We start from the raw sequence: 56,452 nt of genomic DNA, 5'->3' as shown, positions 1-56,452 counted from the left end.
TCCTCGGCCGTGCCGTCCGGTCCCATGAACGCGTCCATGTCTATGCCCAGCGGCTCCAGCACCTCACGGCGCAGCACCGAGCGGTAGGACTCGGGGTGGTCGGCGGGCAGCCCCACGTACTCGTCGAGCTGGGCGATCCGCGCCCGCGAGACGTCGACGGCGCCGGAGCGCACCTTGGCGGCCAGTGCCTGGTAGACGGGCAGCGGGGTGGAGCCGGTGGCCACGCCGAGCAGGGCGCCGGGCTTGCGTCGCAGCAGCTGTGCCATGGCCTCGGCGATCAGCTCGCCGCCCGCCGCGGCGTCCGGAACGATGACAACTTCCACGCTGGGCCTGCCGTTCTGAAGAGGGCTCTGTGCGTCTCTATGTGGTTTAGACCAATCTAACAGTATCGGCGTCCGGGAGCGCGGAAAAGACGGGAGGGGCCAAGAGGCGCCCGGGGTGTCAGGTGAGGGAGCCTCCCGTCGCGTCCAGCCAGTGCCCGGTCACCCAGCGGCCGTCCTCCGAGACCAGGAAGGCGACCACGTCGGCGATGTCCGCCGGCGTGCCCACCCGGCCCAGTGCCGAGTACCCGGCCGCCCGCTGCCACGCCTCGTCGCTCGTGCGCAGCCACGGGGCGTTGACGTCGGTGTCCACGATGCCGGGCGCCACCGAGTTCACCGTGATCCCGCGGGGGCCGAGCACCTTGGACAGGTCCCGGGTGAAGACGTCCAGGGCCGCCTTCGTCATCGAGTACGCCATCAGGTCGGGCATCGCCGCGCTCCGGGAGAGACCGGACGATATGGCCACCACCCGCCCGCCGTCCCGCAGCCGCTCCGCCCCGAGCCGGGTGAGGAAGAACGGGGCCTTCACGTTCACCGCGAAGAGCCGGTCGTACTCCTCCTCGTCCGTCTCCGTGAACGGGCGGGCGGTGCCGATGCCCGCGTTGTGCACGAGGATGTCCAGTCCGTCCGCGTGCCGGTCGAACTCGGTCCACAGCCGCTCGGCGTCCCCGGACGCCCCCAGCTCCACCCCGAGCGGGAACGCCGACCCGCCGGCCGCCTCGATCGCCGCGACCGTCTCCTTCGCGGCGGTCTCGTCGCGCCCGAAGTGCACCGCCACTCGCGCCCCGTCGCGTCCCAGCCGTTCGGCGATCCCTCGCCCGATGCCCCGGCTCGCGCCCGTGACCAGTGCCGTCTTCCCCGTGAGCACGCCCATGTCCGCCCCTCTACATTTACCTAGCGGTCGCTACAGAAAAACCGTACACCGCCTCGCCGACAGTTTTCTAGGGGGCGCTATAAAATAGTCCCCATGACGACGGGTCAGGACACGCGGGCACAGGGCGGCACGGGCCGGACGCGGGGCCGGCCGCGCTCCTTCGACCGGGCCACCGCACTGGAGAAGGCACTGATGGCCTTCTGGGAGCGCGGGTACGAGGCCACCTCGGTCTCCGACCTCACCCGGCTCATGGGCATCGGCGCGCCCAGTCTGTACGCGGCCTTCGGCGACAAGCGCACCCTCTTCGACGAGGTCGTGCGGGTCTACGCCGGCTCGCACGGCGCCTTCACCGACCGCGCCCTCGTCGAGGAACCCACGGCCCGGGCAGGAGTCGCCCGCATGCTCCGCGAGGCCGCCGCCGAGTACACCGACCCCGCCCACCCGCACGGCTGCCTGATCGTCCACGCGGCCACCAACTGCACCAGCCCCGAGGTGGCGGCGCTGCTGCGGGACATGCGCAACGCCAACATCGCCGCGATCGAAGCGCGGATCCGGGCGGACATCGCGGCCGGGCTGCTGCCGGACGGCACCGACGCCGCCGCCCTCGCCCGGCACACCGGCGCGATGATCCAGGGCATGTCGCAGCAGGCCCGCGACGGCGCACGCCGGGAGGAACTGGAAGCACTCGCGGAAATTGCCATGACCATCTGGCCCCACGACTGACCCGGGCGGGCTAGGCTGCGTGGCATCGCGTGCCGGTGCCCCTCGCGGCGCGGACGCCTCCACACCATGGACACGCCCTCGTGGTCTAGTCCACAATCGAGAACAGCACGCTTCCGCCCTCCCCGCACAGGAAGGCGGATCGAGGAACCGGCGCTCTCTGCCCTGACTGCCCCGGCTCCTCGGCCTTCGGCCGACCGGGACCGCACACCCCACGGCCGATGATGCTCCGGGCTGCGGTGCCGGGAGGGTTGAGGGTCCCTTCCAGGCGCCGCGGCCCGCGGGTGTTTTTCGGCCACCCGCGAGGCCCCGGGTACGCTCGCAGACGTGCCCTCCATGAACGAACTCGTACGCCAGCACACCGCCCTCGACGACTCCGACCTCGAGTGGCTCCACCTGCTGGTCTCGGAGTGGCAGCTGCTCTCCGACCTCTCCTTCGCCGACCTGGTGCTGTGGGTCCCCACCCGGGACGGCACCCGGTACGTCTCGGTCGCCCAGATGCGCCCCAACACCGGCCCGACCTCCTACCAGGACGACATGGTCGGCCACCTGGTGCCGCGCGGCCGGCGGCCCATGCTGGACGCGGCCCTGGACGAGGGCCGGATCGTGCGCGAGGGCGACCCGGAGTGGCGCGAAGAGGTGCCCGTACGGGTCGAGTCCATCCCCGTACGGCGTGAGGGCCGCGTCCTCGGCGTGATCGCCCGGAACACCAACCTGCTCACCGTGCGCACCCCGAGCCGTCTGGAGCTGACCTATCTCCAGAGCGCCTCCGACCTCGCGCAGATGATCGCGGCCGGTGCCTTCCCGTTCCCGGACCAGCAGGTCGACATGGACGCCTCCCCGCGCGTCGGCGACGGCCTGATCCGGCTCGACGCGGACGGCATCGTCCAGTACGCCTCCCCGAACGCCCTGTCCGCCTACCACCGGCTCGGCCTCGCCGCCGACCTCGTCGGCCACCACCTCGGACAGACGACTGCCGAACTCGCCCCGACCCGGGGGCCGGTGGACGAGGCACTGGCCAAGGTGGCCAGCGGCTGGGCGCCGCGCGAGTTCGAGATCGAGGCCCACGACGGGGTCATCCAGTTCCGGGCCATCCCGCTCAAACCCAAGGGCACGCGCATCGGTTCGCTCGTGCTGCTCCGGGACGTCACCGAACTGCGGCGCCGCGAGCGTGAGTTGATCACCAAGGACGCCACCATCCGGGAGATCCACCACCGGGTGAAGAACAACCTCCAGACGGTCGCCGCCCTGCTCCGGCTCCAGGCCCGGCGCATCGAGTCCGAACGCGGCCGGGAGGCCCTGGAGGAGGCGGTCCGCCGGGTCGGTTCCATCGCGATCGTCCATGAGACGCTGTCTCAGAACCTGGACGAGCGCGTCGAGTTCGACGACATCGCCGACCGGGTGCTGGCGATGGTCGCCGAGATCTCGCCGGGCAAGGTGTCCGGCCGGCGCAGCGGACGGTTCGGCATACTCGACGCCGAGGTCGCCACCCCGCTGTCCATGGTCCTCACCGAGGTCCTGCAGAACGCCCTGGAGCACGGTTTCCGTGAGGGCGACACCGGCACGGTCGAGGTCTCCGCGGTGCGCGGCGGCACCACCAAGGAGGCCCGGCTGCTGGTCACCGTCCAGGACGACGGGGTCGGACTGCCCGAGGGCTTCGACCCGCACCGCTCGGGCAACCTCGGCCTGCAGATCGTACGGACGCTGGTGGAGGGCGAGTTGGGCGGCTCGTTCGACATGGTGCCGGCGCCGGAGCGCGGGACGCGGGTGATCCTCGACATCCCGGTCCGGGCCCAGAAGTGAACCGACGGACCGGGCGCAGCAAAAAGCCCCGGACCGGCGGTCCGAGGCTGATGCTCGTTGCTGCTCTGCTCATTGCTAAGCGCATCGGGGGAACTGCGCGCTGCGGCTCGGGGGCGGGAGATGCGTACGTGCTGTGCGCGCCGCCAAGCTCAGGCTGTCAGCAGGGGTGGGTATGTCAGGCGGAGGCCTGACGAGCCCGGTTGCGGGCGGCGCGGCGCTTCATGGCGCGGCGCTCGTCCTCGCTGAGACCACCCCAGACGCCGGAGTCCTGACCGGACTCGAGCGCCCACTGCAGACACTGCTCGATCACCGGGCAGCGACGGCAGACGGCCTTGGCTTCCTCGATCTGCAGCAGCGCAGGACCGGTGTTGCCGATGGGGAAGAAGAGCTCGGGGTCTTCCTCGCGGCAAACGGCGTTGTGACGCCAGTCCATGGCTGCTACCTCTCCTTGGTATTACGTGCAGGTTGCTTGTGAATGTGAACGCTTTCACGAATCCCTCAACAAGTGAAGGGCCGACCGCCGAGTCTTCACCCGGCGTGGTCCTGTGTTTGAAGAGGGGTTCTGGTGATCAGTGGAGGCCGGTGTTGCGGGCCGTCCCGATCGCCACGTAGAGACTCGCAAACCTCGGCGGCGGATACAACCCCTTCCGGAAGATTTTTTTTGATTCCTCGGTGTCGACTAGGTCACAGCCGTACTTCCATGGGGTGGACCCTGGCCTAAACGTTCGAGTGAAAGGACTTTCGCCCGTTCCGCTCACACAATCACACGCAGTGCACGGCGTACGCCTGTGAACGTCACGCTCGTACGCAGCCCGAGATGGTCACCGTCCATCTGAAGGGGCAGGGGCACCTTCGAATGCAAGGTGAACCGGTCCAGGTCGTGCAGGGATACGGCGTGCTTCCCCTGTGGTCCCCGCTCGGGGGACGAAGTGAGCAACTGGGTGCCATACCGGGCAACCGCGGCTGTCGACAGCCGGCTGAGACCGAGCACGTCGATGCCCGTATCGAACGAGGCCTTAGGTGACGTGTACATCGGGCGATTGCCGAGATACGTCCACGGGGACGTGTTCGAGACTATGGCGACGACCAGATCCTCGATCGGGTCCGCGCCGGGCTGTTCCAGCGTGATCGTGCCGTGCCGGCGGTTCGGCTCGCCGAGGAACTGCCGGACCACCTGGCGGACGTACAGCGCATGCGTCGACTTCTTCCCGCGCTCGCGCTGCTGCTCGACCCGGCCCACCACCCCCGCGTCGAAGCCGAGACCGGCGTTGAAGGTGAACCAGCGGGCCGGCACCGCCTCGTCCTCGGTGCCCGGCGTACCCGAGGTCAGGCCGAGGCCGACGACCCGCTCGGTGCCGTCGCGCAGCGCGTCCAGCAGCGCCCCCGTGGCCTCGACGGGATCGTTGGGCAGGCCGAGCGCGCGGGCGAAGACGTTGGTGGAGCCTCCCGGGACCACGGCGAGACCGGGGAGGCGGTCCGGGGCGGGACCTGCGTGCAGGAGGCCGTTGACCACCTCGTTGACCGTGCCGTCGCCGCCGAGCGCCACCACCAGGTCGATGTCGTCGCTCTCCGCCGCCTGCCGCCCGAGGTCGCGAGCGTGGCCGCGGTACTCGGTGGTGACCGCCTCCAGCTTCATCTCGCTCGCCAGCGCGTGGATCAGTACGTCACGTCTGCGTGCGCTTGTGGTGGTTGCCGCCGGATTGACCACGAGAAGTGCACGCATGGATGGCAGCGTACCTACTGGGGGGTACTCGGCCCAGACCGAGTTAGGGATCCGGTAAGAGACCGGGGCGTGAGCCTGGACACTCGGGGGCGCGAGGCGCGGGGCGCGGGGCGCAGGGCGCGGGGCGCGGCGGCGCGCCGGAGGGGGAGGGCTACCCTGCTGGGGTGAGCAGTCAGCAGAACCCCGCCCCGCACACCGCCGACGCCGCCACGGCCGACCCGGCCGCCGGGCCGCGCCCGCGCCGGCTGACGTACGCGGCGGTGCTGGCCGCGCTGGAGGGCACGGCGCTGGTGGCCGGCGGCCTGTGGGTGCTGGTGCTCGGGCTCACCGGTGACCCGGACGACCGGCAGCAGGCCGTGACCCTGGGGATCACCCTCGTCGTCCTCGCGCTGCTGCCGCTGCTCGCCGCGCGCGGTCTGCTGCTGCGGCGCGGCTGGAGCCGGGGGCCCGCCCTCATCACCCAGCTCATGGCCCTGCCCGTGGCCTACAACCTGCTCCGGGCCGACAGCATGGCCGTTCCGGCCGGTATCGCGCTCGGCGTCGTCGCCGTGGTGGTGCTGGTGCTGCTCGTCAACGGCGAGACGACCCGGGCCCTAGGGATCAAGGGACCGGGCCGGGGCGAGTAGGGCTCACCGGGCGGGGCCGCTGCGCACCCGGAGCCCTGCCGAGCGGGGACTCACCGCCCGCTCACTCCTCCACAAGGAGCTTCTCGCGGAGCTGCGCCAGCGTGCGGGCCAGCAGGCGGGAGACGTGCATCTGGGAGATGCCCACCTCCTGCGCGATCTGCGACTGGGTCATGTTGCCGAAGAAGCGCAGCAGCAGGATCCGCTTCTCGCGCGGCGGGAGGTCCTCCAGCAGCGGCTTGAGGGACTCGCGGTACTCCACACCCTCCAGCGCCTCGTCCTCGGCGCCCAGGGTGTCGGCGACCGCCGGTGACTCGTCGTCGGTGTCGGGGACGTCCAGGGACAGGGTGGAGTACGCGTTCGCGGACTCCAGGCCCTCCAGGACCTCCTCCTCGGAGATGGCGAGCTTCTCGGCCAGCTCGTGGACCGTCGGGGAACGGCCGTGCAGCTGGGACAGCTCGGCCGTCGCGGTGGTCAGCGCGAGCCGCAGCTCCTGGAGCCGGCGCGGCACGCGGACCGCCCAGCCCTTGTCGCGGAAGTGCCGCTTGATCTCGCCGACGACGGTCGGTGTGGCGTAGGTGGAGAACTCCACGCCACGCTCGGGGTCGAACCGGTCGACGGACTTGATGAGACCGATGGTGGCGACCTGGGTGAGGTCGTCCAGCGGCTCGCCGCGGTTGCGGAACCGGCGTGCCAGGTGCTCCACGAGCGGCAGGTGCATACGGACCAGCTGGTTGCGCAGCTCCGCGTACTCCGTGCTGCCCGCCGGCAGCGCGCGCAGCTCGACGAACTTCGCCCGCGCACCGCTGCGGTCCTGGGCGTCGTGCTGCACGGCCTGTACGGCCTCCGCGCCCAGCGCGTCGTCCTCGGCGTGTCGCTCGTGCTCGCTCATCGTCCCGCCCGTAGCCCTTCCCCGAGCCCTGGCCCCCGCGCGGACGGTGGGTCCGGCGCCGCCGCGTGCCTTCGGTGGCGTGCCCGTGGCACCGTCACCGACGACCCGCGCGGAGTCGTCCTCCGGGTGCGGTCTGGCCTGCTCGGGGATGCCGTCGATGCCGTCCGCCATGCGCCGGGAACCGTCCCGGGGGCCTGCCCCGGGGGTCTCGGCGTCGCCCGACCAGGAGGCACCCCCGTCCCCGGTCGGCAGCTCCCGTGTGCCGCGCTCTTCGTCCCGCACCGGCCCGTCCCCGTTCCTCACGCCGGCCCGGGGCCGGCGCCACGCTGTTTGTAGAGACTGATCGACACCGTCTTGTCCTCGTCCACGGCGGACGAGACCTTGCCCGCGAGGGCCGACAGCACGGTCCAGGCGAAGGTGTCCCGCGAGGGGGCGTGGCCGTCCGTGGTCGGCGCCGACACCGTGACTTCCAGTGAGTCGTCGACGAGCCGGAAGACACAGCTGAGCACCGACCCGGGCACGGCCTGCTGGAGCAGGATCGCGCAGGCCTCGTCCACGGCGATGCGCAGGTCCTCGATCTCGTCCAGGGTGAAGTCCAAGCGGGCCGCGAGACCGGCCGTGGCCGTCCGCAGCACCGACAGGTAGGCACCCGCAGCCGGCAGCCGGACTTCCACGAAGTCCTGGTTCGACGCGGGCTCGCCTGCGATCTGGGACACCCTCACCTCCATGGTGGTACAAGCTTTACGGGGCCGAGGGTCGCCCCCCGGGGTAACGCGTGAGTGGTTCAAGCGGTGACGCTATCGCGCTCCGAACGTTTCTGTCCCCGGGACCCCGACCCCCTGGCGTCACTCACAGTAAAGCTGTGGATACGCTCCGTGTCTAGGGGGTTCGCGGGCCCAAATGGGAAGAGCGCGCGCCGGGTTGACGTACCCAGACGTCAGACGCTCGAACCGTCGTGCGGCAGCCGCCGCATGCAGTGTCACACGAGAACGCGGTCGGACGGGATGCTCTCGGGGAGAACGCTCAGACGAGTACGTGGTCCACGAAGCACCACCGCCAGTCCTCGCCGGGCTCGAACGTCCGCATCACCGGATGACCGGACTGCGCGTGGTGCTCCGTCGCGTGCCGTCCCGGCGAGGAGTCGCAGCAGCCGACGTGGCCGCAGGTGAGGCAGAGTCGCAGCTGGACCGGGTTCGTGCCGTCCCGCAGGCACTCCGGACAGGTCTCGTCGAGCGGCTTCGGTTCCGGGTGCGGCAGCGCGTCGGCGTGCGTGCACTGTTTCATGATTGCCAGATTACGACGGTTGTGCGGGTTGCCGCGCGAAAGACGAGGGTGGGCGAGGACCATGGACGTGATGCCGCTGCTGTTGCTGGTGGCGGGCAGTGCCGCGGTGGCCGCGGCGGCGCGGCGTACCCCCGCACCGGCGCCCCTGCTGCTCGTCGCGGTCGGTCTGGCGGTCTCCTACATCCCCGGCGTGCCGTCCTACACCCTCGATCCGCACATCGTCCTGCCGCTGCTGCTGCCCCCGTTGCTGTACACGTCGGCGAGCGACAGCTCCTACCTCGGTCTGCGGGCGCAGATACGGCCGGTGGCGCTGCTCTCGGTGGGATACGTGCTCTTCGCGACCGTCGTGGTCGGCTGGGTCGCGTATCTGATCGTCCCCGGGCTGCCGCTGACCGCCGCGCTGGTGCTGGGCGCGGTGGTGGCACCGCCGGACGCGGTCGCCGCCACGGCGGTCGCACGCCGGGTGGGCCTGCCGTCCCGGATCACCACCGTCCTCCAGGGCGAGTCCCTGCTGAACGACGCCACGGCGATCACCGCCTACAAGGTGGCGCTCGGCGCCGCCATCGGGGAAGGGGCCACCTGGGCGGGCGGCATCCGCGAGTTCGCGCTCGCCGCGGTCGGCGGTGTCGGGATCGGTCTCGTCCTCATGGCGCCCCTGCACTGGCTGCGCACCCACCTGACCGAGCCCCTCCTGCAGAACACGCTCTCCCTGCTCATCCCGTTCGTCGCCTACGGGGTCGCGGAGCAGGCGCACGCCTCCGGGGTGCTCGCGGTGGTGGTCGTCGCCCTCTACCTCGGCCACCGCGCCTGGGAGGTCGACTTCGCCACCCGCCTCCAGGAGGGCGCGGTGTGGAAGATGGTCGCCTTCGTACTGGAGTCCGCGGTGTTCGCCCTGATCGGTCTGCAGCTGCCGATCGTCCTGAAACGGCTCGGGGAGTACGAGGGCGCCTCCGCCGCCTGGTACGCGGTCGCCGTCTTCCTGGTCGTGGTGGTGGCCCGGTTCGTCTGGGTCTACCCCGCCACCTTCCTGCCCCGCCTCCTGTCGAAGCGTGTCACGCGGCGCGAACAGAACCCCACCTGGCGGGGCGCGATGGTCACCTCGTGGGCCGGAATGCGCGGTGTCGTCTCCCTCGCCATCGCCTTCGCCATCCCGCCGACCATGCCCGCCGGCCCGCGCAACCTGATCCTCTTCCTGACCTTCACCACCGTCATCGGCACCCTCGTCGTGCAGGGCGTGACGCTGCCGCCGTTGATCCGGCTGCTGAAGTTCCCCGGCCGCGACCGGCAGGCCGAGACGCTGGCCGAGGCCAACGCCCAGGCCCAGGCCTCCCGGGCCGCCGAGGCGCGGCTCGACGAACTCCTCGCCGACGAGCGCAACACCCTGCCCGAGCCGCTCGCCGACCGGCTGCGCATGGTCCTGGAGCGCCGCCGCAATGCCGTCTGGGAACGGCTCGGGCAGGTCAACCCGATCACCGGCGAGTCCGTCGACGACACCTACCGGCGGCTGTCGCGCGAGATGATCGGCGCCGAGCGCGAGGTCTTCGTCAGGCTCCGCGACCTGCGCTACATCGACGACGAGATGCTGCGCGCCCTGCTCAGACGCCTGGACCTGGAGGAGGCGGCGGCCTACCGCGAGGCCGGTTAGGGCCTCTCGTCCGGATCATGCCGGGCTCGCGGGCCCTGGCACCGCGCCTCGCGGCTGATCCGGCCTGATCCAAACGAAAGACCCTAGCCCGCCGCTGCGCCGTCCGCAGCGGCCGGCGCGGGTTCCGGGAATGGCCGCCCCGTGACGACGGCGGCGATCGTCGTCCCGCGCGCGAAGGCGTTCTCCGACGCCAGGGCGGCCAGTCCGAACAGCAACTTGGCGACATAAAGACGCTCCACGGCCAGCCCGTGCCGTTGCTCGAAGTCCTGTGCGAACGCCTCCAGGTCCGGTGTCGTACGGGCGTAACCGCCGCAGTGGAAACGGTCGTCCAGGGACCAGGTGCCGCTGCGGGCGCCGAAGGCACGTTCCTGCAGCGCCTGTACGTCGGCCTCCAGGAAGCCGCCCTTCAGGACCGGTACGCCGAGTGCGCGCTGGCCGGGCGCGAGTCCGGCGGCGAGGCCGGCGAGGGTGCCACCGGTGCCGCAGGCGACCGCGACGACGTCGGCCCGGCCGCGCAGTTCCGTGCCGAGGGCGCGGCAGCCGCGTACCGCCTCGGCGTTGCTGCCGCCCTCGGGTACGACGTACGCGTCCTCGGCGCCGGCCGCGCGCAGGATCCCGGCCAGGACCTCGGGTTCGGTCTTGCGGCGATATGTCGATCTGTCGACGAAGTGCAGCCGCATGCCGTCGGCGGCGCACCGGGCCAGGGACGGGTTGAGGGGGCGGCCGGCCAGCTCGTGGCCGCGGACCACGCCCGTGGTCGGCAGGCCCAGCAGGCGGCCCGCGGCGGCGGTGGCCCGCAGGTGGTTGGAGTAGGCCCCGCCGAAGGTGACCAGGGCGCGCCCCCGGGCTGCCGCGATGTTGGGCACCAGCTTGCGCCACTTGTTGCCGACCAGTTGCGGGTGGATGAGGTCGTCCCGCTTGAGCAGCAGCCGGAGCCCGTGGCGCTCGAACCGGGCGTCCCGCACCTCGTGCAGGGGCGAGGGGAGACGGGGGCTGAGCGGGCCGGGGCTGGTCACGGCTTCATTGTCGCCGGTACGGGGGCCGGGCGGGGGCGGGGTCGCCCACCGGCGCCGGCAGGGGTGCCGCCGGGCGGCCCGAGGGGACGGGCGGAACCGCGCGACCGGCCACGGCGGACCCGTGAACCCAGGGCGGCCCCGGCCCTGGGGTCTTTCGTTTGGATCAGGCCGGACCCCGCGAGCCCGGCATGATCCAAACGAGAGGCCCTAGTCCTTCAGCCGTTCCCGCACCCGCTCCCGCAGCCAGGACATCGCGAAGCCCCGGGGGTCCACCTTCCCCGGCTGCCACTCCCGGTGGCCGATGACCGACCGTTCCGTCCATCCGTGGTGCCGGCACACCGCGGCGGCGACCCGCTCGATCGCCTCCAGCTGTTCGTCCGGCCACGGATCCTCCCCGTCGCCGAGGTTCTCGCACTCGAAGCCGTAGAAGTGCCGGTTGCCGTCGGTGTTCGCCTCGTTGTCCGGCGGCAGCCCCTTCTCGGCGATCACCGCGCGCAGCACCTCGTCGTCCCCGAGCCCGGCGTGGTTGGCGCGGCCGTAGCCGACCAGGTGGACCGTGCCGTCCTTGGTGATCACGCCGTGGCACAGCGGCCCCGGCAGCTCCGGGTGACCGTCCCGGCACAGCTCCACCGTGCGCGCGCCGCCCTTGGTCACCGTGTGGTGGATCATCACGCCGTGGACCGGCCCCCAGGGGCCCTTGTGATTGCGGTTGTGGTGCCGCCAGTCGCCGACCTCGACGACCGTGACGCCCTCCGCCCTGAGCGCGTCCAGGAAACCGCTCGCCGACATGGGTGGGGCCATGCCCGACTCCTTCGTGCCGTGCCCGTGCGGCCGCCGGTCGCGGCCACCGGATGTCCAGCCCGCTTCTACCGAAACCGGACGTCCCATGACACATCGTTCGTATGGTGTGCGAGCCGATCCGGACAGACGGGGCATGCCCCGCGGGCCGCGGCGGGATCGCCGCTCGTGCCCGGTAATCCGATGATCCATTCCCGCTCTTTCGGGTAATGGCGCGCACACGCTCCGTGCTGGGACGCTCGATGCGAGACCGGTGCCCGGCGCACTTCGGCACCGGGCATACATGGGAGGGCATTTCTCTATGTCGGTAGGCGAAGAGGTCCGCACGGATCAGGGCAGGCCGCAGCAGTCCCTCGGGACGGCGGCCGCGCGGAACCTGGCCACCACCACCAAGTCCGTTCCGCAGATGCAGGAGATCAGCTCCCGCTGGCTGCTGCGCACGCTTCCCTGGGTGGACGTCCAGGGCGGCACGTACCGGGTGAACCGGCGTCTGACGTACGCCGTCGGCGACGGCCGGATCACCTTCGTGAAGACCGGCAACCAGGTGGAGGTCATCCCGAACGAACTGGGCGAGCTGCCGGCCCTGCGGTCGTACGAGGACGAGGAGGTGCTGACCGAGCTGGCCCGCCGCTGCCGGCAGCGCGACTTCGCGCCCGGCGAGGTGATCGCCGACTTCGGCAACCAGGCGGACGAGGTCTACCTGCTCGCCCACGGCCGGGTGGAGAAGGTCAGCACGGGTCCCTACGGCGACGACGCCGTCCTCGGTGTCCTCGCCGACGGCGCCTACTTCGGCGACCAGGCGCTGATCGACCCGGAGGCGATCTGGGAGTACACCGTCCGCGCGGACACCTCGACCACGGTGCTGATCCTCAGCCGCCAGGACTTCCAGCAGGTCGCGGAGCGCTCCGACTCGCTGCGCGCGCACCTGGAACGGCTGCGTTCGATCCCCGCGCAGCGGACCAACAGGTACGGGGAGAAGGAGGTCGAGCTGGCGGCCGGCCACTCCGGCGAGCCCGACATCCCGCACACCTTCGTGGACTACGAGCCACGGCCGCGCGAGTACGAACTGAGCATCGCCCAGACCGTGCTGCGCATCCACTCGCGCGTGGCCGACCTCTACAACCAGCCGATGAACCAGACCGAGCAGCAGCTGCGGCTCACGGTCGAGGCGCTGAAGGAGCGCCAGGAGCACGAGCTGGTGAACAACCCGGAGTTCGGTCTGCTCAGCAACTGCGAGTACGACCAGCGGATCCAGCCGCACGACGGCGTGCCGAGCCCGGACGACCTGGACGAGCTGCTCAGCCGCCGCCGCGGCACCAAGCTCCTGCTGGCCCACCCGCGCGCCATCGCCGCGATCGGGCGCGAGCTGAACAAGCGGGGACTGGTCCCGGAGACCATCGACATCGCCGGCAACCGCATCCCCACCTGGCGCGGGGTGCCGATCTACCCGTGCAACAAGATCCCGATCAGCGAGGCGCGTACGACCTCCATCATCGCCATGCGTACCGGCGAGGCCGACCAGGGCGTCATCGGCCTCAGGCAGTCCGGCATCCCGGACGAGATCGAGCCGAGCCTGTCCGTCCGGTTCATGGGCATCAACGAGCAGGCCATCATCCAGTACCTGGTGACGGCGTACTACTCGGCCGCGGTCCTGGTGCCCGACGCGCTCGGCGTGCTGGAGAACGTCGAGATCGGCCGATGGAGGTGACGTTTCCGCACGTCGCGGCCGTGTCCCCGCCCTCCGGGGCGGGTAGGCCCTCGGGGTACGCGTCCGGCCGGGCCGGTGACGTCGTACTCCGCGGTCCTGGTGAGGGGGAGGCATGGCCGAGTTCATGACGGAGACCGAAGAGCGTTCCTCCGGGGTGCCGCGTCCCGGCACCCCGGGGGAACCACCGGACAGGGCCGGGGACGGCGCCGCCGGTCCGCTCGAAGGGCACGAGGCGGCGGCCCAGCTGGAGCGCGCCCGGAAGCTGGTCGACCCGGAGCTGCGCGCGGCCGTGGAGTCGCTGCCCGGCTCCATGTGCCGGATCGCCGGCTACCACTTCGGCTGGCAGCACGCCGACGGCACCCCGGCGGCGGGCAACGCGGGCAAGGCCATCAGACCCGCGCTCGTGCTGGCGGCCGCCGCCGCGCTCGGCGGTCCGGCGGCCCGGGCGGCGGCCGTGCGGGCGGCAGCGGCGGTCGAACTGGTCCACAACTTCACGCTGCTGCACGACGACGTGATGGACCGGGACACCACCCGCCGCCACCGGCCAACGGCGTGGACCGTGTTCGGCGACGCCGACGCGATCCTCGCCGGGGACGCCCTGCAGGCGCTGGCCCTGCGGCTGCTCGCCGAGGATCCGCACCCGGCCTCCATGCCGGCCGCGGCCCGGCTCGCGGCCTGTGTCGTGGAGCTGTGCGAGGGCCAGCACGCCGACACCGACCTGGAGCGGTGCGCGCCGGACGCGGTCACCCTGGACGAGGTGCTCGTGATGGCCGAGGCCAAGACCGGCGCCCTGCTGGGCTGTGCCTGCGCGCTCGGCGCGCTGTACGCGGGCGCGGGTGCGGAGGAGGTGGCCGCGATGGACGGCTTCGGCCGGCAGGCCGGGCTGGCCTTCCAGCTGATCGACGACGTCATCGGCATATGGGGAGACCCGCGGCACACCGGCAAACCGGCCGGCGCGGATCTCGCCGCCCGCAAGAAGTCCCTGCCGGTGGTGGCGGCGCTCACCTCCGGCACGCCGGCGGCGGCCGAGCTCGCCGCGCTGTACGGGACGCCGTACCGCGAGGAGGAGGCGGAGGCCGGGGAGATCGCGCGTACGGCGCTGGCGGTGGAACGGGCCGGTGGCCGGGACTGGGCGCAGGCCGAGGCGGCCGACCGGATGGCCCGGGCCATGCAGGAGCTGGCCCGCGCGGTCCCCGATCCGGAGGCGGCGGGCGGTCTGCTGGCGCTCGCCGAGTTCGTGACCCGGCGCACCAGCTGAGGGCCGCCCGTCCCGGCGGCCGAGAAGAACCCGGAGCCCCCGGGCCCGTGCGGCTCCTGACCCCGTGCGGTCATCGGGAGGCTCCGGCCAGGCGGCCCCCGCACACCCCGACGGTGTGCGGGGGCCGCCGATCCCTCCCCACGGACCTCGGGGCCGCCGCGGGAAGGAGCGCCGAGGGCGCCACCGCTCTACCCTGGTGGCATGGACAGCGAGGGCCACGCCTGTCCCGTCTGCGGACAGCCCGTGGAAACGGTCGTCAAGCGGCACAAGACCCTGGGCGCCTGGGTACCGGTCTGGGGCCCCGGGCCCTGCCGCAACCCCGGCTGCGCGACGTACGACGAGACCGGTCCCCGGTCCGCCGGGCAGCAGCGTTCCGCCGGTGCGCAGGCCAGGCCGGACGGCGGCAGCGGTCCGGAACGCCCGACGGCGGCGGGCACCGGGGACAGCGCCGGCTGAGCGCCCGGAAGGCGGGGGCCCCGTAGCGTGGGCGCATGCCGAAACTGCCGTACATCCTCCACATCACCGAGCGCTCCCTGTGGGAGGCGGCGCGTGAGCGCGGCGCCTACGAGATGTCCACCAGGGGCCGCACCCTCCAGGAGGAGGGCTTCATCCACTGCTCCACCCGCGAGCAGCTCCCGCGCATCGCCGACTTCCTCTACGGCGGCTACGACGGCCCGGACGAACTGGTCGTGCTGGTCGTGGACCCGGCACGGGTCGGCGCTCCGGTGAAGTACGAGTCCGCCGAGCCGGGCGGGGAGGAGTTCCCGCACGTGTACGGGCCCGTACCGGCGGAGGCGGTGGTGGACGTGGAGCCGTGGGACCGGGACGGGGGGCCGGAGCGGGAGGTGGGAAAGGCGGACCACTGACACCCCGACGGTCCCGCGTGGCGGTCAGCCGGCGCCGGCGCCCTGCTCACGGTGAGCACCGCCGGCCGGCAGTCCGCCCGTCTCCGGGTCGCGGCCGGTCAGGCAGTACGTGCCGCCGGCCGGGTCGCGCATCACCGTCCAGTGGGAGCCGTCGCGTACGGCGACCGCGCCCAGCCGCTCGTGCCGCGCCCGGACGGCGGCGATGTCCGCGCAGGCCAGGTCGAGGTGGGCCGAGGCAGGGCGCTCCTCGCCGAGCCGCTGGAGCAGCAGCCGAACCGGAAGGCCCGGCGGCGGCAGCAGGACGGTGAACTCCGGCCGGGAGCCCGCCTGCCGCTCCCATCCGGTCAGCGCGGCCCAGAACGCGGACTCGGCGTCGTACCGGGACGGCGGGACGTCCAGGCACACCTGGTCCAGACGGCTGCCGGACACCACCGGCGGCCGCACCGTCTCCCCGTGCCAGGGCACGGCGCAGAACGCCTGCCCTGCCGGAGAGCGCAGTACGGCCCAGTCGCCGTGGTCCGCCACGAGACCGGCGCCGAGCCGCCGGGCGAGTGCCGTCGACTCCCGTACGTCCTCGACGCACAGGTCGATGTGGGCGCCGCCGTCGCCCTCGGTGACGCCCTGGAGCTTCACGGCGGGGTCCGTGCCCTCGGGCAGCAGGGTCACGAACTGACCGTGCTCGCCTCGGGACGCGGAGAGCTGGGTGCCGGTGACGGCCGTCCAGAAGGCGCACGCGTCGGCGAGGCGCGCGGCCGGGCGGTCGGCGAAGGCGTACGTCCAGCGGATCGTCATCCGGGGAGTCTAGGCGGGCGATGACCTGACAGGGCGACGGGAGTTCAGCGGCCGGAGCCGGCGCGGAGCCGGCGGGCGGGGCTCAGCGCGTGGGACGTTCGATGAAGCGGAGCTGGTTGCCGGCCGGGTCGCGGAAGGCGCAGTCGCGCACCCCGTACGGCTGGTCCATCGGCTCCTGGAGGACGTCGGCGCCGGACTCGCGGACCCGCTCGTACAGCGCGTCGCAGTCGGGCGTGGTGAAGATGACGCCGCGCAGCAGGCCCTTGGCGAGCAGTTCGTTGAGCGCCTGCTTGTCCGTGGGGGAGGCGTCCGGGCTCGCGTCCGGCGGCTCCAGGACGATCTCCACGTCGGGCTGGAGCGGGGAGCCCAGGGTCACCCAGCGCATCCCCTCGAAGCCCACGTCGTTGCGGATCTCCAGGCCGAGCACATCGCGGTAGAAGGCGATGGCCTTGTCGTGGTCGTCCACGGCGAGGAAACACTGCGCGAGTTTCACGTCCATGGACCCACCCTAGAACCGGGGTGCGGGATCGCGCCTCAGTACGGGCGGCGGCGCGGCCGGGTCAGCCTGCGGGCCACACAGGGCGGGATCGCCGCGGTCTCCTCGTGGTCGCGGGCGCGGTAGGCGCTCGGCGTCTCGCCGACCAGCTCGGTGAACCGGGAGCTGAAGGAGCCGAGCGAGGTGCAGCCGACGGCGAGGCACACCTCGGTCACGCTGAGGTCCCCCCGGCGCAGCAGGGCCTTGGCCCGCTCGATCCGCCGGGTCATCAGGTAGCCGTACGGCGTCTCCCCGAACGCCTTGCGGAAGCTGCGCTGGAAGTGGCCCGGGGACATGAGGGCGTCACGGGCCAGCTCGGTCATGTCGAGCGGCTCGGCGTACTCGCGGTCCATGCGGTCGCGCACGCGCCGCAGCCGTCTCAGGTCCTCCAGGGCGGTCACCCGGTCAGCTTCGCACGGACGCGCCGCGCAGTGCCGGGAAAAGACCGCACCCGGTCCGTCAGGACGCCGTGGGCGGCGGGCTGGGGACCGGGTGCGGGCTGGAAGAGCCGCGGTTCGGGAACCGCGGGTCAGAAGGCGCGGGACGAGCTCAGGCCTTCTTGGTCTCCCAGAAGATCTTGTCGATCTGGGCGATGTAGTCCAGAGCCTTCTGGCCCGTGGCCGGGTCGGTGGACGCCTTGGCGGCCGAGAGGGCCTTCAGGGTGTCGTTGACCAGCTGGTGCAGCTCCGGGTACTTCTCGAAGTGCGGGGCCTTGAAGTAGTCGCTCCAGAGCACGGAGACGTGGTGCTTGGCCAGCTCCGCGCGCTGCTCCTTGATGACGGTGGCGCGCGCCTGGAAGTGGGGGTCGTCGTTACCGGCCATCTTCTCCTGGACGGCCTTCACCGACTCCGCCTCGATGCGGGCCTGGGCCGGGTCGTACACGCCGCAGGGCAGGTCGCAGTGGGCGCTGACCTTGACCTTGGGGGCAAACAGGCGGGAAAGCATGGAGCATTCCTTCCTCGTGATCGTCTTCTCAGGTGCGACATTACTCCCTGTGGAAGGCGATTTCTCGGGTGCCCCCTAGGGCTTAGGACAAAAGTCCAGGGTGAGACTGAGACTGGTGGAGGAACGGACCGGGGAGGTGCCGGGATGCCGGAGCTGTCGCAGGAGACCGAACGGGGGAGGGCCGTGGCGCCCTTCGGACTGGCCGAGGTGACCGGCCCGTCCATGGTGCCCACGCTGCACCACGGGGACCAGTTGCTGGTGCGGTACGCGGGTGTGGTCAGGCCCGGGGACGTCGTGGTGCTGCGTCATCCGTTCCAGCAGGACCTGCTGGTCGTCAAGCGGGCCGTGGAGCGGCGCGAGGGCGGCTGGTGGGTGCTCGGCGACAACCCGTACGCGGGCGGGGACAGCACGGACTACGGGGTCGTGCCCGAGGAGCTGATCCTCGGCACGGCCAGGTTCCGGTTCCGCCCGCTGCGGGCCGGTCAGCGCTCGCCGCTCGCGCTGCTGCGCTGGGCGCTCTCGGCGGCGAGGCCGCTGCTGCCCGACCGGTCGGCCTCCAGGCGCTTGCGGGCGCGGTAGGCGGCGACGTTGGCGCGGGTGGCGCAGCGGTCCGAGCAGTAGCGGCGGGAGCGGTTGGTCGAGGTGTCCAGGTAGGCGTTGCGGCAGGGGGCGGCCTCGCACAGGCCGAGCCGGTCGACCCCGTACTCGGTGAGGTGGAAGGCCAGGCCCATGGCCGCGATCGCCGCGTAGCCGGCGGTGGCGTTGGACGGGTGGTCGGCCAGGTGCATGTGCCACAGCGGGCGGCCGTCCTCGTCGCGGTGGTCGTGCCCGGAGATCTGCGGGCTGACCGGGAACTCCAGCAGCAGGGAGTTCAGCAGGTCCACGGCCAGGGTCTCGTCGCCCTGGTCGGCGGCCTCGAAGACCCCGCGCAGCCGCGCCCGTACCGAGCGGAAGCGCGTGACGTCGGCGTCGGTGGCGCGGCGGGCCGCGGACGCGTTGTCGCCGAAGAGATCGCGGACGGCCTCGACCGTGGTCAGGGTGTCCCTGCCCCGGGCCGGTTCCTCGCTGTTGACGAGACGTACGGCGTAATCCGAGTAATAGGCCAGTTCCACTTGTAGTCCTTACGGAGGCGCTTTATCGTCGGGTCTGCGGTCGGGTAACAGCCGGTCGTGCTTCCAGGGTATTACGCGAACCGAGGGGAGTCGGGGTTCCATGACGACGAGTACCGGGACCGACTGGGCGGCCTGGCAGGAGAGCTGGGACCGGCAGCAGGAGTGGTACATGCCGGACCGTGAGGAACGGTTCCGGATCATGCTCGACATGGTCGAGGCGCTCGTGGGCACGGCCCCCCGCGTGCTGGACCTCGCGTGCGGAACCGGCAGCATCACCGCCCGGCTGCTGCGCCGCTTCCCCGACGCCACCAGCACCGGCGTCGACCTCGACCCCGCGCTGCTCGCCATCGCCCACGGCACCTTCGACGGCGACGACCGGGTCACGCTCGTGACCGCCGACCTGAAGGACCCCGACTGGCCGGCCGCGCTGCCGTACGACTCCTACGACGCCGTACTGACCGCCACGGCCCTCCACTGGCTGCACAGCGAACCCCTCGCGGCCCTCTACGGTCGGGTCGCGGGGCTGGTCCGCGACGGCGGTGTCTTCATGAACGCGGACCACATGATCGACGACACCACGCCCCGGATCAACGCGGCCGAGCGCGCCCAGCGCCACGCCCGCATGGATCAGGCCAAGCGGGACGGTGCCCTGGACTGGGCCGACTGGTGGCGGCTGGCCGCCCAGGACCCGGTCCTCGCCGAGCCGACCGCCCGCCGCTTCGAGATCTACGGCGAACACGCGGACGGCGACGTGCCGTCGGCGGCATGGCACGCGCGCACCCTGCTCGCCCAGGGCTTCGCCGAGGCCCGGCCGGTGTGGTGCTCGCCCTCGGACACGCTGCTCCTCGCCCTCAAGTAGCCGGCGCGCGGCACGCGCAAGGGGCGGTACGAGAACTCGTACCGCCCCTTCCTCCGCACGCCCGGAGCGGCAGCCTCAGAGCACCTTGGACAGGAACGACTGGGTCCGCTCGTGCTGAGGGTTCGTCAGGACGTCCCGCGGGTGGCCGGATTCCACCACCACACCGTCGTCCATGAACACCAGGCTGTCGCCCACCTCGCGGGCGAAGCCCATCTCGTGGGTGACGACGACCATGGTCATGCCGGACTCGGCGAGGTCCCGCATGACGTCCAGGACGTCACCGACCAGCTCCGGGTCCAGGGCCGAGGTCGGCTCGTCGAACAGCATCAGCTTCGGGTCCATCGCCAGCGCCCGGGCGATCGCCACGCGCTGCTGCTGGCCGCCGGAGAGCTGCGAGGGGTAGTGCCCGGCCCGGTCGGCCAGGCCGACGCGCTCCAGCAGCTGCATGGCACGTTCCCTGGCCTGCGCCCGGTTCGCGCCCTTGACCTGCACCGGCGCCTCCATGACGTTCTCCACGGCCGTCATGTGCGGGAACAGGTTGAAGCGCTGGAAGACCATGCCGATGTCCCGGCGCTTCATCGCGACCTCGCGGTCGCGCAGCTCGTACAGCTTGTCGCCCTGCTGGCGGTAGCCGACCAGCTCGCCGTCGACGTACAGCCGCCCGGCGTTGATCTTCTCCAGGTGGTTGATGCACCGCAGGAAGGTCGACTTGCCGGAACCGGAGGGGCCGATGAGGCAGAACACCTCGCCCGGCTTGACCTCCAGGTCGATGCCCTTGAGCACCTCGACATGGCCGAAGGACTTGTGGACGTCCTGCGCCCTGACCATCGGGACGGTGCCCTCGGCCGGGGTGCCCTGGTTCTTGCTCGGCTTGTCGGTCATGCCATGCCTCCCTTGGGCCGGCCCAGGGAGAGCATGTTCGTCCTCACCTTCTGCCACGGGGTCGGCGGCAGCTGGCGGCTGGAGCCGCGGGCGTAGTACCGCTCGATGTAGTACTGGCCGACGCTCAGCACCGAGGTCATGATCAGGTACCAGGCCGCGGCGAGGAAGTACATCTCCACCGGGGCACCGGAGTTCTGGCCGATGTCCTGGGCGTAGCGGAACAGCTCCGGATACTGGACGGCCGCCACGAGCGAGGTCGTCTTCAGCATGTTGATCACTTCGTTGCCCGTGGGCGGCACGATCACGCGCATCGCCTGCGGGATCACCACCCGGCGCAGCGTCTTGCCGTGGCTCATGCCCAGCGCGTGGGCCGCCTCGGTCTGGCCCTCGTCCACCGCCAGCAGGCCCGCCCGGCAGATCTCGGCCATGTACGCCGCCTCGTTCAGACCCAGGCCGAGCAACGCCGTCAGCAGCGGCGTCATGAAGTTCGACCAGTAGTCCTTGTAGAACGGCATCAGGTTGATGTACTCGAAGACCAGGCCCAGGTTGAACCAGAGGAACAGCTGGACCAGGACCGGGGTGCCGCGGAAGAACCAGATGTAGAACCAGGAGATGGACGAGGTCACCGGGTTCTTCGACAGCCGCATCACCGCGAGGACGATGCCGCCGACGATGCCGATCAGCATCGACAGCACCGTCAGCAGGAGGGTCTTGCCGACACCGGTGAGGATGCGGTCGTCGAAGAAGTAGTCCGGCACCGCGTGCCAGTTGATCCGGCCCTGGCCGAACGCGTAGATGATCGCGACGAGGAGCGCGATCGCGATGACGGCGGAGACATAGCGTCCGTAGTGCCGGACCGGGATGGCCCTGATGGCCTCCGCGCCGGCCGGGGGCGAGTCCACCGGCCCCGCCGTCTTGTCGATGTCAGTCACGGGAATTGCCTCTCAGTGGCCGCTTGCTGCCGCGGGTCACTTGCCGCCGTTGACGACGGACTTCTTGACGGCGCCGTCCTGCGCGCCCCACTTCTCGAGGATCCTCTGGTACTCGCCGTTCTTGATGATCGCGTCCATCGCGGCCTGGAGCGCGTCGCGCAGCTGGGTCTCCTTCTTGGAGACCGCGATGCCGTACGGGGCCGCCTCGACCTGGTCGCCGACGATCTCGAAGTCCTTGCCGCCGCCGGAGGTCTTCACCGCGTACGCCGCCACCGGGAAGTCCGCGGACACCGCGTCCGCGCCGCCGGAGCGCAGCCGCGTCTGGGCCTGCTGGTTGTCGTCGAAGGCCTCGATGGCCAGCTTCTTGCCGCCCGGACACTTCTTGGCCTGCTGCTTGGCCAGGTCCTCCGAGGTGGTGCCGCGCTGGACGGCGAGCTTCTTGCCGCACAGGTCGTCCCAGGACGTGATGCCCTTGGTGTCGCCCTTGCGGGTGTATATGGAGACACCGGCGGTCAGGTAGTCGACGAAGTCGACGCCCTCACCGACCTTCTTGCCGGTGTCCGGGTCGACGCCCTCCTGACGGTTCTTGTTGTCCGTCATGGCCGACATGGCGATGTCGTAGCGGTCCGAGCGCAGACCGGTGAGCAGGGCGTCGAAGGTGCCGTTCTGGAAGTCGAAGGTCACCCCGAGCTGCTTGCCCAGGGCCGCCGCCAGGTCGGGGTCCAGTCCGACGACCTTGCCGGCGGAGTCCTTGTACTCCACCGGGGCGTACGCGATGTCCGAACCGACCCTGATCTTGCCCTTGGTCCGGATGTCCTGGGGGAGCTTGCCGGCGAGCGGGGCGCTGCCGGCCGAAGCGCTGCCGGAGTTCTCGTTCTTGTCCTTGGTCTGGTCACCGCAGCCGGTGATCAGCAGGGCCCCTGCGACCGCGATCGCACCGGCCGCGGCCAGACGGGAGCGCGCTGCGGTCGTACGACGGGTGGAGCTTGCGGTCATCGTGGTTCCTCCGGCGGATGGGAAGAGTTGCCGATGGGTCGACGGAAACACACACCTTCGGGTGTCGCGACCTCGTGGGTTTACGGCATCTTGCCATTCGGTCCGCGCCATTCAGGGGCGTCGCTATGTCAAAATCGGATAACGGGTGACCCCCGAACCGCATCAGGTCGGTACATCCTTGGTCCATCACCACCGAACCATCTGCGGGAATCCAGCGCTCCGGCCGCAAAATCTTCAGCGTGTCTCAGGATGCGGTCGCTCCCGCCCGCCCCGTCGGTCGGCCTTGGGTGTTTTCGGGCCATTCCGGTCCGCCGGTCGCGCGTCATCTGCGTGTCGTCTTCCGGTTCCGCGATGTGACCTTGCACCTAATGGACTCGTCGCGGGCGCCGTCCGTCCGGTAAGAAGGTTCTTTACACCCCTCATCCGGGGCTCAGGGCGCGTGTGCGGCGCGCCCGTCGCGTATGAGCTCGTACGTATCCGCAATCGAGCCGTACGCGGTGCCCGCCCACCCCTCACCAGGAGTGGTCGACCCTCAAACCATGCATACCTAAGGGGTAAAACAAAGTGGCAGCGGAGATCGTCAATCCTCGCAGCGACGGCACAACGGACCAGGACGGCGGGGCGGAGCCCCTCGATTCCTTCGATCCGGCGTTCGCGCTGCACCGCGGCGGCAAGATGGCCGTGCAGGCCACCGTGCCGGTCCGCGACAAGGACGACCTTTCCCTCGCGTACACGCCCGGCGTCGCTCGCGTGTGCACCGCGATCGCGGAAACGCCGGAGCTGGTCAACGACTACACGTGGAAGTCCAACGTGGTCGCCGTCGTCACCGACGGTACGGCCGTGCTCGGACTCGGGGACATCGGTCCCCAGGCCTCCCTCCCCGTGATGGAGGGCAAGGCGATCCTGTTCAAGCAGTTCGGTGGTGTCGACGCGGTGCCCATCGCGCTCGACTGCACCGACGTGGACGACATCGTCGAGACCGTCGTCCGGCTCGCTCCCTCCTTCGGCGGAGTGAACCTGGAGGACATCTCGGCGCCGCGGTGCTTCGAGATCGAGCGCCGGCTCCAGGAGCGCCTGGACATCCCGGTCTTCCACGACGACCAGCACGGTACGGCCGTCGTGACGCTCGCCGCGCTGCGCAACGCGGCGCGGCTCAGCGGGCGCGAGATCGGTCAGCTGCGGGCCGTCATCTCCGGCGCCGGCGCGGCCGGTGTCGCCATCGCCAAGATGCTGGCCGAGGCCGGCATCGGCGACGTGGCGGTGGCCGACCGCAAGGGCGTCGTGTCGGCCGGCCGGGAGGACCTGACCCCGGTCAAGCGCGAACTGGCCGGCTTCACGAACAAGGCCGGCGTCACCGGCTCGCTGGAGGACGCCCTCGCGGGCGCCGACGTCTTCATCGGCGTCTCCGGCGGTACGGTGCCCGAGGACGCCGTCGCCTCCATGGCCGAGGGCGCCTTCGTGTTCGCGATGGCCAACCCCGACCCGGAGGTCCACCCGGACGTGGCGCACAAGTACGCCGCGGTCGTCGCCACCGGGCGTTCGGACTTCCCGAACCAGATCAACAACGTGCTGGCCTTCCCCGGGATCTTCGCGGGCGCGCTCCAGGTGCGGGCCACGCGGATCACCGAGGGGATGAAGATCGCCGCCGCCGAGGCGCTGGCCTCGGTGGTCGGTGACGATCTCGCCGCCGACTACGTGATCCCGTCCCCGTTCGACGAGCGGGTCGCTCCCGCCGTCACGGCGGCGGTCGCCGCCGCCGCGCGGGCCGAGGGTGTGGCTCGCCGGTGACGTCGCGCTGAGCGGCGCTGAGCAGTGCTGAACGGCCCCGTCCGTGCGGACGGGGTCGTTCCTTCGGTCCGGCGCCCGCCCGTCCGGGGTGCCGGTGGTCATGCGCCGCACGGGTGCTGTCGCGCAAGAGGGCATGTGTCACAGGGGGTCCTGGTTCCGCCGGCCGCACCGCGCACCTATCGTCGGCAGCATGTTCGCTGTCTACGCCGCCCGAATCGACCGCGACCAGCCGCTCACCGGCCTCGAGTTGGGGGAGCGCCCGGCTCCCGAGGCCCGTCCCGGCTGGAGCACCGTCACGGTGCGGGCCGCTTCCCTCAATCACCACGACCTCTGGTCCCTGCGGGGCGTCGGCCTCCCGGAGGACCGGCTGCCCATGATCCTCGGCTGCGACGCGGCCGGGGTCGACGCGGACGGCAACGAGGTCGTCCTGCACTCCGTCATCGGCCAGACCGGCCACGGCGTCGGCCCCCACGAGCCGCGCTCCATCCTCACCGAGCGGTACCAGGGCACCTTCGCCGAACAGGTCGCCGTGCCGACCTGGAACGTCCTGCCCAAGCCGAAGGAACTGTCGTTCGCCGAGGCGGCCTGTCTGCCGACGGCCTGGCTGACGGCGTACCGGATGCTGTTTACCAACGCCGGGGTACGGCCCGGCGACTCGGTCCTCGTGCAGGGCGCGGGCGGCGGTGTCGCCACGGCCGCGATCGTCCTCGGCAAGGCCGCCGGACTGCGGGTCTTCGCCACCAGTCGGGACGAGGCCAAGCGGAAGCGGGCCCTGGAGCTGGGCGCGGTGGAGGCCGTGGAGCCCGGGGCGCGGCTGCCGCAGCGGGTGGACGCCGTCATCGAGACCGTCGGCGCCGCCACCTGGTCCCACTCCGTGAAGTCCCTGCGGCCCGGCGGGACGCTCGTCATCTCCGGTGCCACCAGTGGGGACCGGCCCTCCCACGCCGAGCTGACCCGGATCTTCTTCCTCGAACTGAAGGTCGTCGGCTCCACCATGGGCACCAAGGACGAGCTGGAGGACCTGCTCGCCTTCTGTGCCGCGACCGGGGTGCGGCCCGTCATCGACGAGCAGCTGCCGCTCGACCGGGCCCGGGAGGGCTTCGAACGGCTGGCCTCCGGGGAGCAGTTCGGGAAGATCGTGCTGACCAACTCCTGAGGTTCGGCGGGCCGCCGGTCTGCCGGGGCGAGGAGTGGAAGGGCGGGTCCGGGTGCCGGGCCCGCCCTTTCTCATGGCGTGAGTGTCAACTGTGGTTGACACCTGCGGGATGTCAACCTAGATTGACAGTATGAGTGAGGCAACCGATCTCGCCGAGCGCGCCGGTGACCGTGATCCACGGGTCGGACTGCGGGCCGTGGCCGCGCTGCGGCGGCTGCTGGAGCAGCTGGAGGCGGTACAGGTGCGCAGTGCGCGCAATCAGGGCTGGTCGTGGCAGGAGATCGCCGCGGAGCTGGGTGTCAGCAGGCAGGCCGTGCACAAGAAGTACGGGAGGCATTGATGTTCGAGCGGTTCACCAAGGACGCCCGGGCGGTGGTCGAGGGGGCGTACGTGTACGCGGGCAACGACGGGGCGCGGTCCGTGGACGCCGAGCACCTGCTGCTCGCGCTCCTCGACCGGGAGGGCAGCCGGGCGTCCTTCGCGCTGTCCGCCCTCGGACTCGCGGAGCCGGAGGCACGGGAGCGGGTGCGACGGGACGTGGGGGAGGCCCGGCGGCGGGCCGGGCTGACCCGGGCCGACGCGGACGCGCTGGCCGGGCTGGGGATCGACGTGTCGGAGATCGTGGCGCGGGTGGAGGAGGTGCACGGCGTCGGAGCGATGTCCGGTGACCGGGGGCGGGGCACCGGCCGGGCGGGGTGGTCGCCTGGCGGGCGGCGGCCCGGCTTCGGCCGTGGGGCCAGGGGCGTGCTGGAGCGGGCGTTGCGGGTTGCCCTGGCTCGGCGTGACCGGGGGATCGGGGACGAACACCTGCTGCTGGCGCTCACCGTGCTGCCAGGGGTGGCGGGGGAGGTGCTGGCCGATCACGGGGTGACGTTCGAGGGGGTGTCGAGGGTGTGCCCGGCGGCTCGGCCGGCTGCGGGCTGAGCGTGTCGGATCCGCCCCGGCGGCTGTCCCACCCGCCCACCCGGCTCGGCCGGCTGGGAGGTGGGCCCCCGCAGGGGCCTCGCCCCGCACCCGGGGGTCAGGGTTTGGGGGTGTGGAGCAGGGCTGTGATGTGGGCCGCCGCCGTGGAGAGGTGCTGGCGGGCCTCGCGGAGTTGGGCCGGGGTGACGCCGTGGTCGCGGGCCGCGTCGCGGATGTCGTCGCGGAAGCGGTCCAGGAGGCGGTCCAGGTCGCGGGCCGGGTCGCCGGTGGTGTCCTCGTGGGCCCAGGCGGGCTCGTAGTCCGCGGGGAAGTCCTCCCGGGGAGAGGTGTGATGCGGTTCCTCACCGGGGCGGCCGAAGGTCCAGTCCCTGCCGAAGCCCTTGCCGAAGTCCTTCCCGAAGTCCCCGAGCTCCTTGGCCAGTTCCGTCAGGCCCTCGCGGACGCCGGTCGGCCAGTCGCCGCGCGTGAAGTGGTCCTGGACCCGGCGGGCGATGCGCTGCATCTCCTCCTGTGCCTGGGCCCGCGCCCGCGCCTGTGCCTCCTGGGCCTGACGGCGGGCCCGCTCGGCCTCCTCACGGGCCCGGCGGCTCTCGTCCTTGGCGCGCCGCGCCTGCTCCCTCCACTCCTGCTTGACCCGCCGCATCTCCTCCTTGGCGGTCTTCCATGCCTCCTTCTCGCTCATCTCCCCGGGCTCCCCGAAGGAGTGCCCGTCCCCGGACGTCTTGGTGCCACGGCGGGCCTCGGAGGCCGCGGCGCGCACCTCGCGGCGCAGGTCACCGGCCGCGCCGCGCACGTCGGCCCTCATCTCGGCGGCGAGTGCCGCGACCGACTCGCGGATCTCCAGCTCCAGGTCGGCCAGCTCGCCGCTGCGGTCGGCGAGTTCGGCGCGGCCCGCGTCCGTGATGGCGTACACCTTGCGGCCGCCCTCGGTGGTGTGCCGGACCAGGCCCTCGGCCTCCAGCTTGGCCAGGCGGGGGTAGACCGTGCCCGCCGAGGGGGCGTAGAGGCCCTGGAAGCGCTCCTCGAGCAGCCTGATCACCTCGTAGCCGTGACGCGGGGCCTCGTCGAGCAGCTTGAGCAGGTACAGGCGCAGGCGGCCGTGGGCGAAGACGGGAGGCATGTCAGAGCACCTTCTTGTCGGTCGTGCCGTCGGCCGGGTCGCCGGTGGAAGGGCCGGCACCGGAGGTGCCGTCGGTGTCCCCGGTGGCGTCCCGGCCGGAGACGGAATTGTCTCCCGGGGTGCCGGGGGAGTGGTCGGCCGGGTGGGGCTCGGGGCCCCAGAAGGCGCCCTCGTCGTCGTCCCGGGGCGGGCGGCGCAGCAGGGCGATCGAGCCGGAGACCGTGGTGGCGCGCAGTTTGCCGGTGCCGGCGCCGAGGCGGCCGGTGATCTTGTGCGCGCCCCACTGGCCGCGCACCCGCAGGCCGTCGAACGCGTTGGAGATCGTGCCGCTCGCGGTGTTCGCCTCCACCTCGGCGTCGGCCGGGTGCGGCAGGCGGATGGCGATCTCGCCCGAGACGCTGGTGAGGCCGATGTCCGTGGGGCCGTCCGGGTCCAGGTCCACGATCATGGAGCCGCTGACGGTGTCGGCGCGCACGGAGGAGCCGGAGCCCTCGACCACGGTCAGGTCACCGGAGACCGAGTTGTACCGCAGGTCGCCGGTGACCGCCTGGGCCTCCAGGTTCCCCGAGACGGTGTCCGCGCGGACCGGGCCCGAGACGCCGACCAGGGTCGTGTCGCCGGTCACTCCCCTGATCACCGCGGGGCCGTGGATGCCGGAGACGACCGCCGCCGCACCGACCACGCCCACCTCCACGCGCGTGTCGGCGGGCACCGCGAGGGAGACGACGGCGCTGCGGCGCCAGCCCTTGCGGTCGAGCCACTTGAGGAAGCCCTTCCAGGGCAGGTCCTCGTAGGCCACGGTGAGGGTGGTGCCGTTCCGGGTGACGATCAGGGGCGGACCTTCCAGTTCCGAGACCTCCAGGCGGGCCGGGCCCTCGTCCGTGCCCACCACGTTCACCGTGCCGTTGACGATGCGGACCTGGAGGTCGTGCAGGGGGGCGTCGAAGGTCAGCTTCTGGGGTTCGGTGACGGACCACTCGGGCATGGGGCCTCCTCGGCCGGGCAGGGCACGTGTCAGGACACGCCATATCGCGTTCTCCGATATTCACGATATATCGTGGCCGCCGGAAGTCAAGGCGCTCTTCCGGGGGACGTCCCGGCGGCGGCATAGGCTGGTGGGAGTTGTTGTCAGGCCGATGTATCTGCTGGAGATGGGCACCGATGTACTTCACCGACCGCGGTATCGAGGAGTTGGAGAAGCGGCGTGGCGAGGAAGAGGTCACCTTCGAGTGGCTGGCGGAGCAGTTGCGCACGTTCGTGGATCTGAACCCGGACTTCGAGGTGCCCGTGGAGCGTCTGGCCACCTGGCTCGCCCGGCTCGACGACGAGGAGGACGAGTAGGGCGGAGGGGGTCGAACGGGACGAGGGCCTGAGCGGGGCCGGCGGGACGGGCAGGGGGTGTCCGTCGGCCGTGCCCCCCGCCGGCTGCCCTCTTCCCCTCCCCCTCTCCCTCCCCGGGAGTTAGCCTTCTCCTCCCATCGGCGAACGGGGGCGTCATGGCTGGAGGAATCGAACGCGTGCGCCTGGACGACGGAACCGTCGTCTGGGCCAGGATCGGCGCCGCCGCCGGGGAGGCGCTGGACGAGGGCGGCTACTGGGACACCGGGCTCGGCGACCGGGTCATCGACATGGCGGGGGGTCTGGCCGGCACGGTCGGTGGCGTCGTGCGCTCCCTGCGCGCCGGTCTGGACACACCGGCCCCCGTCGAGGTCTCCGTCAGCTTCGGTATCGAACTGACGGCGCAGTCCGGCAAGATCGTGAGCGCCATCGCCGAAGGCGGCGGCACGTCCTCCCTCACCGTGTCCCTGACCTGGACCGAACCGGCCGCGACGGCTGACGGCGCGGACCCCGCGACGACGGGCGGCACGGTCGTACCGCCGCAGTCCCCGGCCCCCGGGGCCGTATGAGCGCCTTCGACGAGATGGTGCGCCCCTCGCTCGCGCGCATCGGCGCACCGGGTGACGGGTATGCAACGGACCGTGACGCGTACTGGGGGTCGGGGTTCTTCATAGCCCCGGGCTGGCTGTTGACCTGCGCCCACGTCGTGGGAAAGGGGGGAGCCGCGGTGTGCCGAGGGGAGAGCGCCCTGAGCGTGACCTGGCAGGAGCGCACCGCCGACGGCGTCTGGGAGCCGCGCGGCGGCACCGGGACGGCCGTCGTCGTCGCGCCCCGCCCCGAGCCCGGACGGCCGGCGCCCGACCCCTGGCCGTTCCCCGACCTCGCGCTCGTCCGGGTGAGCGGCGCCGACGAGGTGCGCTGCCTGTGGCTCGGCGACCGGGAGGCCGGCCCGATCACCCCGCTCGGGCTCTACGGCTGGTCGGTGCAGACCGGCGAGCTGGGCATCCGGCAGGGCAGCGGCGAACTCGCCGGGTCCGACGCCCGCGCGCTGCTGCTCACCGGCGTCCTCCCCGTCGGCGGACTCTCCGGCGGACCGGTGCTCGACCTGCGGCACGGCTCCGTCATCGGCGTGATCAAGGGGCGCCGGCGGGAGGAGGGCGTCGCCGTACCGGTCACCGCGCTGTACGAACTGCTGGACTCGCGCGAGGCCGGGCGCGCGGTGCGCGAGGTGCTGCGCGCCCACGACCTCCACCACGCGGGCCTCCTCGGCGCCCCCTCGCCGTACCCGCACTGGACCGCCGTCCAGGCCACCCTGCCCGGGCACGCGCCGTCCGTCTCGGGCGTCGGCACCGAACTGCGCACACGGCTCTACGGCCACCTCGCGCACCTGCCGCCGCCCGCCGGGGCGGGTGAGGTCGTCCACCTCGTGGAGGACGTGAAGGAGCAGGTGCGGGGCGAACGGCTGCCGTCGCTCATGCTGCGGAACGTCCGCACCTGGCGCGAGGGCGCCGCGCTGCTGTACGGCCTGCGCATGCTCGACCCCGGCGGCGGCGGAACGCTGGTCGACCTGGACGCCGTACTGCTGTACGCCGCCCGGGTGGCCCGCCGGACCGCGCGCGAACACGCCGGGGACGTGGAGGCGGGACGGCTGCGGGCGTTCACCGAGTGGATAGCCGGGCAGGCCGCCGGCCACCGGCACTGGGCGGTCGGCAAGGCCATCGGCGCGCTGCTGGAGGGCGCCGATGGGGCGGCGCGGGGCGACGGTTCGCCCACCGCCGCGATCAACGAAACGTCCGGTGGCCGGCCTGGTGGCCTGTTCGGCGGGGCGTCCGACGGAGTGCCGCTGTCGAACGGGGCGGTCGTGACTCCGGCGCAGGCCGTACCGGCGCAGAGCGGAGCCGTCGACGTGTCCAGCCCGGTCGGCGCCGTCGGAACGCCGTCCGTCTCAGGGGCGTCGTCCGCCGTCGAGTGCCTCGGTACGCCGTCACCCACCGAGCCCGGCACCGTGCCGCTCTCCGTCGGGGCCGCCGAGGCGGCCGAGGGCAGCCGTGCGCCCGGGCCGCTGGTCGCCGCCCCCTCCCCGGACACCCGTACCGACGTCCTCGTCAAGATCGGCCCGGCCACCTACGGCCGGCATCCCTGGAGCGTGCAGCTGATCTACGGCGGGCAGGACGTCACCCCGGTCGACGGGGACGACCGGGGCGCGCGGGCCGAGGAACTGGCGCGGGTGCTGCGTGAGCCGTTGGCCAAGGCGCTGAACCAGGGGGACCACGGAGAGCATCTCGCCGCGATCGAGGTCTTCCTGCCCCGCAAGCTGTTCGACCTCCCGGTGGACGACTGGCAGTTGCTCCCCGACCCGCGCGCCGGCACGGCCGGCCAGGCGGTGGAGGACGCCGGGGACGACGAGGACGACGACTTCGTGGACGAGCGGGCCCTGCCGCTCGGGATGCGGCGGACCGTCGTCGTCCGGGACATCCGGCGCAACGGCCTGCCGCCCTCACCGGAGTGGCGCCGCCGCTGGAAGGGCGTCGCGCGCGGTCCCCTCGCGCACGGGACGCTGCACGGGCGGCCGGCCGGCGAGGGGCATCCGCCGGGTGCCCGGGCCGGGGGCAGGTTCCCGTACTACGGCGCCCTGTCGGCGATGAGCGACGCGTCCGTGCCCGTCTACTGCGGTCCCGTCGGCAGCGGCGAGGGCTACGCGGCGATGCGGGACGCGCTGCGGTCCGGGCACGCGGTGGTGCTGTGGCGCCGCGACCTGCACGACCACGACGAGTGCGGGGACTTCCACCGGCAGGCCGCCGACCTGCTGGGCCTCGCCGGGCACGCGGACGGGCTGCACGGTCCGGTCCGCGATCTGCGCATCCGCCTGGCCGACCCGGACACCGCCCGGGCGCACGGCCTGCGCGGCAAGGTGGCCGTCCTGCTCGACCCGCCGCCGGACCGGACGCCGTACGGGACGGGGAGCGTGCGGCCGCCGCCGCTGGCCGCGCCCGGCGGCTGACCCGCCGGCGGCCCGCCGATCCCGGTGGACATCCCGTCAACTCTCCCGAGTCGTACGGCTGTTCGCGGGAAGGGGGAGGGGGCGCCGTACGCCGCGAACCTCGGCGGGCGCGGCCGGCGGGCGGTAGCCTCGTACGTCGGACGGCCGGGCCCGCTGCATGATCACCAGAGCCGGGAGGAGCCCAAGGTGAACGACTGGCGGATCTACCGCGGAGTGGGTCAGCCGCACGACGGCATGCGACGGTTGCCGGCGCCGCCGCCCTGGCGTGACTTCGCCGCCTCCCGGGACGGCGCCGACAGCGGCCCGGAGGATCGCAGCAGCGCCCGCCGGCTCGGTGTGCGCCGCCGGCTGGTGGAGAACTACGCGCCCCGGCCGGCCGAGGTCGACGCGGTCAACGCGGCCCTCTACCTGCGCCGGCCCCTGCTGGTCACCGGCAACCCGGGGACCGGCAAGTCGACCCTGGCCTACGCGATCGCCCACGAACTCGGCCTGGGCAAGGTGCTGCGCTGGCCCGTCGTCAGCCGGACCACCCTCCAGGACGGTCTGTACCGGTACGACGCCATAGCCCGCCTCCAGGACGTCCAGCTGGAGCGCGCCGGCGGCGACGACCGCGGTGCCGCCGCCACCGGGATCGGCTCCTACATCCGCCTCGGACCGCTCGGCACCGCGCTCCTGCCCGCCGAGCAGCCCCGCGTCCTGCTCATCGACGAGCTGGACAAGAGCGACCTCGACCTGCCCAACGACCTGCTGAACACGCTGGAGGAAGGCGAGTTCTCGGTCCCCGAGCTGGAACGGCTGGCCGACCGGGAACCGGTCGTCGAGGTGCTCACGCACGACGGCGACCGGGTGGCCGTGCGCGGCGGGCGCGTCGCGTGCACCGCGTTCCCGGTGATCGTGATGACCTCCAACGGCGAACGCGACTTCCCCGCCCCGCTGCTGCGCCGCTGCGTCCAGCTCGAACTGGACCCGCCCGGCGAGGAGCAGCTCACGGCCATGGTCGAGGCACACCTCGGCACGGACGGCGTCGCCGCCGGCAGTGACCTCATCCGCCGCTTCCTGGAGCGGGAACCGGGCGAGGTGCTCGCCGCCGACCAGCTCCTCAACGCCCTGTTCCTCACCCAGCACGATCCGCACGCGCAGGGCCTCACCCGGGAGCGGATCGCCGAGATGCTGATGCAACCGCTCGACCGTACGAGGTGAGAGGCGGATGCCGGGGATGCGCCTGGACGAGCTGATCGGCAAGCTGCGCCAGGGCGGGCTCCAGCCCACCGCCGAGGACGTGGCCGACGCGCTCTGGCTGGCCCGGCGGCTGGGCACGTCCGTGCCCGGCGACCCCGACGGCGGGCCGGGCTCCGACCCCGGAGGACCGCCCGGCCCTTCCGGTTCCGCCGGTTCCCCGGGCGACGGCGGCGCGTCCGGTCCGGGGGCGCGGGACGAACCGCCGGACGGGTCCGGACCGGACGGCCCCGGCGGCCCGCAGGCGCTGCGCGTCAACGCGCCAGCCGTCCCCCTGCACACCCCGGGCCCCGCCCCCTACGCCCGGACCGACGGCGACCCCGCGGCCTTCCCGGTCCGCGCCCCCGCCGCCGGCGCCCTGCCCGGACTGCTCGGTCTGCAGAAGGCACTGCGTGCCCTCGGCCGCTACCGCACCGCCTCCGCCCGCGGCCGGGACGAGCGGATCGACGAGGCGGCCACCGCCGACCGCGCCGCCGCCAGCGGCATCCTGCTCCCCGTCACCCGGCCCGGCCGCCACCGGCGCTGCGACGTCCAGCTGCTCATGGACACCGGGCCCGCCATGGCCGTCTGGGGCGAGATGGTCGAGGAACTCCGCCAGGCCTGCCAGCAGTCCGGCGCGTTCGCCTCCGTCCGCGTCCACCAGCTGTACGCCGACGACACCGGCACCCCCCTCGTCGGTACGACCGCCGGTCCCGGCCGGCGCACCCGGCTGCGGCCCGCCGACGAACTGCACGACCCCAGCGGGCGCCGGCTCACCTTCGTCATCAGCGACTGCGTGGGCCCCCTGTGGCAGAACGGCACCGCGCAGCGCCTGCTGCACGGCTGGCCGCGCACCGCCCCGCTGGCCGTGGTCCAGCCGCTGCCGCCCCGGCTGTGGGGCCGTACCGCGCTGCCCGCCGAGCCGGGGCTGCTGGTCCGCACCGGCGAGTCCGGCGGGCGCCTGGACTTCCTGCCCGAGGACGAGCCGTGGGAGGAGGCGGAGGAACGGCCGCCGGGCGCGCGGCCCGTACCGGTGCTCCAGCCCACCCCGGAGGCGTTCGCGGCCTTCGCCCGGCTGCTCGCCGGCACCGGTCCGACCCGCGAGCACGCCTGGGCCGCCTTCGCCCACCCCGCCACCGCACCGGGGGCCGTCGCCGCCGAGGCTCCGGCGCGCACCGACGAGGAACTGCTGCGGTCCTTCCGCGCCGGAGCCTCACCCGGCGCCCTCCGGCTCGCCGTCTACCTCGCCGCCGCGCCCCTCACCCTGCCCGTGATGCGGCTGGTCCAGCGGGCCATGCTGCCCGACACCGGCCCCATGGAACTGGCCGAGGTGCTGCTCGGCGGACTGCTGCGGCAACTGCCCGGCACCGAGGAACAGCCGTGCTTCGCGTACTCGCCGCGCATGCAGGACCTGCTGCTGTCCTCCCTCGACCAGGACACCGCCGGACTCGTCCTCAAGCACTGCTCGGCCTACGTGGAACGGCACTTCGGCAAGGGCACCCGCAACTTCTCCGCCCTGGCCGCCGCCCGGCTCGCCGACCACGACCCGGACGCCGGTACGGGGCGCCCCGCCGAGGACGGCGGCGCGCGGGACGCCGGCGGCAGCGTGGAGGCCGAGCTGTTCGCCCGCATCCCCGCGCGCGTGCTGCGCTTCTACCTGCCCGACCTGGTCACCCCCGATCCGTTGACCGAGGCCGAGCGGCTGCTCGGCCGGTGGCGGCAGCTGGCCGACCCGGAGATGCTGCGCCGGGCCCGGGAACAGGCCCGCGTCGCCACGGCGGGCACCGGCGCCGACGGCCCCGGTCCCGTGGCCCGGGCGCGCCTGGTCCTCGGCCGCGTGCTGCGCGCCGAGGCCGGTACGGCGGGTGCGCGGGCGCAGGGGCGGCGCGCCGGGCTGCTGCGGGAGGCGGCGGCCGAACTCGCCGGGGCGTACGGGGCGGCCCCCGCCGACAGCCGGGAACGGGCGGAGGCGGCCCTGGAACTGGCGTCGTGCCGCCGTGAGCTGTGGGAGCTGACGGCGGAACAGGACCACCTGACGGAAGCGCTCGGCGCCCTGGACGGCGAGGTCCCGCCCTGGCCGCGGATCACCGCCGTCGCCCGCGCCTGGCGTCCCGGCCCCGGAGGCACCGAGGGCACGAGTCCGGGCGACGGCGGGCGCGCCGACAGGGCGTCCGGCGGCAGCGGGCCCGGTCACGCCGGGGGCGGCGACGGCGGCTTCGGTGACCGGGAGGCCGGCCGCGCCGGGGGCGGCGACGGCGGCTTCGGTGACCGGGAGGCCGGCCGCGCCGGCCCCGGTGACGCCGGGGGCACGCACGGCCGTACCGGTGACGGCGGTCGCGGACCCGGCCGCGGCGGCACGGACACCGCCGTACCCGCCGCCGATCCGGAGCCGTCCCCCGGGAGCCGGGACGGCGTGCCCTGGGAGGTGACCGCCCACCGGGCGCGGCTGTCGCTGCGCGGGCGGGTCCTGCTCGACCTGCGGCGTCCCGCTGACGCCGAGCCCGTCCTGCGGGAGGCCTGCGCCGTGCTGGCGCGGGAGCGGGTGCCCGACTCCGTGCGGGGGCCCGCGCTGCTAGACCTCGCGCGGGCACTGCACCGGGACGACGTCGAGCCCGCCGAGCTGCGGCGGGCGCTCGGCGAGGCGCTGGAGGCCGCCGGGGACGACCCGGACCTGTTGCTGCCGTGCCTGGAAGCGCTGGCCGCGTTCCACGACGCGGCCGGGGAGACCGGGCAGGCCGACGCGGCGTACGAGCGGGCCGCGCTGCTCGCCCCCGCCGACGGCCCGCTGCGCGTCCGGCTCCTGACCGCCTGGGGCGAGTCGCTGCTGCGGCGGGCCTCCGCCGGTGACGGGGCCGGTGTGGTGGACCGCGCCGAGTACGTGCTGCGCGAGGCGCTGAAGTCGCTGCCCGCCCGGTCCGCGCACCGCGGCCGGCTCCAGGGCCTGGTCGGCAGCGCCCTGGCCCAGCGCTTCCGCCACGTCGGCTTCCTGCCCGACCTGTTCGAGAGCCGGCACCTGCTCGGCCAGGCGGTGCGCGCGGCGACCGACGCGGCCGTACGGGCCGAGGTCTGGCTCCAGCTGGGCCGGGTGCGGCTGGAGGGCTGGTACCACGCGGGCGCGCCGGTGCTGATGGAGGCGTTGCAGGCGTACGAGAACGCCGAACGGGAGGCGGAGGCGGCCCACGGCGGCGACCCCGGTTCGGTGACGGCCGCACGCGCCCGGCACGGCTGCGGGGCGGTGCTGGCGCTGATGGGACGGCCCGGCGCGGCCCGTGACGCCTTCCGGGCCGCCCTGGACCAGTGGCAGCGGCTCGTCGGGGCGCTGCGCGAGGTCGACTGGGCCGATGTCGAGCTGACCCGGCGGGCGGAGCGGCGACCGCCGTCCGCGGACGCCCGGTCGCTGCCCGAGCGGGACTGGCGGGAAACGGCCCCGCCGTGGTGGCCGTGGTCCCAGGACTGGACCGACGCACGCGAACGTGACCGGAGTTGAGCCGTCCAGGGTTTCTGGTTCCGGCCTGTCGGGAAGAAGTGGGCAGCCACTGCGGCTGTGCGGGCGGCCGTAGGGCAGGGAGGAGCCGAGGGTGGGGGAGCTTAGGACACGGGGGGCCGGCCTCGGCGAGGACGCCGAAGAGGCCGTGTTCCCGCCCGACCTCACCGACGTCGACCTGCGGACACTGCGTGCCATGGACGATCCGGCGGTGCTCGCGGCGGTCGCCGGGGTGCTCGCCGACCCGGACGGGCTGCGCCGGGTCTGGTACACCACCGGCGGGGACGACGAGATCACGCCGGGCCGGCCCGGGCGCGCGTTTTCGGCCGGTCCCGCGCGGCAGCCCTTACGCGGCGAGGACACCGTGGCATGACCCGGGGAGCCGTGGGACCCGAGGGGGACATACGCCCGGCCGGTCCCGCCGCGGGGCCGGTCCCGCCCGAGACCCTCGCCGCCCTGGCCCGCACCCGGCCGCTGCCCGCCGTCACCACGGCCCTGCGCGCCGCCCTGCACGCCCGGCGGATGCTGCTGCTGAAGTCCCTCCTGGTCCGCTTCGACCGCGTGCGCGGCACCCTGCCCGCGGCGGCACGGCGGCGCTTCGAGGACGACTGGGCGCTGCTGGAGCGGGCCGAGCGGTCCGACTCCCGGGCCGTCCGCGCCGTCCTCGACTATCCGACGACCGGTGCCTGGCTGGCCACCGCGCTCGCCGCGCCTGACGGCCCGGAGTTCGCCGAGGGGCTCGCCGGACTGGGCGCCGTCGCCGTAGCCGCCGCCCTGCGCGCCGGCTGCCGTTTCACCACCACCCGCGTGCTGCCCGCCGGCATCCTGCCGCTGCCCGGTGCCGGGCTGCTGCGCTGCGCCCGCGGCCGGGCCCGGCTCAGCGGCCGGTCCGGAACCCTCCGCGTCACCGACGGCGCGGGCCAGACGCTGCTGCTGTCCGGGCCCGCCCCGGCCGGACCCGGCACCCGGTGGACCGCCGACGGTGCCCTGGCCTGGTCGGCGCTGCACACCCTGCCCGGCGGCACCGCCGTGCTCGACGACGTGGACCCCCACCGGGTGCCCCCGGGCGGGATCGGTCCGGCGGCACTGCCCGCGGCCGAGCGGCCGTACTCCGACCCGGCCGCGTGGGCCGCCCGCTGGCGCGACGCGCACGCCCTGCTGACCGCGACGCACCCCGCCCGCGCCGCCGAGACCCTGGCGCTGGTGCGGGCCGTCGTCCCGCTGGCGCCGTCGGCGGGCGGCGGACCGCCGCTGAGCGCCACCGTGCGGACCGCGCCCGGCGCCGTCCTCGCCCAGCTGCCGGCCGACCGGCGCGAGCTGGCCGAGCTGCTGGTGCACGAGACGCACCACACCAAACTGGCGGTGCTGGACGAACTGGTCCCGCTGTGGCGGCCCGGCGGCAGCCTGCACCGGGTGGGCTGGCGGCGCGACCCGCGCCCGGTGCCGGGGGTCCTCCAGGGCGCGTACGCGCACCTCGCGCTGCTGGACCTGTGGGGGAAGGCGCGCACCGGACCCGCCTGGGTGTGGCGGCGGCGCGCCGACGAGCGGTTCGAGGCGTGCCGGGAGCAGGTCGCCGAGGCCTTGTCCGTGCTGGCGGAGTCCGATGAACTGACCTCCTGCGGAAGGGAGTTCGTCCGGCACATGGGCAGCCACCACGCGCGCCTCGCGGGCAGTGCCCACGCGCCGGGCTGACGCTCCGTGGACGACCTCTTGCGTTACGTTATGCGTGCGGCCGCCCAGGAGACCGGCGGCGGCGGTGGAAGCAGGGAGCGGCGATGGCGGAACAGCGGCGGCCGGGCGCGAACGGCGCGGCGGCACCCGAGCACGTGCTCGTGGTCTTCCCGGGGTACTACCGTTCGTGGGCGGCGTGGATCGCGCAGTGCCTGGAGCGGCACGGACACCGGGCCACCCTGCAGCGCTGGGACCCGCCGCGCGAGGTCGCGCTGGAGGACTCGCTCGGCGATCTGCTGCTGGCCAGCGGAAAGGTGCTGCTGGTCCTCAACGACTGGTTCTTCGAACTGGGCCCCCGTCCGCCGGGCGAGTGGAACGACGCGCTGCGCGGCTTCGTCGCCGCCCACGCCGACCGGTTCGCGGCCGTCAACCTCACCAACCGGCCGCTGCTGCCCGCCACCGCCGTCCTGGAACCGGCCAGCCTGTGGGCGCTCAGCGAGGAGGCCGCCGAGGACCGCCTGCTGCGCCGCCTCGGCCTGGAACCGCTCACCCGCCCCCGCGCGCTCGCCGGCCGGATCCGCTACCCGGACGAGCGCTGCGAGATCTGGGGCGAGGTGCCGCGCCGCAACCCGCGCTTCACCGGCCGCGACGACCTGCTGGGCGAACTCCACCAGCGGCTCGCCGACGCCGAGCGCGGCGCCGCCGCCTGCACGCTCGTCGGCATGTCCGGCATCGGCAAGACCCAGCTGGCCGCCGAGTACGCCCACCGCTTCAGCACCGACTACGACCTGGTGTGGTGGGTCAACAGCGACGACCGCACCATCCAGCGCGACCGCCTCGGCGAACTCGCCGTCGAACTCGGCCTGCGCATCGGCAGCGAGCCCGGCGAACGCATCCGCGCGGTCCGCAACGCGCTCAGACGCGGGGAGCCGTACGGGAACTGGCTGGTGGTCTTCGACGGCTGGGACGACATCGACGGTGTGACCTCGCTGCTCCCGCAGGGCACCGGGCACGTGCTGATCACCTCCCGCAACCGGGGCTGGAACGAGCACACCGACGTTCTGGAGATCCCCGCGTTCCTGCGCCCCGAGTCCACCGCCTACCTGATGCGCCGCGCCCCGCACATCACCGCCCGCGAGGCCGACGAGGTGGCCGCCGAGTTCGGGGACGTGCCGCTGCCGCTGGTGCAGGCCGCGTCCTGGCTCGGCGAGTCCGGCATGGAGGCCGCCGAGTATCTGCGGATGGTGCGCGAACGGCGGCTGTCCACCGTCGACGAGCCCGTCACCGGCGAGGGCTTCCCGCAGTCCTCCCTCACCTCCTGGGCGATACTGCTCAACCGGCTGCGCCGCTCCCAGCCGCAGGCCATCGAGGTGCTCGGCCTGTGCACCTCCTTCGCCCCCGGACGCATCCCGCTCGGCCTCATCCGCGCCTACCCGCGCGCCGAGCTGCCCGAGGAACTGCGCTGGATGTCCACCGACCTGCCCGCCTGGACCCGGGCCCTGGACACCCTCGTCAACTACTCGGTGCTCACCCGCGAGACCCGCGGCCCGCTGGCCGCCGAGATGGGCCCGCACCAGGAGTCGGTGCACATGCACCGCCTCGTCCACGACATCGTCTCCAAGCTGACCAGCGACGGCAGCCGCGAACTGCACCGGCGGGCGGTGCGCACCCTGCTGGCCGAGGCCGACCCCGGCAACCCGGCCGACAGCCGCAACTGGCCGCGCTACGCCGAACTGCTGCCCCACCTCGAACCCTCCGGCGCCCTGGAGAGCGGACAGCCGCGCGTGCAGGAGCTGGTCCTGAACTGCCTGCGGTACTGCACCCGCAGCGGCGAGTACAGCGGCGGCCTGGAACTGGCGCAGCAGGTCCGCGAGCACTGGTCGCGGTTCATGGACCCGATCGACCAGCCCATGCTCGACCTGGCCACCCAAGAGGGCAACATGCTCCGCAACAGCGGCCGGTTCCGCGAGCTGTACGAGCTGCACCGGGGCGTGCTGAAACAGCTCCAGGCCGCCCCCCGGCGCAACGAGATCGGCGAACTCGTCAGCAAGAGCGCCATCGCCTCCGGCCTGCGCTCCCTGGGCCGCTACCAGGAGGCGTACGACCTCCAGCGCGAGGTCCTCGAGGGCAACGAGCGGCTCCTCGGCCCGGACGAGCCGCCCACCCTGGTCGCCCGGCACAACCTCGGCGTCACCCTGCGCATGCTGGGCCGGTACGCCGAGGCACTGGACCTCGACCTGGAGACCCTGGCCCGGCGCGAGAGCGTCCTGCGCGCCCGGCACATCAACACCCTGCACTCCGGCAACGCGGTCACCCACAGCCTCCGCCTGCTCGGCCGCTACCGCGAGGCGCTGGCCCGTCAGGAACCCGTCGTACGGCTCCATGTGCAGGTGCTCGGCCCGCAGCATCCGCAGACCCTCGAAGCCCGCTCCCAGCTGGCCATGTGCCGGCGCCGGGAGGGCGGGCACGCGCCGGACGTCGGCCCCGGGATGGCCAGCCTGCTGGACCAGCTGATCCAGCTGCACGGCCGCGGGCACTACCGCACACTGGCGTTCCTCACCAACTACGGCAACTTCCTGCGGGAGCACGGCGACCTCAGCCAGGCCCGCGACCTCATCGACGAGGCGGAGGCCGGCTACCGGTCGCTGCTCGGCCCCGCGCACCCCGTGGCCACCGGCATGCTGTCCAACACCGGGCTGGTGATGCAGGCCGCCGGCGAGCGGGGCGAGGCCCTGTCCATGTTCGAGTCCGCCCTCGCCGGCCTCGGCGCCACGCTCGGCCCGGACCACCCCTGGGTGCTGGGCTGCGCCCTGAACGCGGCCGGCGCGCGCAACTTCAACGGCCGCATCGAGGACGCCGTGGAACTGAGCCGCGACACCCTGCGCCGGGCACGCCACACGCTGGACCACGACCACCCGCTGACCCTGTCCTGCCAAGTGGCCCTGGCCGCGGACCTGCGGGCGGCACACGAGCAGGAGGAGGCCGGAAAGCTGGAGGAGGACGCCCTGCTGTCCCTCACCCGCACCCTGGGCGCCCAGCACCCCCACACGATCTCGGCCCGCCAACGGACCAGACCCTACTGGGACTTCGAGGCGTACCTGGGCTGAAAGCGCCCCCCGCCGGGCAGGCGAAGAGCCCGGTGCCGAGTCGGAACTCGGCACCGGGCTCTCGGCTTCGGCCGACCGCCGGAGGCACTACGCCTCGAAGACCTCCCGCACCAGCTGCTCCTGCTCCGCCTGGTGCCGCTTCGCGGAGCCGACCGCCGGGGACGAGGAGTGCGGACGCGAGATGCGCCGCAGGCGCTCGCCGTGCGGGACGTCCGCGCCGACCGCCAGGTCCAGGTGGTCGATCAGGTTGAGCGCGATGAACGGCCACGCACCCTGGTTCGCCGGCTCCTCCTGCGCCCACAGGTACTTCTCGGCGTTCGGGTACTTGTTGACCTCCGCCTGGATCTCCGCACCCGGCAGCGGGTAGAGCCGCTCGATGCGGATGATCGCGGTGTCCGTCACGCCCCGCTTCTGCCGCTCGGCCTCGAGGTCGTAGTACAGCTTGCCGGCCACGAACACGACCTTGCGGACCGCGGCCGGGTCCGCCGCCGTGTCCCCGATGACGGGACGGAACTGACCCGACGTGAACTCCTCCGTCTTCGACGCGGCGGCCTTCAGGCGCAGCATCGACTTCGGGGTGAACACCACCAGCGGCTTGTGGTGCGGGTTGTGCACCTGCCACCGCAGGAGGTGGAAGTAGTTCGACGGCAGGGTCGGCATGGCGACCGTCATGTTGTTCTGCGCGCAGAGCTGGAGGAACCGCTCGACCCGGGCCGAGGAGTGGTCCGGGCCCTGGCCCTCGTAGCCGTGCGGCAGGAGCAGGGTGACGCCGGACGTCTGGCCCCACTTCTGCTCCGCTGCCGAGATGTACTCGTCGACCACCGTCTGGGCGCCGTTGACGAAGTCACCGAACTGCGCCTCCCACATCACGAGCGCGTCGGGGCGGGCCAGCGAGTAGCCGTACTCGAAGCCCATGACCGCGTACTCGGACAGCAGGGAGTTGTAGACGTTGTAGCGCGCCTGGTCCTCGGCGAGGTACTGCAGCGGGGTGTACTCCTCGCCCGTCTCGCGGTCGATGAGGACCGCGTGGCGCTGGCCGAAGGTGCCGCGCTGGGAGTCCTGGCCGGACAGCCGGACCGGGGTGCCCTCCAGCAGCAGGGAGCCGACCGCGAGGGTCTCGCCCATGCCCCAGTCGATGGTGCCGTCCTCGACCATCGCCGCGCGGCGCTGCAGCTGGGGCAGCAGACGCGGGTGGACGTGGAAGGAGTCCGGGATGTTGACCTGGGACTCGGCGATGCGCTTGACGACCTCCGAGGAGATCGCGGTGTTCACCGCCACCGGGAAGTCCGCCTGCGGGTCCGGAGCAGGGCCGGTGGCCTGCTGGGTCGTGACGGCCTCGCGGACCTCCGTGAAGACCTTCTCCAGCTGACCCTGGTAGTCCTGGAGGGCCTGCTCGGCCTCTTCCAGGGTGATGTCGCCGCGACCGATCAGGGACTCGGTGTACAGCTTGCGCACCGAGCGCTTCTTGTCGATCAGGTCGTACATCAGCGGCTGGGTGAAGGCCGGGTTGTCCGACTCGTTGTGACCGCGGCGGCGGTAGCAGATGAGGTCGATCACCACGTCCTTGTTGAACGCCTGGCGGAACTCGAAGGCCAGACGCGCGACGCGGACCACGGCCTCCGGGTCGTCGCCGTTCACGTGGAAGATCGGGGCCTCGATCATGCGGGCCACGTCCGTCGCGTACATGGAGGAACGCGAGGACTCGGGGGCCGCGGTGAAGCCGACCTGGTTGTTGATGACGATGTGGACCGTGCCGCCGGTGCGGTAACCGCGCAGCTGCGACATGTTCAGGGTCTCGGCCACCACGCCCTGGCCCGCGAAGGCCGCGTCGCCGTGCAGCGCGACGGGCAGCACGGTGAAGTCCGTCCCGCCCTTGTTGATGATGTCCTGCTTGGCGCGGGCGATGCCCTCGATGACCGGGTCGACCGTCTCCAGGTGGGACGGGTTGGCGGCCAGCGAGACCTTGATCTGCTCGCCGTCCAGGCCGGTGAAGGTGCCCTCGGCGCCCAGGTGGTACTTGACGTCGCCGGAGCCGTGCATCGACTTCGGGTCGAGGTTGCCCTCGAACTCGCGGAAGATCTGCGCGTAGGACTTGCCGACGATGTTGGCGAGGACGTTCAGGCGGCCGCGGTGCGCCATGCCGATGACGACCTCGTCCAGGCGGGACTCGGCGGCGGAGTCGATCACCGCGTCGAGCAGCGGGATGACGGACTCGCCGCCCTCCAGCGAGAAGCGCTTCTGGCCGACGTACTTCGTCTGCAGGAACGTCTCGAAGGCCTCCGCGGCGTTCAGCCGGCGCAGGATCCGCAGCTGCTCCTCACGCTCCATCTTGGCGTGGGGGCGCTCGACGCGGTCCTGGATCCACTTGCGCTGCTTGGGGTCCTGGATGTGCATGAACTCGATGCCGGTGGTGCGGCAGTACGAGTCGCGCAGCACACCGAGGATGTCACGCAGCTTCATCATCGACTTGCCGGCGAAGCCGCCGACCGCGAAGTCGCGCTCCAGGTCCCACAGGGTGAGGCCGTGCTCGGTGATGTCCAGGTCGGGGTGCTTGCGCTGCTTGTACTCCAGCGGGTCGGTGTCGGCCATGACGTGGCCGCGGACCCGGTAGGAGTGGATCAGCTCGAAGACGCGGGCGGCCTTGGTGACGTCGTCGTCGTGGCTGGCGTCGATGTCCTTGAGCCAGCGGACCGGCTCGTAGGGGATGCGCAGCGCCTCGAAGATGCCGTCGTAGAAGCCGTTCTCGCCGAGCAGCAGGTTGGCCACCTGGCGGAGGAACTCGCCGGAGGCGGCGCCCTGGATGACCCGGTGGTCGTAGGTCGACGTGAGCGTCATGACCTTCGAGATGCCGAGCTTGTTCAGGGTGTCCTGGCTGGTGCCCTGGAACTCCGCCGGGTAGTCCATGGAGCCGACGCCCATGATCACGGACTGGCCGGGCATCAGGCGCGGCACGGAGTGGACGGTGCCGAGGCCGCCGGGGTTGGTCAGGGAGACCGTGACACCGGTGAAGTCGTCCATCGTCAGCTTGCCGTCGCGGGCACGGCGGACGATGTCCTCGTAGGCCTGCCAGAACTCGAAGAAGTTCAGCGTCTCGGCCTTCTTGATGGCGGCCACGACGAGCTGGCGGTCACCGTTCGGCTTGACCAGGTCGATGGCCAGGCCGAGGTTGACGTGCGGCGGCTTGACGAGGGTCGGCTTGCCGTCCTTCTCGCCGAACGACCAGTTCATCGACGGCATGGCCTTGATGGCCTGCACCATCGCGAAGCCGATCAGGTGCGTGAAGGAGATCTTCCCGCCCCGGGCGCGCTTGAGGTGGTTGTTGATGACGATGCGGTTGTCGAACAGCAGCTTCACCGGGACGGCGCGGACCGAGGTGGCGGTCGGCAGCTCCAGGGAGGCGTTCATGTTCTTGGCGACGGCGGCGGCCGGGCCGCGCAGCGTGATCAGCTCCGGACCCTCGGGGGCCTCGGCGGGCTTCGCCTTGGGCTGAGCGGGCGCCTGTGCGGGCTGCGCCGGCTTGGCCGGGGCGGGGGCCTTCGCCGCGGGGGCCGGGGCCGCAGCCGGGGCCTGGGCGGGAGCGGCGGCGGGCTTCGGAGCCGCGGGGGCGGCCGGGGCGGCGGCCTGGGGGGCCGGGGCCGCGGGCCGGGCCTGCGGGGCCGTGGTGGGGGTCTCTGCGGCCCCCGTGGCCGCAGTACCCGCCGGAGCCGGGGTGGCAGGTGCACCCGGCTTGTAATCGGCGAAGAAGTCCCACCAGGCACGGTCTACCGAATTCGGGTCCTGGAGGTACTGCTGATAGATCTCGTCGACGAGCCACTCGTTCGCACCGAACGCTGCTGCGGGGTTCTTCCCGGCTTGGTCGTCGGTGGAGATGCTCGAGTTACTGGGGGACTGTGGCGACACGGCGGCAACCGCCCTCTTCCGCTTCACAAGGTGATGGACAGCGGGAATAAAGGCTACGCCTCCCTGGCCGGGAAGGTCAGGTCGAGCAAGGTCATCGTCGCGTAAGTCACATCAAGAATCTTGTTTCAGGGCTTGAAATGGCGGGAAACAAGCGTGGTTCCGCATGCGGGAGGGTGCGCGGGCACGGACCCTGCGCGTCTTCGTTCGACGGGTGCCCGGGCCTGCCCTGATCACACGTGTCCGGCCGCGCCGACCGGCGGCGGACGAGGTGGATCTTGAGGTTCCGCTCGGACTTTACGTCAACTTGGAACGGAAGTCAGTCCCGGAAGAGTGACGATGATCCGGCAGCCCCGCTCGGATTCGGCCACACCGATCCGGCCGCCGTGCAGGTCCACCGCCCACCGGGCGATCGCCAGGCCCAGCCCCGTACCGCCGTCGCTGCCCGGACCGTGCGGCCGGGTCACCGCGCCGCGGTTGAACCGCTCGAACACCCGGTGCCACTCCGACCGGGGGATGCCGGGGCCCTCGTCCAGGACCTCCAGCTCCAGCGACTCCGGCTGCGCCCCGCGCCGCGCCCGCACCGTCACCCGGCCGTGCGGCGGGCTGTGCTTGACCGCGTTGTCGATCAGGTTCGCGACGACCTGGTGGATGCGCTCGGGGTCCGCGTGCGCGGTCAGCTCCGGCGGGGAGACGTCGAGGTGCAGGTGGACGTCCGTGCGCGTGTGGCTGCCGGAGCCGGTGGCCATGCCCGCGCGCGCCGAGGCGACCATGTTGGCCTCCTTCAGCACGCCGGACAGGTACGGCCACACCTCGAACCGCCGCAGCTTCAGCGGTACGACACCGTTGTCGAGCCGGGACAGGTCCAGCAGGGTCTCCACCAGCCGGCCGAGCCGCTCGGTCTGCTTCAGGGCCGTCCGCATCGTCTCCGGATCGGCCTGCGTGACCCCGTCGACGATGTTCTCCAGCACCGCACGCAGCCCGGCGATCGGGGTGCGCAGCTCGTGCGAGACGTTCGCGACGAGCTCCTTGCGCTGGTTGTCCTGGGCTTCCAGCTCGTCGGCCATGACGTTGATCGTCTGGGCCAGGTCGCCCAGCTCGTCCCGGCGGTTCTCGCGCACCCGGCGGGTGTAGTCGCCCTGGGAGATGGAGCGCGCCACCGCGTTCATCTCGTCCAGCGGCATGGTGAGCGAGTGCGCCACGAACTGGGTGATCAGCAGGGTGGCGATCATCGAGAAGACCGTGATGAAGCGCAGCTCCGTCTTGGTGTGCACCGCCACGATCGACAGACCCGTGGTGATCAGCACCGAGATGACGACCAGCACACCCAGCTTGGTCTTGATCGAGAACGGGCGCACGCCGCCCCAGGGATCCTCGCCGAGGGTCCCGGGGCTCCTCCGTGCGGTCTGGCGCCCGCCGCCGCTCATGAGGTCGGCGTCTCCAGCGCGTAGCCCACGCCGTGCACCGTGCGGATCCGCTCCGCGCCGATCTTCCGCCGCAGCGCCTTGATGTGGCTGTCGACCGTGCGCGTGCCGGAGGCGTCCGCCCAGTCCCACACCTCGGCCAGCAGCTGCTCCCGGGAGAGCACCGCGCGCGGGGTGTTCGCCAGGCACACCAGCAGGTCGAACTCGGTGGGCGTCAGGTGGACGTCCTCGGACTTCACCCGCACCCGGCGCTGCGCGTGGTCGATCTCCAGCTCGCCGAGCCGCAGGATGCCGGAGCGCGGGGTGGTGGCGGCCAGCGCGGCCCGCTCCACCCGGCGCAGCAGCACGTGCACGCGTGCGGCCAGCTCCCGCATCGAGAACGGCTTGGTCATGTAGTCGTCGGCGCCCACGCCGAGCCCGACCAGCATGTCCGTCTCGTCGTCCCGCGCGGTCAGCATCAGCACCGGCACCGGCCGCTGCGCCTGCACCCGCCGGCACACTTCGAGCCCGTCGAAGCCCGGCAGCATGATGTCGAGGATCAGCAGATCGGGCTGCCATGCCTCGGCGGTGTCGACCGCGGCCGGACCGTCGGCCGCCGTTTGCACGAGAAATCCCTCGGCGCGGAGCCGGGCCGCGATGGCGTCGACGATCGTGGGGTCGTCCTCGACGACCAGCACCCGGCGCTGTGCGCCCGGGGTGGTCGTCGCCGCGCCGCTCTGGGAGGTATGTGTCTGCTCCATCGCCCGCCCCTGTTGTTGCTTTCCGGAATCAGTGGGGTGATCCCATGTCTGCGTTTGACGCTTGAATGATCGGCGTCAGGGCAGCACATTACGGTGACCGACCGTGCTGTCGCTATCCAGGTCGGACGGCGAGGTGGACGGCGTCCGGAACGCCCCGGGCAACCGGCACCTCTTCGGTACGCACCTGCTGGAACCCGGCATTCCGCAAGCTTCCTTCAAATTCCGGAGAGGGCTCGGCCGACCACACCGCGAGCACCCCGCCGGGTTTCAACACCCGTGCGCAGGCGGCGAGTCCGGCCGGCGAGTAGAGGCTGTCGTTGTCCTCGGTGACGGTCCATCCGGGCCCGTTGTCGATGTCGAGGCACAGCGCGTCGAACGTGTCGGATGTCTCATTGACGTACCGCACGAGATCCGCTTCCACGATCGCGGTGCGCGGATCGGCGAGCGCGCCGGCGGACACCTCGGCCAGCGGTCCGTCCCGGTGCCAGCCGATGACGGCGGGTTCCCGCTCCACCACGGTGATCCGCCCCCACCGCGGGTCGGCGGCGGCATGGGCGAGCGAGAACCCCACGCCCAGCCCGCCGATCAGCACCTCGGGCGCCGGCCGCCCGTCCAGCGCGGCACGGGCCGCGTCGACCAGCAGCCGCTCCGAGCGGCCGTCCGAGGTGTCCATCAGGAAGCAGCCGTTGGCGATGATCTGCAGCAGCGCACCGTGTCTGCGCAGCACCACCTCGCCGTACGGGCCGTCGCGCCGGTCCAGGACCACGGGAGTGTCGTACACGGCAGTCATGACCCCATCCTGCTGGAACGGGGCCCGGTGTTCACGGGAATTGCGCAGGACACCCACGGACGGGTGGTCCGTGCCGGGGCCGCGAGCGCCCGGCGGGTGAGAGGTCGCCGTGAATCCGCTCCGGTGTGGCGTCGGTCATGGACAGCGCCGCGGCGAGCACGAAGGGTGGGGCGCGACGGAAGGAGCGCCTCACCGTGGAACGGAGCACGACGGGCCCCACGCCGGACGCGTACCCGCCCGCGCCGGGCACGCCCCTTCCGGACGGCGCGGCGGCCGTCCCGGCCCCGGTCCTCGCGGGCCTGCTGGACGGCATGCCCCGCCAGCGCGCCGCCACCGCGGCGCTGCCCGCCCCGCGGACCCACCGGCCCCCGCCCCGCCCCTGGCACCTGCTGCCGACCCCCGCCGGCACCCCGTTCACCCTCGGCTACGCGGCCCTCCTGGCCGTCACCTCCCTGATCGCGGCCCACGCCGACCCCGGCCTGGTGCACACGCTCCACCAGGGCTCCAGCACCGACGTGGCCCACCTGGTGCGCACCCCCGTGCTCGTGCTGCTGGCCAGCGCGCTGTGGATCGCGGGCGGCGTCCTCACGCCGTACACGGTTGCGTTCCTGCTCGTGCTCACGGCGCTGGAGCGGCGGATAGGGGGAGCGCGGGCCGCCTGCGTCTTCCTGGCCGGCCATGTCCTGGCCACCCTCGCCACGGAGGTCCCGGTGGGCCTCGCCGTCCTGCTGGGCCACCTGCCCGACACCTCGCTGCACCGCCTCGACTACGGCATCAGCTTCGGCGTGGCCGCGAGCACCGGCGCCCTGACGGGCCTCCTGCGCCCCTGGCTGCGCTGGCCGTTGCTGACCCTGGCGGCCGGCGGGCTGCTCAGCGACCTGCTGGCCTACGCGGACCCGCTGACGAACTGGGGCCACGTCATCGCCCTGACGACGGGTGTGGCGACCTGGCCGCTGGTCCGGCGGTGGCAGCGGTCGGCCCCAGGCGGCCGCGTCCCCCCAACGGCCTGCGGCCGCTTGCGTTTCCGCAGCTCAAGCCCGTCGGCCCAGGTGATCGCTCAGAGCGAACAGAGCCCCGGGAACAATAGACCCCGCCAGAACATTGAGTCGGCATAGCTCAAGTTGACTGCCGAAGGGGAGATCATGGCTGCTGAGTCACCGGCGTTCACGCTGAACCTGCCCGTGCTGCCGCTCGACGACGAGGTCGTGCTGCCCGGCATGGTGGTCCCGCTGGACCTGAGCGACGCCGAGGTGCGGGCCGCGGTGGAGGCCGCCCAGGCCGCCGCCCGCTCCGAACCCGGAAAGCCCAAGGTGCTGCTGGTGCCGCGCATCGACGGCACGTACGCCAAGACCGGCGTCCTCGGCACGGTGGAACAGGTCGGCCGGCTCGCCGACGGTGACCCGGGGGCCCTGATCCGCGGTCGCAGCCGCGTCCGCATCGGCGCCGGCACCACCGGACCGGGCGCCGCGCTCTGGGTCGAGGGCGCCCGTGTCGAGGAGACCGTTCCCGAGCCGCTGCCGGGCCAGGTCGCGGAACTGGTCAAGGAGTACAAGGCGCTCGCCACCACCTGGCTGAAGAAGCGCGGCGCCTGGCAGGTCGTGGACCGCGTCCAGGCCATCGACGACGTGTCGGCGCTGGCCGACAACTCCGGCTACTCGCCGTTCCTGACGACCGAGCAGAAGGTCGAACTGCTGGAGACCGCCGACCCGGTGGCCCGGCTCAAGCTCGCCACCCAGCAGCTGCGCGACCACCTCGCGGAGCAGGACGTGGCCGAGACCATCGCCAAGGACGTCCAGGAGGGCGTCGACAAGCAGCAGCGCGAGTTCCTGCTGCGCCGTCAGCTGGAGGCCGTCCGCAAGGAACTGCGCGAGCTCAACGGCGAGAAGGAGGGCGAGGAGTCCGACGACTACCGCGCCCGCGTCGAGGCCGCCGACCTGCCGGAGAAGGTCCGCGAGGCCGCCCTCAAGGAGGTCGACAAGCTGGAGCGCGCCTCCGACCAGTCGCCCGAGGGCTCCTGGATCCGCACCTGGCTGGACACCGTCCTGGAGATGCCCTGGAACGAGCGGACCGAGGACGCGTACGACATCCAGGGCGCGAAGGCCGTGCTGGACGCCGAGCACGCGGGCCTGGACGACGTGAAGGAACGCATCACCGAGTACCTGGCCGTGCGCAAGCGGCGCGGCGAACGGGGCCTGGGCGTCATCGGCGGCCGGCGCGGCGGTGCCGTGCTCGCGCTCGTCGGCCCGCCCGGTGTCGGCAAGACCTCGCTGGGCGAGTCCGTCGCGCACGCCATGGGCCGCACGTTCGTCCGCGTCGCCCTCGGCGGCGTCCGGGACGAGGCCGAGATCCGCGGTCACCGCCGCACGTACGTCGGCGCGCTGCCCGGCCGGATCGTGCGCGCGATCAAGGAAGCCGGTTCCATGAACCCGGTGGTCCTGCTGGACGAGATCGACAAGGTGGGCTCCGACTTCCGGGGCGACCCGGCCGCCGCCCTCCTCGAAGTGCTCGACCCGGCGCAGAACCACACCTTCCGGGACCACTACCTGGAGGTCGAGCTGGACCTGTCCGACGTGGTCTTCCTCGCCACCGCCAACGTCCTGGAGGCCATCCCGGAGGCGCTCGCCGACCGTATGGAGATCGTCCGCCTGGACGGCTACACCGAGGACGAGAAGGTCGTCATCGCCCGGGACCACCTGCTCCCGCGCCAGCTGGAGCGGGCCGGCCTGGACAAGGCCGAGGTCACGCTGGACGAGAGCGCGCTGCGCAAGCTCGCCGGCGAGTACACGCGCGAAGCGGGCGTGCGGACCCTGGAGCGGTCCATCGCACGGCTGCTGCGGAAGATCGCGGCCCAGCACGAACTGGGCCAGCGCGAGCTGCCGTTCACCGTCACCGACGGAGATCTGCGCGGGCTGATCGGCCGTCCGCACCACGTTCCCGAGTCCGCCCAGGACCCGGCCGAGCGCCGTACGGCCGTCCCCGGCGTGGCGACCGGCCTCGCGGTCACCGGCGCCGGCGGCGACGTGCTCTTCGTGGAGGCGTCGCTGGCCGACCCGGAGACGGGCGGGGCGGGGCTGACCCTGACCGGCCAGCTGGGCGACGTGATGAAGGAGTCGGCGCAGATCGCGCTGAGCTTCCTGCGCAGCCACGGCGCCGAGCTGGAGCTGCCGGTGGCCGACCTGAAGGACCGGGGCGTGCACATCCACTTCCCGGCGGGCGCGGTGCCCAAGGACGGCCCGAGCGCGGGCATCACGATGACGACGGCCCTCGCCTCGCTGCTCTCCGGCCGCCTGGTCCGCACGGACGTCGCCATGACCGGCGAGGTCTCGCTGACCGGCCGGGTGCTGCCCATCGGCGGCGTGAAGCAGAAGCTGCTCGCCGCCCAGCGCGCCGGGGTGACCACCGTCATCATCCCCAAGCGCAACGAGCCCGACCTGGACGACGTCCCGGCCGAGGTGCTGGACAAGCTCGACGTCCACGCCGTGACCGACGTCCGCCAGGTGCTGGAACTGGCGCTCGCGCCCGCCACGAGCGACGCGGCGCCGGAGGTTCCGGTGGCGGCGTGACGGACGCCACCGGATGAGGGAAGGCCCGGGTCCCGTGAGGGAGGCCCGGGCCTTCGCCCTGTGCGCGTGCCGGTCACGGCGCGCTCAGCGACTGCTCCGCCCAGACCGTCTTGCCGATCCGGTCGTGCCGGGTGCCCCAGCGCTCGGCGAGCTGGGCGACCATCAGCAGTCCCCGGCCGCCCTCGTCGAAGATCCGGGCCCGGCGCATGTGCGGGGTGGTGTCGCTGGCGTCGTAGACCTCGCTGATCAGCGTCCTGCCCTGGCGGATCAGCCGCAGCCGGATGGGCGGCCCGCCGTAGCGGATGGCGTTGGTGACCAGCTCGCTGACCATCAGCTCCGTGGTGAACGCGGCCTCGTCCAGGCCCCACGCGGACAGCTGGTCGGTGGCGTACCGGCGGGCCAGGGAGACGACGCTGGGCTCGTCCGACAGCTCCCAGGAGGCGACCAGGTCCTCGTGCAGGGCCCGGGTGCGCGCCACCAGCAGGGCGATGTCGTCGTCGGGGCGGTGGCTGAGCAGGTCGGTGAGGATCCGGTCGCACACCGACTCCAGCGAGGGCGCGGGCCGGCCCAGCGCGACGGACATCTTGTCCAGGGCCTCGTCGATGTCGTGGTCGCGGGCCTCCAGCAGTCCGTCGGTGTAGAGCGCGAGCAGGCTGCCCTCGGGCAGTTCCGTCTCCAGCGCCTCGAAGGGCAGCCCGCCGAGCCCGAGCGGCGGCCCCGCGGGCACGTCGAGGAAGCGGACGGTGCCGTCCGGGGTGACCACGGCGGGCGGCGGGTGCCCGGCGCGGGCCACGGAACAGCGGCGGGCGACGGGATCGTAGACGGCGTACAGACACGTGGTGCCGATGCCGCCGGCGGCGTCGGCGCCCGGGTCCGCGCTGCCCTCCTCGGCGGCCAGCCGCAGCACCAGGTCGTCCAGGTGGGTGAGCAGCTCGTCGGCGGGCAGATCGACGTCGGCCAGGGTGCGCACCGCCGTGCGCAGCCGGCCCATGGTGGCGGAGGCCCGCATGCCGTGCCCCACCACGTCCCCCACGACGAGCGCCACCCGCGCCCCGGACAGCGGGATCACGTCGAACCAGTCGCCGCCCACGCCGGCCCGGGTCGCGGCCGGCAGATAGCGGGTGGCGATCTCCAGGGCCTCCTGGTCGGGCACCGTGTGCGGGAACAGGCCGGGTCGCGGGGCCTCGCCGGTGGTGCCGGGCCGGGGGCCGCCGCGGGCCTGCTCCATGCCGGCGGCCGCCTTGGCGGTGAACTCCTCCGCGAGCCGCAGGTCCTCCGGTCCGAAGGGGCCCCGCCCGCCGTGCCGGCCGAACAGCGCCACGCCGAGCGTGCTGCCCTCGACGAGCAGCGGGACCGCCAGCAGGGAGCGCGTCCCGGACGCGCGCAGCCACGAGGCGCCCGGGTCCAGCGCCGCCCACTCGGCCACGGCCGGGTCCGCCAGGTCGTACAGCACCGGGCGGGCCGCCGTCAGACACCGGGCGGGCGGCGAGTCCGCCGGACAGACGATCACCTCGCCGGCACCGGCACCGGGGCCGGTGCGGACGCCGCCGCCGGGCCCGCCGCCGTCCGGGACCGCGCGCAGGGCGGCGCGGCGCAGGACCACCCGCTCCGGCGCCCGGCCGGCGGCCTCGGCGGCGGTCCACGGGGAGTCCAGCAGGTCCACCGCCATGAGGTCGGCCAGCCGGGGGACCGTGACCTCGCCCAGTTCCCGCGCGGCGCGGGTCTGGTCCGCCGCCGTGCCGACGGGCGCGCCGGACCCGCCCGCGGTCTCCCGGGCCGGCTCCGGCACGGACAGGCAGACGGCCCGTACCCGGCCGCCGGCGTCCTTCAGCGGGGTGAGGACGATGACCCGGCCGAGCTCCGGGCCGAGCCGGCCGCGCGTCTCCTGCGCCTTGCCGCGCTCCAGCACCCGCCGCATCGCCCGGTCGGCCTCCTCGCTCACGGCGCCCGGCACGATGTGGGTGAGGCGCAGTCCGCGGACCGCCGCCTCGGGCAGCGCGAGGGCGTGTTCCATCCGGCGGTTGGCGCGCACCAGGCGCAGGTCGGCGTCGAAGATGGCCAGCGGAAAGGGGGACTGCAGGAACGTCCACTCCTCCAGCGGCTCGCCGCGCGGCGGCTGCGTCCGGGCCGTCACCGCGCTCACCACGAGCCAGTCGGCGGCGCCGGTGCGCGAGGTCCGGCGGTGGGCGAGCACACCCAGTTCCAGGAGCCCGCCGTCCCGGTGGCGCAGCGGGACGGTGCCGTTCCAGCGGGTACGGCCGGCCAGTGCCCGCCGCACCGCCGTGCCGTCGGCGGCGAGCAGCGCGGTGGCGGGCCGGCCGAGCACCGCCGGGGAGTCGTAGCCGAGCAGCCGTCGCGCGCCCTCGCTCCAGCCGGTGAGGATGCCCCGCTCATCGATGGTGGCCGTGGCCGTGTACGTCGACTGTCGCTCCATCGCCGCTCATCTCGCCCTTGCTCGGCAGGCTCTCCTGTCCAGCTTGATCCCGGGCGGCGCGGAGCACCAACGCGGACACGGCGACCCCCGCCGTCCGGCGGGGGCCACCGCGGAGCCATCGGCCTCCGGCGGTCAGCCGAGGGCCAGGGCCTGCACCCGGTCCAGGGCGCCGTTGAACTTGTCGTGGTCGCCGACCGTGGGGCCGGAGGAGGTGTACTGCCACATCGTGTAGTACGACCATCCCGCCGGCAGCGTCCCCGGGTCGGAGGCGTAGCGGGCGATCCACAGCGGGTTGTTCACGGCGAAGCCGCCGTAGTTGCCGGTGCACTGGGTCCACCAGCTGGTGGCGGTGTAGATGACCGGGTAGCGGCTGGTGCGCGCCTTGTACGTGTTGATGAAGTCGGCGATCCAGCTCACCATCTGGCTCGCGGTCTTGCCGTAGCAGGCCGCGCCGTACGGGTTCCACTCGATGTCGAGCGCGCCGGGCAGCGTCTTGCCGTCCCGGGACCAGCCGCCGCCGTGGTCCACGAAGTAGTTGGCCTGGGTGGCGCCGCTGGTGGTGTCCGGGGTGGCGAAGTGGTACGAGCCGCGGATCATGCCGACGTCGTAGGAGCCGTTGTACTGCTGGGCGAAGTACGGGTTCGTGTAGTACGTGCCTTCCGTGGCCTTCGTGTACGCCCACCGGACCCCGCTGTTCCACAGGGTCGACCAGGCGACGTTGCCCTGGTAGCCGGAGACGTCCACGCCCTCGGTCTGGGTGACGTCACCGGTGCTGGGCGTGCCGTCCTGGCCGTCGTGGGCGAGGACGCCCATGCCCATGTGGGCGGAGCCGCGGCTGGGTGTGCTCGCGGCCTGGGCGGAGGTGAGCGGAAGCGTGAGGGAGAGCGCCGCGAGCAGGGCCGTGAGGAGGACGGCGAGGGGGGAGACGGGGCGGGTGGAGACGGAGCGGGTGGAGCCGGGTCTGAGCACGGGCATGACGTGCCTCCGGGGAGTGGAGTGGGGGAGTGACGCGGGGGTGACGCGGGAGAAGCGAGGTGGGGACCGCGACACCGACCGTCGGCCCACTGGCGTGGGCATGCCATTAACGACGTGCTAAGAAGCTACGCACGTAGATACGGCGTGGGAAGGGGGTCCGGACGACGCCGTTGGTCTACGCCTGCGAAATACTGGCAGAGCTGCGGCAATGACGACTTTTGACGGAAACTTTCAGGATCGCGAAACCGAGCAGGGGTGCTGACGTGCACGAGGACGGAAGCGGCGGCGCGCACGGCGCCGTCGGGCAGATGACGCCCAGTGGTGCAGACCAGGAATTCCTGGCGCTGGAGCGCGAGTTGACCGTGCTGCTCCGGCGCGCCCGGGCCAACCAGGGCGAGATGGCCCGGGAGGTCCACCCCGACCTGGAGTCCTCCGCGTACGGCCTGCTCATCCGGCTGGACGAGCTGGGCGGCCAGCGGGCCACGGAACTCGCCGGCTACATCGGGGTCGGCAAGGCCACCATGTCCCGCCAGCTGCGCGCCCTGGAGGACCTCGGCCTGATCGCGCGCGAACCCGACCCGGCCGACGGCCGCGCCTGGCTCGTCACCCTCACCGACGAGGGCCGCCGCCGCGTCGGCACGGTCCGCGAGGCCCGCCGCGCCCGCTACGTCCGCCAACTCGCCCACTGGGACCGCCACGAGGTCGCCGAACTGGCCCGGCTGCTGCACGAGCTGAACGGCGTGATGGCGAAATAACGGCACCGCGGGACCCGGCTCCGCGGAAGGGATCGGCTCGGGCGCGTGGCCCGGGTGCGGCGAAGGGCCCGGCTCGGGCGAGGCCCGGCGTGGTGAGGGGTCCTGCTGGGGCCTGTGGGCCTGGTGCGGCGAGCCGGGCTGGCTCGGGCGTTTGGGCCAGATGCGACGGGGCGGCTTGGCTCGGGCTTGCAGGCCTGATGTGACCGGACGGCTTAGCTCGGGCTCGTGGGCCCGATGTGACCGGTTCGGCTCGGCTCGGGCGTCCCGCGGCGCCCCGCCCACGGCGCGCCCGCCCCGCCCACGGCGCGCCCGCCCCGCCCACGGCGCGCTCGCCCCGCCCACGGCGCGCTCGCCCCGCCCACGGCGCGCTCGCCCCGCCCACGGCGCGCTCGCCCCGCCCACGGCGCGCCCGCCCCGCCCACGGCGCGCCCGCCCCGCCCACGGCGCGCCCGCCCCGCCCACGGCGCGCCCGCCCCGCCCACGGCGC

The 56,452-nt window shown here is 72.9% G+C and carries 50 protein-coding genes (1 of these 50 cut by a window edge); 25 read left to right on the top strand and 25 right to left on the bottom strand.

The genetic code is table 11. From position 1 onward, the window contains the following. On the bottom strand, nt 1–323 hold the beginning of the coding sequence (gene nagB, locus AB0946_RS05355; RefSeq protein WP_366751981.1) for a glucosamine-6-phosphate deaminase. 463 nt of this gene lie to the left of the window's left edge; the window shows 323 of its 786 coding nt (coding positions 1–323); its start codon is at nt 321–323; its stop codon lies beyond the left edge, outside the window. Nucleotides 324–441: 118 nt separating this feature from the next. Next, complete coding sequence (locus tag AB0946_RS05350) at nt 442–1,194, bottom strand: SDR family oxidoreductase (protein ID WP_366759280.1); 753 nt, start codon at nt 1,192–1,194, stop codon at nt 442–444. A gap of 93 nt (nt 1,195–1,287) precedes the next feature. Between AB0946_RS05350 and AB0946_RS05345 the strand changes: the two genes are divergently transcribed. Together AB0946_RS05345 and AB0946_RS05340 are read left to right on the top strand one after the other, a co-directional pair. Beyond that, nucleotides 1,288–1,917 carry a TetR/AcrR family transcriptional regulator gene (locus tag AB0946_RS05345; RefSeq protein ID WP_366759279.1) on the top strand — a complete coding sequence of 210 codons (630 nt, stop codon included), beginning with the start codon at nt 1,288–1,290 and terminating at the stop codon, nt 1,915–1,917. Nucleotides 1,918–2,241: 324 nt separating this feature from the next. Further along, nucleotides 2,242–3,717, top strand: a complete 1,476-nt coding sequence (locus AB0946_RS05340) for a PAS domain-containing sensor histidine kinase (protein ID WP_366759278.1) — start codon at nt 2,242–2,244, stop codon at nt 3,715–3,717. A 175-nt stretch (nt 3,718–3,892) separates the two neighbouring features. Here AB0946_RS05340 and AB0946_RS05335 read toward each other — a convergent pair whose 3' ends face one another. Beyond that, a complete protein-coding gene (locus tag AB0946_RS05335) occupies nt 3,893–4,150 on the bottom strand; it encodes a WhiB family transcriptional regulator (RefSeq protein ID WP_003992873.1) in 258 nt (85 codons plus the stop codon). 321 nt (nt 4,151–4,471) lie between these two features. Continuing rightward, nucleotides 4,472–5,440 carry a diacylglycerol kinase family protein gene (locus AB0946_RS05330; protein ID WP_366759277.1) on the bottom strand — a complete coding sequence of 323 codons (969 nt, stop codon included), beginning with the start codon at nt 5,438–5,440 and terminating at the stop codon, nt 4,472–4,474. Nucleotides 5,441–5,604: 164 nt separating this feature from the next. On the opposite strand from AB0946_RS05330, the gene AB0946_RS05325 reads away from it, so the two are divergent. Beyond that, entirely contained in the window at nt 5,605–6,066 is a 462-nt protein-coding gene (locus AB0946_RS05325; RefSeq protein ID WP_366759276.1) for a hypothetical protein, read from the top strand. Between the two features lie 61 nt (nt 6,067–6,127). On the opposite strand, the gene AB0946_RS05320 is transcribed toward AB0946_RS05325, so the two are convergent. The 3 genes from AB0946_RS05320 to AB0946_RS05310 form a co-directional block, all read right to left on the bottom strand. Continuing rightward, on the bottom strand, nt 6,128–7,237 hold the full coding sequence (locus tag AB0946_RS05320) for an RNA polymerase sigma factor SigF (RefSeq protein WP_366759275.1): 1,110 nt from the start codon (nt 7,235–7,237) through the stop codon (nt 6,128–6,130). Between the two features lie 17 nt (nt 7,238–7,254). Then, nucleotides 7,255–7,671: an anti-sigma regulatory factor gene (locus AB0946_RS05315; protein WP_171152933.1), complete on the bottom strand. Its 417-nt coding sequence runs from the start codon at nt 7,669–7,671 to the stop codon at nt 7,255–7,257. 307 nt (nt 7,672–7,978) lie between these two features. Further along, entirely contained in the window at nt 7,979–8,239 is a 261-nt protein-coding gene (locus tag AB0946_RS05310; protein ID WP_171152931.1) for a UBP-type zinc finger domain-containing protein, read from the bottom strand. A gap of 61 nt (nt 8,240–8,300) precedes the next feature. Between AB0946_RS05310 and AB0946_RS05305 the strand changes: the two genes are divergently transcribed. Further along, nucleotides 8,301–9,884 carry a Na+/H+ antiporter gene (locus AB0946_RS05305; protein ID WP_366759274.1) on the top strand — a complete coding sequence of 528 codons (1,584 nt, stop codon included), beginning with the start codon at nt 8,301–8,303 and terminating at the stop codon, nt 9,882–9,884. A gap of 83 nt (nt 9,885–9,967) precedes the next feature. On the opposite strand, the gene AB0946_RS05300 is transcribed toward AB0946_RS05305, so the two are convergent. Both AB0946_RS05300 and AB0946_RS05295 read right to left on the bottom strand, forming a co-directional pair. Then, on the bottom strand, nt 9,968–10,900 hold the full coding sequence (locus AB0946_RS05300) for a pyridoxal-phosphate dependent enzyme (protein WP_366759273.1): 933 nt from the start codon (nt 10,898–10,900) through the stop codon (nt 9,968–9,970). 207 nt (nt 10,901–11,107) lie between these two features. After that, complete coding sequence (locus AB0946_RS05295; protein ID WP_366759272.1) at nt 11,108–11,701, bottom strand: N-acetylmuramoyl-L-alanine amidase; 594 nt, start codon at nt 11,699–11,701, stop codon at nt 11,108–11,110. A gap of 298 nt (nt 11,702–11,999) precedes the next feature. On the opposite strand from AB0946_RS05295, the gene AB0946_RS05290 reads away from it, so the two are divergent. From AB0946_RS05290 to AB0946_RS05275, 4 genes are all read left to right on the top strand, one after another. Then, entirely contained in the window at nt 12,000–13,406 is a 1,407-nt protein-coding gene (locus tag AB0946_RS05290; protein WP_366759271.1) for a family 2B encapsulin nanocompartment shell protein, read from the top strand. Between the two features lie 112 nt (nt 13,407–13,518). Then, complete coding sequence (locus AB0946_RS05285) at nt 13,519–14,664, top strand: family 2 encapsulin nanocompartment cargo protein polyprenyl transferase (protein WP_366759270.1); 1,146 nt, start codon at nt 13,519–13,521, stop codon at nt 14,662–14,664. A gap of 201 nt (nt 14,665–14,865) precedes the next feature. Beyond that, complete coding sequence (locus AB0946_RS05280) at nt 14,866–15,120, top strand: hypothetical protein (RefSeq protein ID WP_366759269.1); 255 nt, start codon at nt 14,866–14,868, stop codon at nt 15,118–15,120. Nucleotides 15,121–15,155: 35 nt separating this feature from the next. Next, complete coding sequence (locus tag AB0946_RS05275; protein ID WP_366759268.1) at nt 15,156–15,530, top strand: DUF952 domain-containing protein; 375 nt, start codon at nt 15,156–15,158, stop codon at nt 15,528–15,530. A 24-nt stretch (nt 15,531–15,554) separates the two neighbouring features. Here the strand turns inward: AB0946_RS05275 and AB0946_RS05270 are convergent, their stop codons facing one another. The 4 genes from AB0946_RS05270 to sodN all read right to left on the bottom strand — a co-directional run bounded on the left by AB0946_RS05270 (nt 15,555) and on the right by sodN (nt 17,802). Then, the gene (locus tag AB0946_RS05270) at nt 15,555–16,322 is read right to left on the bottom strand and encodes a VOC family protein (protein ID WP_366759267.1); all 768 of its coding nucleotides are present in this window, start codon (nt 16,320–16,322) and stop codon (nt 15,555–15,557) included. An 82-nt stretch (nt 16,323–16,404) separates the two neighbouring features. Further along, complete coding sequence (locus AB0946_RS05265) at nt 16,405–16,821, bottom strand: VOC family protein (protein ID WP_366759266.1); 417 nt, start codon at nt 16,819–16,821, stop codon at nt 16,405–16,407. Between the two features lie 35 nt (nt 16,822–16,856). Beyond that, the gene (locus AB0946_RS05260) at nt 16,857–17,258 is read right to left on the bottom strand and encodes a helix-turn-helix transcriptional regulator (protein WP_014674927.1); all 402 of its coding nucleotides are present in this window, start codon (nt 17,256–17,258) and stop codon (nt 16,857–16,859) included. 148 nt (nt 17,259–17,406) lie between these two features. Further along, the gene (gene sodN, locus AB0946_RS05255; RefSeq protein ID WP_014674929.1) at nt 17,407–17,802 is read right to left on the bottom strand and encodes a superoxide dismutase, Ni; all 396 of its coding nucleotides are present in this window, start codon (nt 17,800–17,802) and stop codon (nt 17,407–17,409) included. A gap of 144 nt (nt 17,803–17,946) precedes the next feature. Between sodN and sodX the strand changes: the two genes are divergently transcribed. Continuing rightward, complete coding sequence (gene sodX / locus AB0946_RS05250) at nt 17,947–18,381, top strand: nickel-type superoxide dismutase maturation protease (protein ID WP_366759265.1); 435 nt, start codon at nt 17,947–17,949, stop codon at nt 18,379–18,381. Here the strand turns inward: sodX and AB0946_RS05245 are convergent. After that, a complete protein-coding gene (locus AB0946_RS05245) occupies nt 18,285–18,914 on the bottom strand; it encodes a CGNR zinc finger domain-containing protein (protein WP_132788601.1) in 630 nt (209 codons plus the stop codon). The genes sodX and AB0946_RS05245 overlap by 97 nt on opposite strands. Nucleotides 18,915–19,014: 100 nt before the next feature. On the opposite strand from AB0946_RS05245, the gene AB0946_RS05240 reads away from it, so the two are divergent. After that, nucleotides 19,015–19,773, top strand: a complete 759-nt coding sequence (locus AB0946_RS05240) for a class I SAM-dependent methyltransferase (protein ID WP_366759264.1) — start codon at nt 19,015–19,017, stop codon at nt 19,771–19,773. A gap of 75 nt (nt 19,774–19,848) precedes the next feature. Here the strand turns inward: AB0946_RS05240 and AB0946_RS05235 are convergent, their stop codons facing one another. The 3 genes from AB0946_RS05235 to AB0946_RS05225 are packed head-to-tail and all read right to left on the bottom strand — an operon-like array spanning nt 19,849 to nt 22,583. Continuing rightward, on the bottom strand, nt 19,849–20,601 hold the full coding sequence (locus AB0946_RS05235; protein WP_171159702.1) for an amino acid ABC transporter ATP-binding protein: 753 nt from the start codon (nt 20,599–20,601) through the stop codon (nt 19,849–19,851). A 50-nt stretch (nt 20,602–20,651) separates the two neighbouring features. After that, nucleotides 20,652–21,587, bottom strand: coding sequence for an amino acid ABC transporter permease (locus AB0946_RS05230; protein ID WP_366759263.1), 936 nt, complete (start codon nt 21,585–21,587; stop codon nt 20,652–20,654). Nucleotides 21,588–21,623: 36 nt separating this feature from the next. Then, nucleotides 21,624–22,583, bottom strand: coding sequence for an ABC transporter substrate-binding protein (locus tag AB0946_RS05225; RefSeq protein ID WP_366759262.1), 960 nt, complete (start codon nt 22,581–22,583; stop codon nt 21,624–21,626). A 564-nt stretch (nt 22,584–23,147) separates the two neighbouring features. Between AB0946_RS05225 and AB0946_RS05220 the strand changes: the two genes are divergently transcribed. From AB0946_RS05220 to AB0946_RS05205, 4 genes are all read left to right on the top strand, one after another. After that, nucleotides 23,148–24,371: an NADP-dependent malic enzyme gene (locus AB0946_RS05220; protein WP_366759261.1), complete on the top strand. Its 1,224-nt coding sequence runs from the start codon at nt 23,148–23,150 to the stop codon at nt 24,369–24,371. A 190-nt stretch (nt 24,372–24,561) separates the two neighbouring features. After that, nucleotides 24,562–25,527 carry a zinc-binding dehydrogenase gene (locus tag AB0946_RS05215; RefSeq protein ID WP_366759260.1) on the top strand — a complete coding sequence of 322 codons (966 nt, stop codon included), beginning with the start codon at nt 24,562–24,564 and terminating at the stop codon, nt 25,525–25,527. 130 nt (nt 25,528–25,657) lie between these two features. Then, complete coding sequence (locus tag AB0946_RS05210; protein WP_014674937.1) at nt 25,658–25,867, top strand: HTH domain-containing protein; 210 nt, start codon at nt 25,658–25,660, stop codon at nt 25,865–25,867. Next, nucleotides 25,867–26,451 carry a Clp protease N-terminal domain-containing protein gene (locus AB0946_RS05205; RefSeq protein WP_366759259.1) on the top strand — a complete coding sequence of 195 codons (585 nt, stop codon included), beginning with the start codon at nt 25,867–25,869 and terminating at the stop codon, nt 26,449–26,451. The genes AB0946_RS05210 and AB0946_RS05205 overlap by 1 nt, the downstream gene beginning before the upstream one ends. 97 nt (nt 26,452–26,548) lie before the next feature. On the opposite strand, the gene AB0946_RS05200 is transcribed toward AB0946_RS05205, so the two are convergent. Together AB0946_RS05200 and AB0946_RS05195 are read right to left on the bottom strand one after the other, a co-directional pair. Beyond that, nucleotides 26,549–27,571 carry a PadR family transcriptional regulator gene (locus AB0946_RS05200; RefSeq protein WP_366759258.1) on the bottom strand — a complete coding sequence of 341 codons (1,023 nt, stop codon included), beginning with the start codon at nt 27,569–27,571 and terminating at the stop codon, nt 26,549–26,551. Nucleotide 27,572: 1 nt separating this feature from the next. Continuing rightward, a complete protein-coding gene (locus AB0946_RS05195; protein ID WP_366759257.1) occupies nt 27,573–28,556 on the bottom strand; it encodes a DUF4097 family beta strand repeat-containing protein in 984 nt (327 codons plus the stop codon). Between the two features lie 176 nt (nt 28,557–28,732). Between AB0946_RS05195 and AB0946_RS05190 the strand changes: the two genes are divergently transcribed. From AB0946_RS05190 to fxsT, 8 genes are all read left to right on the top strand, one after another. Continuing rightward, nucleotides 28,733–28,912, top strand: coding sequence for a DUF6104 family protein (locus tag AB0946_RS05190; RefSeq protein WP_014674941.1), 180 nt, complete (start codon nt 28,733–28,735; stop codon nt 28,910–28,912). A 155-nt stretch (nt 28,913–29,067) separates the two neighbouring features. Further along, the gene (locus AB0946_RS05185; RefSeq protein WP_366759256.1) at nt 29,068–29,478 is read left to right on the top strand and encodes a CU044_2847 family protein; all 411 of its coding nucleotides are present in this window, start codon (nt 29,068–29,070) and stop codon (nt 29,476–29,478) included. Then, nucleotides 29,475–31,910 carry a trypsin-like peptidase domain-containing protein gene (locus AB0946_RS05180; RefSeq protein WP_366759255.1) on the top strand — a complete coding sequence of 812 codons (2,436 nt, stop codon included), beginning with the start codon at nt 29,475–29,477 and terminating at the stop codon, nt 31,908–31,910. The genes AB0946_RS05185 and AB0946_RS05180 overlap by 4 nt, the downstream gene beginning before the upstream one ends. A gap of 186 nt (nt 31,911–32,096) precedes the next feature. After that, entirely contained in the window at nt 32,097–33,110 is a 1,014-nt protein-coding gene (locus tag AB0946_RS05175) for a MoxR family ATPase (RefSeq protein ID WP_366759254.1), read from the top strand. A 7-nt stretch (nt 33,111–33,117) separates the two neighbouring features. Beyond that, nucleotides 33,118–36,612, top strand: a complete 3,495-nt coding sequence (locus AB0946_RS05170; protein ID WP_366759253.1) for an SAV_2336 N-terminal domain-related protein — start codon at nt 33,118–33,120, stop codon at nt 36,610–36,612. A gap of 91 nt (nt 36,613–36,703) precedes the next feature. After that, a complete protein-coding gene (locus tag AB0946_RS05165) occupies nt 36,704–36,982 on the top strand; it encodes a hypothetical protein (RefSeq protein WP_366759252.1) in 279 nt (92 codons plus the stop codon). Then, nucleotides 36,979–38,301, top strand: a complete 1,323-nt coding sequence (locus AB0946_RS05160; RefSeq protein ID WP_366759251.1) for an HEXXH motif-containing putative peptide modification protein — start codon at nt 36,979–36,981, stop codon at nt 38,299–38,301. The genes AB0946_RS05165 and AB0946_RS05160 overlap by 4 nt, the downstream gene beginning before the upstream one ends. Nucleotides 38,302–38,384: 83 nt before the next feature. Continuing rightward, nucleotides 38,385–41,387 carry an FxSxx-COOH system tetratricopeptide repeat protein gene (fxsT, locus tag AB0946_RS05155; protein WP_366759250.1) on the top strand — a complete coding sequence of 1,001 codons (3,003 nt, stop codon included), beginning with the start codon at nt 38,385–38,387 and terminating at the stop codon, nt 41,385–41,387. 87 nt (nt 41,388–41,474) lie between these two features. On the opposite strand, the gene AB0946_RS05150 is transcribed toward fxsT, so the two are convergent. The 4 genes from AB0946_RS05150 to AB0946_RS05135 form a co-directional block, all read right to left on the bottom strand. Further along, nucleotides 41,475–45,287, bottom strand: coding sequence for a multifunctional oxoglutarate decarboxylase/oxoglutarate dehydrogenase thiamine pyrophosphate-binding subunit/dihydrolipoyllysine-residue succinyltransferase subunit (locus AB0946_RS05150; RefSeq protein WP_366759249.1), 3,813 nt, complete (start codon nt 45,285–45,287; stop codon nt 41,475–41,477). Between the two features lie 299 nt (nt 45,288–45,586). After that, nucleotides 45,587–46,711 carry an ATP-binding protein gene (locus AB0946_RS05145; protein WP_366759248.1) on the bottom strand — a complete coding sequence of 375 codons (1,125 nt, stop codon included), beginning with the start codon at nt 46,709–46,711 and terminating at the stop codon, nt 45,587–45,589. Further along, nucleotides 46,708–47,448, bottom strand: a complete 741-nt coding sequence (locus tag AB0946_RS05140) for a response regulator transcription factor (RefSeq protein ID WP_366759247.1) — start codon at nt 47,446–47,448, stop codon at nt 46,708–46,710. The genes AB0946_RS05145 and AB0946_RS05140 overlap by 4 nt, the downstream gene beginning before the upstream one ends. A gap of 112 nt (nt 47,449–47,560) precedes the next feature. After that, a complete protein-coding gene (locus AB0946_RS05135) occupies nt 47,561–48,238 on the bottom strand; it encodes a spermidine synthase (RefSeq protein WP_366759246.1) in 678 nt (225 codons plus the stop codon). A gap of 194 nt (nt 48,239–48,432) precedes the next feature. On the opposite strand from AB0946_RS05135, the gene AB0946_RS05130 reads away from it, so the two are divergent. After that, nucleotides 48,433–49,353 (top strand): rhomboid-like protein, encoded by a 921-nt coding sequence (locus AB0946_RS05130; RefSeq protein WP_366759245.1) that lies wholly within the window; start codon nt 48,433–48,435, stop codon nt 49,351–49,353. A 27-nt stretch (nt 49,354–49,380) separates the two neighbouring features. Further along, complete coding sequence (gene lon, locus AB0946_RS05125; RefSeq protein WP_366759244.1) at nt 49,381–51,801, top strand: endopeptidase La; 2,421 nt, start codon at nt 49,381–49,383, stop codon at nt 51,799–51,801. A 73-nt stretch (nt 51,802–51,874) separates the two neighbouring features. Here the strand turns inward: lon and AB0946_RS05120 are convergent, their stop codons facing one another. Beyond that, on the bottom strand, nt 51,875–54,235 hold the full coding sequence (locus tag AB0946_RS05120; RefSeq protein WP_366759243.1) for a SpoIIE family protein phosphatase: 2,361 nt from the start codon (nt 54,233–54,235) through the stop codon (nt 51,875–51,877). Between the two features lie 132 nt (nt 54,236–54,367). Continuing rightward, the gene (locus AB0946_RS05115; RefSeq protein ID WP_366759242.1) at nt 54,368–55,210 is read right to left on the bottom strand and encodes a lysozyme; all 843 of its coding nucleotides are present in this window, start codon (nt 55,208–55,210) and stop codon (nt 54,368–54,370) included. Nucleotides 55,211–55,473: 263 nt separating this feature from the next. Between AB0946_RS05115 and AB0946_RS05110 the strand changes: the two genes are divergently transcribed. Then, entirely contained in the window at nt 55,474–55,965 is a 492-nt protein-coding gene (locus tag AB0946_RS05110; RefSeq protein WP_366759241.1) for a MarR family transcriptional regulator, read from the top strand. Nucleotides 55,966–56,452: the final 487 nt, after the last annotated feature.

The sequence above is a fragment of the Streptomyces sp. NPDC046870 genome (genome assembly GCF_040704595.1).
Taxonomy (GTDB): domain Bacteria; phylum Actinomycetota; class Actinomycetes; order Streptomycetales; family Streptomycetaceae; genus Streptomyces; species Streptomyces argyrophylli.
Note: the sequence above shows the minus strand (reverse complement) of the source record. Positions and strands in the feature narration are given on the sequence as shown.

Excerpts from the sequence above, each read along its gene's own strand:
- AB0946_RS05190 (WP_014674941.1), top strand. The coding sequence starts at position 28,733 with ATGTACTTCACCGACCGCGGTATCGAGGAGTTGGAGAAGCGGCGTGGC.
- AB0946_RS05235 (WP_171159702.1), bottom strand. The coding sequence starts at position 20,601 with ATGGTCAGGGCGCAGGACGTCCACAAGTCCTTCGGCCATGTCGAGGTG.
- AB0946_RS05120 (WP_366759243.1), bottom strand. The coding sequence starts at position 54,235 with ATGGAGCGACAGTCGACGTACACGGCCACGGCCACCATCGATGAGCGG.
- AB0946_RS05280 (WP_366759269.1), top strand. The coding sequence starts at position 14,866 with ATGGACAGCGAGGGCCACGCCTGTCCCGTCTGCGGACAGCCCGTGGAA.
- AB0946_RS05210 (WP_014674937.1), top strand. The coding sequence starts at position 25,658 with ATGAGTGAGGCAACCGATCTCGCCGAGCGCGCCGGTGACCGTGATCCA.
- sodX (WP_366759265.1), top strand. The coding sequence starts at position 17,947 with ATGCCGGAGCTGTCGCAGGAGACCGAACGGGGGAGGGCCGTGGCGCCC.
- AB0946_RS05170 (WP_366759253.1), top strand. The coding sequence starts at position 33,118 with ATGCCGGGGATGCGCCTGGACGAGCTGATCGGCAAGCTGCGCCAGGGC.
- AB0946_RS05185 (WP_366759256.1), top strand. The coding sequence starts at position 29,068 with ATGGCTGGAGGAATCGAACGCGTGCGCCTGGACGACGGAACCGTCGTC.
- AB0946_RS05265 (WP_366759266.1), bottom strand. The coding sequence starts at position 16,821 with ATGGACGTGAAACTCGCGCAGTGTTTCCTCGCCGTGGACGACCACGAC.
- AB0946_RS05270 (WP_366759267.1), bottom strand. The coding sequence starts at position 16,322 with ATGACGATCCGCTGGACGTACGCCTTCGCCGACCGCCCGGCCGCGCGC.
- AB0946_RS05115 (WP_366759242.1), bottom strand. The coding sequence starts at position 55,210 with ATGCCCGTGCTCAGACCCGGCTCCACCCGCTCCGTCTCCACCCGCCCC.
- AB0946_RS05180 (WP_366759255.1), top strand. The coding sequence starts at position 29,475 with ATGAGCGCCTTCGACGAGATGGTGCGCCCCTCGCTCGCGCGCATCGGC.
- AB0946_RS05200 (WP_366759258.1), bottom strand. The coding sequence starts at position 27,571 with ATGCCTCCCGTCTTCGCCCACGGCCGCCTGCGCCTGTACCTGCTCAAG.
- AB0946_RS05345 (WP_366759279.1), top strand. The coding sequence starts at position 1,288 with ATGACGACGGGTCAGGACACGCGGGCACAGGGCGGCACGGGCCGGACG.
- AB0946_RS05225 (WP_366759262.1), bottom strand. The coding sequence starts at position 22,583 with ATGACCGCAAGCTCCACCCGTCGTACGACCGCAGCGCGCTCCCGTCTG.
- AB0946_RS05145 (WP_366759248.1), bottom strand. The coding sequence starts at position 46,711 with ATGAGCGGCGGCGGGCGCCAGACCGCACGGAGGAGCCCCGGGACCCTC.
- AB0946_RS05335 (WP_003992873.1), bottom strand. The coding sequence starts at position 4,150 with ATGGACTGGCGTCACAACGCCGTTTGCCGCGAGGAAGACCCCGAGCTC.
- AB0946_RS05215 (WP_366759260.1), top strand. The coding sequence starts at position 24,562 with ATGTTCGCTGTCTACGCCGCCCGAATCGACCGCGACCAGCCGCTCACC.
- AB0946_RS05140 (WP_366759247.1), bottom strand. The coding sequence starts at position 47,448 with ATGGAGCAGACACATACCTCCCAGAGCGGCGCGGCGACGACCACCCCG.
- AB0946_RS05290 (WP_366759271.1), top strand. The coding sequence starts at position 12,000 with ATGTCGGTAGGCGAAGAGGTCCGCACGGATCAGGGCAGGCCGCAGCAG.
- fxsT (WP_366759250.1), top strand. The coding sequence starts at position 38,385 with ATGGCGGAACAGCGGCGGCCGGGCGCGAACGGCGCGGCGGCACCCGAG.
- lon (WP_366759244.1), top strand. The coding sequence starts at position 49,381 with ATGGCTGCTGAGTCACCGGCGTTCACGCTGAACCTGCCCGTGCTGCCG.
- AB0946_RS05330 (WP_366759277.1), bottom strand. The coding sequence starts at position 5,440 with ATGCGTGCACTTCTCGTGGTCAATCCGGCGGCAACCACCACAAGCGCA.
- AB0946_RS05240 (WP_366759264.1), top strand. The coding sequence starts at position 19,015 with ATGACGACGAGTACCGGGACCGACTGGGCGGCCTGGCAGGAGAGCTGG.
- AB0946_RS05195 (WP_366759257.1), bottom strand. The coding sequence starts at position 28,556 with ATGCCCGAGTGGTCCGTCACCGAACCCCAGAAGCTGACCTTCGACGCC.
- AB0946_RS05310 (WP_171152931.1), bottom strand. The coding sequence starts at position 8,239 with ATGAAACAGTGCACGCACGCCGACGCGCTGCCGCACCCGGAACCGAAG.
- AB0946_RS05285 (WP_366759270.1), top strand. The coding sequence starts at position 13,519 with ATGGCCGAGTTCATGACGGAGACCGAAGAGCGTTCCTCCGGGGTGCCG.
- AB0946_RS05350 (WP_366759280.1), bottom strand. The coding sequence starts at position 1,194 with ATGGGCGTGCTCACGGGGAAGACGGCACTGGTCACGGGCGCGAGCCGG.
- sodN (WP_014674929.1), bottom strand. The coding sequence starts at position 17,802 with ATGCTTTCCCGCCTGTTTGCCCCCAAGGTCAAGGTCAGCGCCCACTGC.
- AB0946_RS05305 (WP_366759274.1), top strand. The coding sequence starts at position 8,301 with ATGGACGTGATGCCGCTGCTGTTGCTGGTGGCGGGCAGTGCCGCGGTG.
- AB0946_RS05135 (WP_366759246.1), bottom strand. The coding sequence starts at position 48,238 with ATGACTGCCGTGTACGACACTCCCGTGGTCCTGGACCGGCGCGACGGC.
- AB0946_RS05160 (WP_366759251.1), top strand. The coding sequence starts at position 36,979 with ATGACCCGGGGAGCCGTGGGACCCGAGGGGGACATACGCCCGGCCGGT.
- AB0946_RS05205 (WP_366759259.1), top strand. The coding sequence starts at position 25,867 with ATGTTCGAGCGGTTCACCAAGGACGCCCGGGCGGTGGTCGAGGGGGCG.
- AB0946_RS05295 (WP_366759272.1), bottom strand. The coding sequence starts at position 11,701 with ATGGCCCCACCCATGTCGGCGAGCGGTTTCCTGGACGCGCTCAGGGCG.
- AB0946_RS05275 (WP_366759268.1), top strand. The coding sequence starts at position 15,156 with ATGCCGAAACTGCCGTACATCCTCCACATCACCGAGCGCTCCCTGTGG.